General features: G+C 35.9%; 45 protein-coding genes, 2 tRNA genes and 1 rRNA gene (1 of these 48 cut by a window edge). 36 read left to right on the top strand and 12 right to left on the bottom strand.

Annotated elements, in window-relative coordinates; genetic code table 11:
- Window positions 1-140 precede the first annotated feature (140 nt).
- From BQ6100_RS20495 to dnaA, 11 genes are all read right to left on the bottom strand, one after another.
- Window positions 141-216: transfer RNA gene (locus BQ6100_RS20495), tRNA-Ala, on the bottom strand.
- Window positions 217-226: 10 nt separating this feature from the next.
- Window positions 227-303 (bottom strand) — tRNA-Ile (locus BQ6100_RS20490).
- A 223-nt stretch (window positions 304-526) separates the two neighbouring features.
- Window positions 527-1,573, bottom strand: a 16S ribosomal RNA gene (locus tag BQ6100_RS20485).
- Window positions 1,574-1,877: 304 nt separating this feature from the next.
- Window positions 1,878-2,978, bottom strand: a complete 1,101-nt coding sequence (locus tag BQ6100_RS20480) for an HD-GYP domain-containing protein (RefSeq protein WP_084780508.1) — start codon at window positions 2,976-2,978, stop codon at window positions 1,878-1,880.
- An 88-nt stretch (window positions 2,979-3,066) separates the two neighbouring features.
- Window positions 3,067-5,571 (bottom strand): DNA gyrase subunit A, encoded by a 2,505-nt coding sequence (gene gyrA, locus BQ6100_RS20475; protein ID WP_075983372.1) that lies wholly within the window; start codon window positions 5,569-5,571, stop codon window positions 3,067-3,069.
- A gap of 99 nt (window positions 5,572-5,670) precedes the next feature.
- Window positions 5,671-7,593, bottom strand: coding sequence for a DNA topoisomerase (ATP-hydrolyzing) subunit B (gene gyrB, locus BQ6100_RS20470; RefSeq protein ID WP_075983654.1), 1,923 nt, complete (start codon window positions 7,591-7,593; stop codon window positions 5,671-5,673).
- Window positions 7,594-7,707: 114 nt separating this feature from the next.
- Window positions 7,708-7,926 (bottom strand): extracellular matrix regulator RemB, encoded by a 219-nt coding sequence (remB, locus tag BQ6100_RS20465; protein ID WP_075983371.1) that lies wholly within the window; start codon window positions 7,924-7,926, stop codon window positions 7,708-7,710.
- 13 nt (window positions 7,927-7,939) lie between these two features.
- On the bottom strand, window positions 7,940-9,055 hold the full coding sequence (gene recF / locus BQ6100_RS20460; protein WP_075983370.1) for a DNA replication/repair protein RecF: 1,116 nt from the start codon (window positions 9,053-9,055) through the stop codon (window positions 7,940-7,942).
- 16 nt (window positions 9,056-9,071) lie between these two features.
- On the bottom strand, window positions 9,072-9,287 hold the full coding sequence (yaaA, locus tag BQ6100_RS20455; protein ID WP_075983369.1) for a S4 domain-containing protein YaaA: 216 nt from the start codon (window positions 9,285-9,287) through the stop codon (window positions 9,072-9,074).
- Between the two features lie 120 nt (window positions 9,288-9,407).
- Window positions 9,408-10,544: a DNA polymerase III subunit beta gene (gene dnaN / locus BQ6100_RS20450; RefSeq protein ID WP_075983368.1), complete on the bottom strand. Its 1,137-nt coding sequence runs from the start codon at window positions 10,542-10,544 to the stop codon at window positions 9,408-9,410.
- Between the two features lie 181 nt (window positions 10,545-10,725).
- Window positions 10,726-12,069, bottom strand: coding sequence for a chromosomal replication initiator protein DnaA (gene dnaA, locus BQ6100_RS20445; RefSeq protein WP_075983367.1), 1,344 nt, complete (start codon window positions 12,067-12,069; stop codon window positions 10,726-10,728).
- Window positions 12,070-12,690: 621 nt separating this feature from the next.
- Here dnaA and rpmH point away from each other — a divergent pair.
- The 11 genes from rpmH (at window position 12,691) to BQ6100_RS20390 (ending at window position 23,029) form a co-directional block, all read left to right on the top strand.
- Entirely contained in the window at window positions 12,691-12,825 is a 135-nt protein-coding gene (gene rpmH, locus BQ6100_RS20440) for a 50S ribosomal protein L34 (RefSeq protein WP_053401789.1), read from the top strand.
- Between the two features lie 212 nt (window positions 12,826-13,037).
- A complete protein-coding gene (gene rnpA, locus BQ6100_RS20435; protein ID WP_075983366.1) occupies window positions 13,038-13,388 on the top strand; it encodes a ribonuclease P protein component in 351 nt (116 codons plus the stop codon).
- 232 nt (window positions 13,389-13,620) lie between these two features.
- A complete protein-coding gene (gene spoIIIJ / locus BQ6100_RS20430) occupies window positions 13,621-14,397 on the top strand; it encodes a YidC family membrane integrase SpoIIIJ (RefSeq protein ID WP_075983365.1) in 777 nt (258 codons plus the stop codon).
- Window positions 14,394-15,014, top strand: coding sequence for an RNA-binding cell elongation regulator Jag/EloR (gene jag, locus BQ6100_RS20425; RefSeq protein WP_075983364.1), 621 nt, complete (start codon window positions 14,394-14,396; stop codon window positions 15,012-15,014). The genes spoIIIJ and jag overlap by 4 nt, the downstream gene beginning before the upstream one ends.
- Window positions 15,015-15,301: 287 nt before the next feature.
- Window positions 15,302-16,687 carry a tRNA uridine-5-carboxymethylaminomethyl(34) synthesis GTPase MnmE gene (gene mnmE / locus BQ6100_RS20420; RefSeq protein WP_075983363.1) on the top strand — a complete coding sequence of 462 codons (1,386 nt, stop codon included), beginning with the start codon at window positions 15,302-15,304 and terminating at the stop codon, window positions 16,685-16,687.
- Window positions 16,688-16,720: 33 nt separating this feature from the next.
- Window positions 16,721-18,622 (top strand): tRNA uridine-5-carboxymethylaminomethyl(34) synthesis enzyme MnmG, encoded by a 1,902-nt coding sequence (mnmG, locus tag BQ6100_RS20415; RefSeq protein WP_075983362.1) that lies wholly within the window; start codon window positions 16,721-16,723, stop codon window positions 18,620-18,622.
- Between the two features lie 9 nt (window positions 18,623-18,631).
- Complete coding sequence (gene rsmG / locus BQ6100_RS20410) at window positions 18,632-19,348, top strand: 16S rRNA (guanine(527)-N(7))-methyltransferase RsmG (protein WP_075983361.1); 717 nt, start codon at window positions 18,632-18,634, stop codon at window positions 19,346-19,348.
- A 144-nt stretch (window positions 19,349-19,492) separates the two neighbouring features.
- On the top strand, window positions 19,493-20,380 hold the full coding sequence (noc, locus tag BQ6100_RS20405) for a nucleoid occlusion protein (protein ID WP_075983360.1): 888 nt from the start codon (window positions 19,493-19,495) through the stop codon (window positions 20,378-20,380).
- A gap of 195 nt (window positions 20,381-20,575) precedes the next feature.
- Complete coding sequence (locus tag BQ6100_RS20400; protein ID WP_075983653.1) at window positions 20,576-21,337, top strand: ParA family protein; 762 nt, start codon at window positions 20,576-20,578, stop codon at window positions 21,335-21,337.
- The gene (locus tag BQ6100_RS20395) at window positions 21,330-22,184 is read left to right on the top strand and encodes a ParB/RepB/Spo0J family partition protein (RefSeq protein ID WP_075983359.1); all 855 of its coding nucleotides are present in this window, start codon (window positions 21,330-21,332) and stop codon (window positions 22,182-22,184) included. Before BQ6100_RS20400 ends, BQ6100_RS20395 begins: the two co-directional genes overlap by 8 nt.
- A 131-nt stretch (window positions 22,185-22,315) precedes the next feature.
- Window positions 22,316-23,029, top strand: coding sequence for a DUF554 domain-containing protein (locus BQ6100_RS20390; RefSeq protein ID WP_075983358.1), 714 nt, complete (start codon window positions 22,316-22,318; stop codon window positions 23,027-23,029).
- A 116-nt stretch (window positions 23,030-23,145) separates the two neighbouring features.
- On the opposite strand, the gene yyaC is transcribed toward BQ6100_RS20390, so the two are convergent.
- Window positions 23,146-23,778 (bottom strand): spore protease YyaC, encoded by a 633-nt coding sequence (yyaC, locus tag BQ6100_RS20385; RefSeq protein ID WP_075983357.1) that lies wholly within the window; start codon window positions 23,776-23,778, stop codon window positions 23,146-23,148.
- Between the two features lie 223 nt (window positions 23,779-24,001).
- Here yyaC and BQ6100_RS20380 point away from each other — a divergent pair, with 223 nt between their 5' ends.
- The 25 genes from BQ6100_RS20380 to BQ6100_RS20260 all read left to right on the top strand — a co-directional run.
- Window positions 24,002-24,898 carry a mechanosensitive ion channel family protein gene (locus tag BQ6100_RS20380; RefSeq protein WP_075983356.1) on the top strand — a complete coding sequence of 299 codons (897 nt, stop codon included), beginning with the start codon at window positions 24,002-24,004 and terminating at the stop codon, window positions 24,896-24,898.
- Window positions 24,899-24,909: 11 nt separating this feature from the next.
- Window positions 24,910-25,107 carry a DUF951 domain-containing protein gene (locus BQ6100_RS20375; protein WP_075983355.1) on the top strand — a complete coding sequence of 66 codons (198 nt, stop codon included), beginning with the start codon at window positions 24,910-24,912 and terminating at the stop codon, window positions 25,105-25,107.
- A gap of 48 nt (window positions 25,108-25,155) precedes the next feature.
- Entirely contained in the window at window positions 25,156-27,171 is a 2,016-nt protein-coding gene (locus BQ6100_RS20370; RefSeq protein ID WP_075983354.1) for a molybdopterin-dependent oxidoreductase, read from the top strand.
- Window positions 27,172-27,358: 187 nt separating this feature from the next.
- The gene (ychF, locus tag BQ6100_RS20365) at window positions 27,359-28,459 is read left to right on the top strand and encodes a redox-regulated ATPase YchF (protein ID WP_075983353.1); all 1,101 of its coding nucleotides are present in this window, start codon (window positions 27,359-27,361) and stop codon (window positions 28,457-28,459) included.
- A 126-nt stretch (window positions 28,460-28,585) separates the two neighbouring features.
- Window positions 28,586-28,873, top strand: a complete 288-nt coding sequence (rpsF, locus tag BQ6100_RS20360) for a 30S ribosomal protein S6 (RefSeq protein WP_075983352.1) — start codon at window positions 28,586-28,588, stop codon at window positions 28,871-28,873.
- A 70-nt stretch (window positions 28,874-28,943) separates the two neighbouring features.
- On the top strand, window positions 28,944-29,447 hold the full coding sequence (gene ssb / locus BQ6100_RS20355; protein WP_075983351.1) for a single-stranded DNA-binding protein: 504 nt from the start codon (window positions 28,944-28,946) through the stop codon (window positions 29,445-29,447).
- 56 nt (window positions 29,448-29,503) lie between these two features.
- Window positions 29,504-29,743, top strand: coding sequence for a 30S ribosomal protein S18 (gene rpsR, locus BQ6100_RS20350; RefSeq protein ID WP_075983350.1), 240 nt, complete (start codon window positions 29,504-29,506; stop codon window positions 29,741-29,743).
- Window positions 29,744-29,865: 122 nt separating this feature from the next.
- Complete coding sequence (locus BQ6100_RS20345) at window positions 29,866-30,807, top strand: YybS family protein (protein ID WP_075983349.1); 942 nt, start codon at window positions 29,866-29,868, stop codon at window positions 30,805-30,807.
- A gap of 30 nt (window positions 30,808-30,837) precedes the next feature.
- On the top strand, window positions 30,838-32,811 hold the full coding sequence (locus BQ6100_RS20340; protein WP_075983348.1) for a DHH family phosphoesterase: 1,974 nt from the start codon (window positions 30,838-30,840) through the stop codon (window positions 32,809-32,811).
- Window positions 32,808-33,257, top strand: a complete 450-nt coding sequence (gene rplI, locus BQ6100_RS20335; RefSeq protein ID WP_075983347.1) for a 50S ribosomal protein L9 — start codon at window positions 32,808-32,810, stop codon at window positions 33,255-33,257. Before BQ6100_RS20340 ends, rplI begins: the two co-directional genes overlap by 4 nt.
- Before the next feature lie 209 nt (window positions 33,258-33,466).
- Entirely contained in the window at window positions 33,467-34,834 is a 1,368-nt protein-coding gene (gene dnaB, locus BQ6100_RS20330) for a replicative DNA helicase (RefSeq protein ID WP_075983346.1), read from the top strand.
- Between the two features lie 317 nt (window positions 34,835-35,151).
- Complete coding sequence (locus BQ6100_RS20325) at window positions 35,152-36,444, top strand: adenylosuccinate synthase (protein ID WP_075983345.1); 1,293 nt, start codon at window positions 35,152-35,154, stop codon at window positions 36,442-36,444.
- 382 nt (window positions 36,445-36,826) lie between these two features.
- On the top strand, window positions 36,827-38,305 hold the full coding sequence (locus tag BQ6100_RS20320; RefSeq protein WP_075983344.1) for a M23 family metallopeptidase: 1,479 nt from the start codon (window positions 36,827-36,829) through the stop codon (window positions 38,303-38,305).
- Between the two features lie 309 nt (window positions 38,306-38,614).
- A complete protein-coding gene (gene yycF / locus BQ6100_RS20315) occupies window positions 38,615-39,322 on the top strand; it encodes a response regulator YycF (RefSeq protein WP_075983343.1) in 708 nt (235 codons plus the stop codon).
- Between the two features lie 9 nt (window positions 39,323-39,331).
- Window positions 39,332-41,164, top strand: coding sequence for a cell wall metabolism sensor histidine kinase WalK (walK, locus tag BQ6100_RS20310; RefSeq protein WP_075983342.1), 1,833 nt, complete (start codon window positions 39,332-39,334; stop codon window positions 41,162-41,164).
- Between the two features lie 148 nt (window positions 41,165-41,312).
- The gene (locus BQ6100_RS20305; RefSeq protein WP_075983341.1) at window positions 41,313-42,632 is read left to right on the top strand and encodes a YycH family regulatory protein; all 1,320 of its coding nucleotides are present in this window, start codon (window positions 41,313-41,315) and stop codon (window positions 42,630-42,632) included.
- Window positions 42,619-43,431: a two-component system regulatory protein YycI gene (locus BQ6100_RS20300; RefSeq protein WP_075983340.1), complete on the top strand. Its 813-nt coding sequence runs from the start codon at window positions 42,619-42,621 to the stop codon at window positions 43,429-43,431. The genes BQ6100_RS20305 and BQ6100_RS20300 overlap by 14 nt, the downstream gene beginning before the upstream one ends.
- A 7-nt stretch (window positions 43,432-43,438) precedes the next feature.
- A complete protein-coding gene (locus tag BQ6100_RS20295) occupies window positions 43,439-44,233 on the top strand; it encodes an MBL fold metallo-hydrolase (protein WP_075983339.1) in 795 nt (264 codons plus the stop codon).
- Between the two features lie 250 nt (window positions 44,234-44,483).
- Complete coding sequence (locus BQ6100_RS20290; protein WP_075983338.1) at window positions 44,484-45,707, top strand: S1C family serine protease; 1,224 nt, start codon at window positions 44,484-44,486, stop codon at window positions 45,705-45,707.
- Between the two features lie 191 nt (window positions 45,708-45,898).
- On the top strand, window positions 45,899-46,060 hold the full coding sequence (locus BQ6100_RS20285) for a CxxH/CxxC protein (RefSeq protein ID WP_075983337.1): 162 nt from the start codon (window positions 45,899-45,901) through the stop codon (window positions 46,058-46,060).
- Window positions 46,061-46,140: 80 nt separating this feature from the next.
- Window positions 46,141-46,620, top strand: coding sequence for a 23S rRNA (pseudouridine(1915)-N(3))-methyltransferase RlmH (gene rlmH, locus BQ6100_RS20280; RefSeq protein WP_075983336.1), 480 nt, complete (start codon window positions 46,141-46,143; stop codon window positions 46,618-46,620).
- A gap of 409 nt (window positions 46,621-47,029) precedes the next feature.
- On the top strand, window positions 47,030-47,458 hold the full coding sequence (locus tag BQ6100_RS20275; RefSeq protein WP_075983335.1) for a helix-turn-helix transcriptional regulator: 429 nt from the start codon (window positions 47,030-47,032) through the stop codon (window positions 47,456-47,458).
- Window positions 47,459-47,462: 4 nt separating this feature from the next.
- Entirely contained in the window at window positions 47,463-48,194 is a 732-nt protein-coding gene (locus tag BQ6100_RS20270; RefSeq protein WP_075983334.1) for an ABC transporter ATP-binding protein, read from the top strand.
- Complete coding sequence (locus tag BQ6100_RS20265) at window positions 48,194-48,925, top strand: ABC transporter permease (protein WP_075983333.1); 732 nt, start codon at window positions 48,194-48,196, stop codon at window positions 48,923-48,925. The genes BQ6100_RS20270 and BQ6100_RS20265 overlap by 1 nt, the downstream gene beginning before the upstream one ends.
- A gap of 477 nt (window positions 48,926-49,402) precedes the next feature.
- Window positions 49,403-49,627, top strand: partial view of a nucleotide excision repair endonuclease gene (locus BQ6100_RS20260; protein ID WP_075983332.1) — the 5' portion only. 132 nt of this gene lie beyond the right edge of the window; only the first 225 of its 357 coding nucleotides appear in the window; it begins with the start codon at window positions 49,403-49,405; its stop codon lies beyond the right edge, outside the window.

Below are 49,627 nucleotides of genomic sequence, written 5' to 3'. Positions count from 1 at the left end.
TCCGGTGCTCACTCAGTCGCTTCCTCGACCTGCTCGCTTCTATTTCCCCTCTAATAATATTAGAGAAAAACTAAAATGGCGATTACTCGGTAATTCTTTTGCCTTCTTCTATTACATTATCTAGTTTTCAAAGAACAAATTGGTGGAGACTAGCGGGATCGAACCGCTGACCTCCTGCGTGCAAGGCAGGCGCTCTCCCAGCTGAGCTAAGCCCCCGTTATTGTAATGGTGGGCCTAAATGGACTCGAACCATCGACCTCACGCTTATCAGGCGTGCGCTCTAACCAGCTGAGCTATAGGCCCACATAACGGATAAAAATATTTCATTTCATTTGAAGGATATTATTCCCTCAAAACTAAACAAACCATACAATCAACGCATCCTGTGTTGTCTAGCTTCGGCTCCTAACTTCTCGGTCGTTTCGATCCGTCATCACAAATCTAAAAAACAAGATTTGCAATGCCGGCTCTCCAACGTCTGTTGAAGTTGAACAGTCGCCTCCGCTTTTCGAAAAATATTCCTTAGAAAGGAGGTGATCCAGCCGCACCTTCCGATACGGCTACCTTGTTACGACTTCACCCCAATCATCTGTCCCACCTTAGGCGGCTGGCCCCTTGCGGTTACCCCACCGACTTCGGGTGTTACAAACTCTCGTGGTGTGACGGGCGGTGTGTACAAGGCCCGGGAACGTATTCACCGCGGCATGCTGATCCGCGATTACTAGCGATTCCGGCTTCATGTAGGCGAGTTGCAGCCTACAATCCGAACTGAGAATGGTTTTATGGGATTGGCTAAACCTCGCGGTCTTGCAGCCCTTTGTACCATCCATTGTAGCACGTGTGTAGCCCAGGTCATAAGGGGCATGATGATTTGACGTCATCCCCACCTTCCTCCGGTTTGTCACCGGCAGTCAGATTAGAGTGCCCAACTGAATGCTGGCAACTAATCTCAAGGGTTGCGCTCGTTGCGGGACTTAACCCAACATCTCACGACACGAGCTGACGACAACCATGCACCACCTGTCACTCTGTCCCCCGAAGGGGAAAATCCTATCTCTAGGAGTGTCAGAGGATGTCAAGACCTGGTAAGGTTCTTCGCGTTGCTTCGAATTAAACCACATGCTCCACCGCTTGTGCGGGCCCCCGTCAATTCCTTTGAGTTTCAGCCTTGCGGCCGTACTCCCCAGGCGGAGTGCTTAATGCGTTTGCTGCAGCACTAAAGGGCGGAAACCCTCTAACACTTAGCACTCATCGTTTACGGCGTGGACTACCAGGGTATCTAATCCTGTTTGCTCCCCACGCTTTCGCGCCTCAGCGTCAGTTACAGACCAAAGAGCCGCCTTCGCCACTGGTGTTCCTCCACATCTCTACGCATTTCACCGCTACACGTGGAATTCCGCTCTTCTCTTCTGCACTCAAGTCTCCCAGTTTCCAATGACCCTCCACGGTTGAGCCGTGGGCTTTCACATCAGACTTAANTCATCGGGAGCAAGCTCCCTCCGATTCGCTCGACTTGCATGTATTAGGCACGCCGCCAGCGTTCGTCCTGAGCCAGGATCAAACTCTCCGAAAAAGAGTAAGATTAGCTCTTATAATTTTAAAAATAGAATTAACGTTGACGTATGGTTTGTTTAGTTTTCAAAGAACAATATATTCCTTGTCGCTCTTAGGCGACTTTATTAATATATCATTTTAATTCCTCATTGTCAACAAGTATTTCTGTTGATAATCGTTATCAACTTTTGTCGACTTGAATTAGTATATCAGCATTTAATAATGAATGCAAGTATTTTTTAAAGATAAATAATATACTAGATTAATATGCAAAAAACATCTATTTCAGACAGACCATTGGCCTGGAAATAGATGCTTTATACTCAACCTTCAAACTCATTAATAACCTCTTCAATGAAAATTTGTCTATTCTTTTCTAATTGAATAATTTCCCCTGATCCGATTAATTTAATCATTGGACGGATAGGGTTCTGGTCGTTAACAAAAATAATCTCACCGACTTGACCATTTGATAATTTTACTGTACTTCCTATAGAATAATTTAGGATTCCCAATTGAAGGGCTTTTAATGAAGGGATATCAAACTTTCCAAAATTATCAAGCCTCATCATCTCTAAAACCTTAAATGGCGATTGTTTAGTTCGATAAAGTCTTTCCGATGTTAATGCATGAAATGTATCAGCAATCGCAATTATTTTTGCAAAAGAATGTATTTTATTTTTTTCACCAGTTGGATAGCCACTTCCATCTAATCTTTCATGATGCTGTAATATGGCTACTTTGGCCCCACCGGTTAAAAGTGGACTATTTTGAACCATTTTAAAACTGTAAAATGGATGTTTTTTTATTTCCTCAAATTCCTCTAAAGTTAAACTTGATTTTTTAAACAAGATTTTTTCAGGGATCTTCGCCATTCCACAATCAGCAAGACAACCTGCGATAGACAATTGAATAATATCAGCCTTGGTCATTTGTAATTTTCTACCGATATATGAACTTAATAAGCCGACCGATATTGAATGTTGAAACAGATATTCATCTGTTGTAGAGAAATGGTGCAATGAAAATAACTCAGAAGAAAACTGTTCAATTTTTTCAATTAAAGGAATCATAATTTTTCTTATTTTTGATATGTCTACGGGTAATCCTGACTGCCATGATAAAAATTCCTTTTTATAATCTTTCACAGCATTTAAAAATATTTCTGTAAATGATGATTCATCACTTTGTTTTTCCTTCACCATATCTTCTATTTCATCTTCAATAATTTCTTTTGGTATAAAGGGTTGTCCATCCACTAATGTCTTTTCAACTAAAACTGCTGGGACTAAAAAGGCATGTAGTAACTCAATTAGTTCCTTATTAATGACCGTCTTTTTTGGAATGATAGGTCGATTAGTCCGACTAAAAATATCTTCGGATAGAATGCAACCTTCAAGAAGCTCTGTTATACTAACACGCACGAGGTCCACCTCAAAAATAATAAATTTCTTTAATTCCTATTTTACTTTATTTCACAAAGAAAGAGGAACAAAATGTCCCTCTTTTCATTTACTCTTCGATATTTTCATCTGTGTCTTGAAGATTCAACTGTTCCTCAGTTTCTTCCTCTTGCTTATCATCTTCTCTTTCAACCTTTGCAACTGTAGAAACGAATTCATCTTCACTTTCATTTAGTCGAATTAATCTTACACCTTGAGTATTTCGCCCTAAGCTAGAAATGTCATTTACTGCCATACGAATTAAGACACCGCCAGTAGTAATTATCATTAGGTCTTCTTCACCTGTGACAACCTTCATGGCTACAACTTCACCGTTTTTCTCGGTAATATGGCATGTTTTTATTCCTTTTCCACCTCTACCTTGAACACGATATTCATTTGCTGGTGTTCTTTTTCCATAACCATTCTTTGTAACAATCAATATTTCAGAGTTTTCCTCTAATACTTCCATACCAATGACTTCATCACTAGATTTTAAACTGATTCCCTTTACCCCTGTTGCCGTTCTTCCCATTGAACGCACGTCGGTTTCAGGGAAACGGATTAACAAGCCATTTTTTGTTCCGATTATTATTTCTTTATTTCCATCTGTTAATCGGACAGATATTAATTCATCGCCCTCTTTAAGGTTTAAAGCAATTAATCCGTTATTTCTGATATGAGCAAATGAACTCAAAGGAGAACGTTTGGATATTCCATCCTTTGTGGTAAAGAATAAATACCAATCATCAACAAAGTCTTCTACAGGGATTATTGCATTTACCCATTCATCCTTATCGACTTCAAGTAAATTTATTATAGGAATTCCTTTTGCTGTACGGCTAAATTCAGGAATCTCATATCCCTTAGCACGATACACCTTCCCTTTATTCGTAAAGAATAAGATTGTATCATGAGTGGAGGTTGTGACTAATTGATCGACAAAGTCATCTTCATTGGTCCCCATTCCTTGGATACCTCTTCCTCCCCGTTTTTGGGAGCGATATGTAGAAACAGGTAGGCGTTTAATGTAACCGTTATGGGTTAATGTAATAACAATATTTTCACGTGGGATTAAATCTTCATCCTCAATGTTTTCAATCCCGCCCGATACAATCTCTGTCCGACGTTTATCATTATACTTTTCTTTAATTTCTACTAATTCTTCACGAATAATTTCTAAAATCTTTTCCTCATCCGCTAAAATTGCCTTTAATTCAGCAATTAACTTAATGAGACCTTGGTATTCCTCTTCAATTTTTTCACGCTCTAATCCTGTTAATCTTTGTAAACGCATATCAAGGATTGCTTGAGCTTGTTTTTCAGATAAATTAAAATTAGTCATTAATCCTTCACGAGCAATATCAGTTGTACGTGAACTACGAATTAAACTAATTACCTCATCTAAATGATCAAGAGCAGTTCTTAACCCTTCTAAAATATGGGCACGTGCTTCTGCTTTTTTTAGTTCAAATTCGGTTCTTCTTCTTATTACCACCCTTTGATGATCTAAATAATGCTTTAGACATTCTTTTAGGCTTAATACCTTAGGTTGTCCATCAACAAGGGCCAACATATTGATACCGAAATTTGTTTGAAGGGAAGTATGTTTGTATAAATTGTTTAACAAAACATTTGCATTTGCATCTTTTCGGACTTCTATAACAATCCTCATGCCTCTTCGGTCAGACTCATCACGTAAGTCAGTAATTCCATCTATCTTTTTATCTCTAACTAATTCGGCGATTCTTTCAATTAATTTAGCTTTATTAACCTGATATGGAATTTCACTCACAATAATTGTTTCTTTACCATTGGACTTTTGCTCAATCTCAACCTTTGCTCTTAGGGTAATTGAGCCTCTTCCAGTTTCATATGCTTTTCTGATACCACTTCTACCAAGAATCAAACCTGCAGTTGGAAAATCAGGACCTGGGATAATTTCCATAAGCTCTTGTGTAGAGATATTAGGATCATTACTTACAGCTAAAACTCCATCAATGACCTCTCCAATTTGATGTGGTGGAATATTAGTCGCCATACCAACTGCAATCCCAGTTGTTCCGTTTACTAAGAGATTCGGGAATCGTGAAGGTAAAATAACTGGTTCTCTTTCTTCTCCATCATAGTTATCTTGATAGTCAATCGTATCTTTATTAATATCACGTAATAATTCCATTGAAATTTTGGACATGCGTGATTCTGTATACCGCATCGCAGCTGCACCATCACCATCAACAGAACCAAAATTTCCATGTCCGTCAACAAGCATATATCGATAGTTAAAATCCTGTGCCATTCTTACCATTGTTTCATAGACAGCTGAATCACCATGTGGATGGTATTTACCGATAACATCACCGACAATACGAGCTGATTTTTTATATGGTTTATCGGCATGGATTCCTAAATCATGCATAGCATATAAAATACGACGGTGAACGGGCTTCAATCCATCACGAACATCTGGTAATGCCCGAGAAACGATAACACTCATTGCATAATCCAAAAAAGATGTTCTCATTTCTTGACTAATATTGACTTCCTTTATGTGGGAACTAGGTGTTTCTGACATTGAAAAAACCCTCCTTTACCTGGTGAATAAAGTATCAAATTGCCAAAATATATCTTACGAAAAAGCAGGATAGAGGTATGTCCACTATCCTGACCACTATTAAATATCTAAATTCTTAACATATTGGGCATTTTCTTCAATAAAGTTTCGTCTTGGTTCAACCTTTTCACCCATTAATATCTCGAACGTTTCATCCGCTTCAATTGCATCCTTTAGACTAACCTGAAGCAATGTTCTTGAGTCAGGATCCATTGTAGTTTCCCAAAGCTGCCCTGGATTCATTTCTCCAAGACCTTTATATCTTTGAATATTAGGCTTCGGTTGACTCGGCAATTCAGCGAATATTTTATCTAGCTGCTGATCATTATAAGCATACTCTATTCGCTTACCTTGTTGGACCTTATATAAAGGTGGCTGGGCAATGTAAATATATCCTGCCTCAATAATTTTCCTCATATATCGATAGAAAAAAGTTAATAATAAAGTACGAATATGAGCACCATCAACATCAGCATCGGTCATGATGACAACTTTATGATATCTCGCTTTAGAAATATCGAAATCATCTCCAATCCCCGTACCACATGCAGTAATGATGGCTCTTACTTCATTATTAGATAAAATCCTATCTAAACGAGCCTTCTCGACGTTAAGAATCTTCCCTCTTAAAGGTAATATGGCTTGAAAATGGCGGTCACGGCCTTGTTTTGCTGAACCTCCTGCAGAATCACCCTCAACGATATACAATTCACTAATGGACGGATCCTTTGAAGAACAATCAGCAAGCTTACCAGGTAAGCTTGAAACCTCTAATGCACTCTTACGCCTAGTTAATTCTCTTGCTTTCTTTGCAGCTAACCTTGCTCTAGCAGCCATTAAGCCTTTATCAACTATTTTTTTAGCGACATCTGGATTTTCTAAGAGGAATTTCTCAAAATGATCAGCAAAGATTGTGTCGGTGACTGCTCGAACCTCTGAATTGCCTAGCTTCGTTTTTGTTTGGCCTTCGAATTGTGGATCGGGATGTTTGATAGATACGATTGCAACCAATCCTTCTCGAACATCCTCTCCTGAGAGATTTGAATCATTTTCTTTAAAAATTCCATTTTTCCTTGCATAATCATTAATTACTCTTGTTAGCGCCGTTTTAAATCCAGACTCGTGTGTTCCACCTTCATAAGTATTAATATTATTTGCAAAGGAGTGAATAAAACTTGTATAGCTATCGTTATATTGAATTGCGACTTCAACTGTAATTCCATCGCGTTCTCCTTCAATAAAGATAGGTTCTTGGTGGATAACCTCTTTTGATCTATTTAAATGTTCCACATACGATTTTATTCCGCCCTCGTAATGGTATTCATTGCTTTTATTTTCCACTCGTTTATCTTCAATAATGATTTTTATTCCACGATTAAGGAAAGCAAGTTCTCTTAGGCGATTAGCTAAGACATCATAATCATACTCCAATGTCTCAGTGAAAATCTCACTGTCCGGTATAAAATGAGTGGTGGTTCCTGTGTGGTCGGTCTCACCAATGATTTTTATATCCTCACATGGAACTCCACGCTTATATTTTTGATAATAAATATGTCCGTCTCGATGTACAAAAACTTCCAATTCAGATGAGAGGGCATTTACAACTGAAGCGCCTACGCCATGAAGCCCACCGGATACTTTATATCCTCCACCGCCAAATTTTCCTCCAGCATGTAGGACAGTCATGATGACCTCAACTGCAGGTCGACCCATTTTTTCTTGTATACCGACTGGGATTCCCCGTCCATTATCAATAACCGTAATACTATTATCTTTTTCAATATTGACCTTAATTTCTGTACAGTATCCAGCTAATGCTTCATCAATACTATTATCAACGATTTCCCACACTAAATGGTGAAGGCCTTTACCACTAGTAGAGCCAATATACATTCCAGGGCGTTTTCTAACGGCTTCAAGTCCTTCTAAGACTTGTATTTGGCTTTCATCGTAAGACTCTGTTTCAACTGCCTTATGTTCCATCGCCATACCAATCACCTACACTTTCTAATGACTACAATTCAAGCATATATCTTTCGATGTTATGAAGAATTACTCTACTGAAAAAATTTTTATTATAAATCTCAATCTGCTAATTTATCGTGAACTTTTCATGATCTTTCCAGAAGCAAATGGGGAAAGATAGATTTTACTACCCGTTACGACAATAGATTTATAAGCCCCCTTAGAAAGATTACAAAGTTTATCGCTGTAGAAATCTTGAATACCATTCATGGAGTGAAAGCTATTCTTATTCAAAATGGCAACAATCTCTTTTGAATTAACTAACACATCCTCCCCAACATGAACAAACATATAATCACCCCACCTAAATATTGCTCATCCTACCATTAATCACTTGGAAGGTTGAGGCCTCCTTAAGTGTTTGATGATCTATGCCCTCTACGCTAGTTGTTGTAACAAAGGTTTGTACCTTTCCTTGAATCGTATTCAATAAATGCGATTGACGATAATCATCAAGTTCAGATAGAACGTCATCGAGAAGTAAAATAGGATATTCTCCAATTTCCGAATAAATTAGTTCTATTTCAGCCAGTTTTAACGATAATGCCGTCGTTCGTTGCTGTCCTTGTGACCCATAAGTTTGGACATCACGATCATTTACATAGAAAACAATATCATCGCGGTGAGGTCCAAATAAACTAATGCCTCTATCAATTTCTCTGGCTTTTATTTTTGAAAATTTTTCTTCAAATACTTTAACCATTTTCGACATATCTTGGCTTTCTAATACGTCAACTGAAGGCTTGTACTGGATTTTTAAGGTTTCTAATCCTCTAGATATTCCTTCATGAATAGGGAAAGCCCACTTTTGTAGCATTTGGAGAAATTCAAACCGTTTTATAACTATTTTTACAGCAGATTGAATAAATTGCTCTGTTAATATTTCAAGCATCGTTTGATCATTTTGTTTATTAGTTTGGAGAAGTTTTAAATAATGATTTCTCTGCTGCAATATTTTTTGATATTGGCTTATTTCATGTAGATATAGGGGAGAAACTTGGCCTATTTCCATATCAATAAAACGACGCCTTACTTGAGGGCTCCCTTTGACAAGATGGAGATCTTCAGGCGCAAACATAACTACATTCATATTTCCAACATATTGACTAAGCTTTCGTTGTTCAATATGATTACATTTAGCTTTTTTTCCCTTTTTGGATATCACTAACTGCATAGGGATAGAACTCGAAATTTTTTTAATCCTACCTTCTATTTTAGCATAATCTTCATCCCAACGGATAAGTTCTTTATCATTTGAAGTACGATGGGACTTAGCCATGGCTAATACATAGATAGATTCCATTACATTTGTTTTACCTTGAGCATTCTCACCTAGGATAACATTAACTTTATTTTCAAATTTCGCCTCTAGACTTTCGTAATTCCGATAATTTTTTAAAAGCAAATGCTCTATATACATAGTTTACTTCCTTTTACTATTTCGTAACAAGAAATTTTCCAAAATTGTGAATTTCGACTACATCTCCCACTCGGAGCTTTTTTCCTCTCCTTTGATCTTGCTCACCATTTACATATACTTCATATTCGGATAAAAACCACTTGGCCATTCCACCGCTATCAATAATCTCAGCAAGCTTTAAAAATTGACCCATTGTTATGTATTCCGTATCAATCTTTATTTGTTTTTCCACTTCTTTCACTCTTTCGCTAAATTCTCTAATACTTTATTTTACTAAAAAATCTCCATATACACAAAGATATATAAGTTAAATAGATAAAAAGCCGCCAGTATTGAGCTGGCAGCTAAAATCTTAATAGGTTCTTACAGGTAAAATCAACTGGAGAATGGAGTCATCATGTATTGGATTAATCAAAAATGGTCTCATTGCACCAGTAAAGTTAATTTTTATTTCAGAGCCTTCCAATGCTTTTAAAGCATCCATCATATATTTTGCACTAAAAGAAATTTTTAATTCTTCACCCTCTATGGATTGACTTTGAATTTCCTCGATAACCTTCCCGATTTCTGGTGTATTTGAGGATACTTCAATCGTTCCGTTTTCCTGAGTGGAGAATTTAACCACATTGTTTCTTCCTTCTCTTGCAAGTAGGGAAGCGCGATCTATAGCTTGTAAGAATTCCTTCGTATTCACAATTACACTTGTTTTGCTTTCATTCGGAATGAGTCTCGATGTATCAGGGTAATTTCCCTCAAGTAATCTTGAAAAGAATAATAAATGCTTTGCTTTAAATAAGACTTGATTATCAGTTATAACAATTTCAACGAGCTCATTATTATCATCAAGAATCTTGCTTAGTTCATTTAAACTTTTTCCTGGAATAACAACATTGTATTCATTGTCAGCATCTGTTTCAATTCTAGCTTTTCTTAAAGCAAGTCTATGACTATCTGTTGCAATACAGGTTAATTCGTTATTTTCTATCTTTAAGTTTACACCTGTCAAGATGGGGCGTGTTTCTGAGGTGGACACTGCAAAAACGGTTTGACGTATCATAACCTTAAGTAAATCTGTTGGTAATTTAAAAACATGCTCCTCTTTTATTTGAGGTAAGTGTGGATATTCCTCTGCGTCTAATCCGTTTAAATTAAATTCTGATTTCCCTGATCGAATAACGGTTTGGAGATGATTTTGCACCTCAATTTCTACAAAATCAGTTGGTAGCTTCTTAACAATCTCACTGAAAAATTTTGCTGGTAATACGATGGCGCCTGTTTGTTTGATTTCTACAATTTCATCTCCAGCTTCCTCTTTAGGAATAAAGGATTCAATTGAAATATCTGAATCACTACCAGTTAGTGAAACTCCTTCATTCGTTGCTACTATTTTTATTCCTGTTAAGATTGGGATTGTTGTTCTACTTGTTACAGCTTTCATTACATCTTGTACACTTTGAGCCAACCGATCTCGTTGGATTATGAATCTCATTTTTTTAATCCTCCGTTTTCATTTATTAGCATGCTTTATATTTATTATTTTTTATAAAAAAAATAGTAGTAATAGCAGTAGGGCTTGTTAACATGTGGATAAGTATATTTTACAAAGGAAATACAGTCTATCCACATGTGGATAGACTGTGTACAAACTAGGACAACTTATTCACATTATCTTAAATTTTCAACAGATCATTAATTTCCTTCATTTGCTTTTGAAACTCTGTGTCTGTTTGTAGCTTTTTAGATATTTTTTCATGAGCATGTATAACCGTAGTATGGTCTCTTCCACCGAACTCCTCTCCTATTTTCGGTAAGGAGAAGTCAGTAAGCTCTCTGGATAAGTACATAGCTATTTGTCTTGGGAAAGCAACAGATTGTGTACGCTTTTTTGCTTTAAAATCCTCTAGCTTCACATTAAAATGCTCTCCAACGATTCTTTGGATATCGTGAATGGTAATAACCTTTGGTTTTGAACTAGGAATAATATCCTTTAAGGCCTCTGCTGCAAGATCAGCATTGATATCTTTATTAATTAAAGAAGAATAAGCTACAACACGTATAAGTGCCCCTTCTAATTCACGAATATTAGAATCAATTTGATTGGCAATATAGAGCATTACTTCGTTTGGGATATCTAAAGCTTCTGCTTTGGCCTTTTTTCTAAGAATAGCAATCCTTGTCTCTAAATCTGGCGGAGTTATATCAGTAATAAGACCCCATTCAAATCTTGATCTTAAACGATCCTCTAAAGTGGGGATTTCCTTTGGTGGCCGATCACTGGATATAATAATTTGCTTACTTTCTTCATGTAATGTGTTAAAAGTATGGAAAAATTCTTCCTGAGTTGATTCTTTTCCCGCTAGAAACTGAATATCATCAATAAGGAGTATATCCACTTTTCGATATTTATCTCGGAATTCCCCAGCCTTATTATCACGAATGGAATTGATAAACTCATTTGTAAATTTTTCTGAAGATAAATAGAGTACCTTTGCAGAAGGATTATGTTCTAATACATAGTGACCAATTGCATGCATTAAATGGGTTTTTCCTAACCCAACACCACCATAAATAAACAAAGGATTATATGCTTTTGCCGGTGCTTCAGCTACCGCTAAAGAGGCTGCATGTGCAAAACGGTTTCCAGATCCAATAACAAAAGTATCAAATGTATACTTAGGATTTAACATGAATTTTGGGATTTCTGGATGATAGTCACCTTTATTTGTTTTAGGGGGAACAGGCATATCAATTTCTTCTTCAACTTTATTTTGCGGAATAACAAATTTAACTGCTAATTCTTCTCCGGTAATTTCATATAGAATTCCAGAAATTAATTGGGAATAACGTTCTTCTAGCCAATCACGAGCAAACTCATTTGGGGCTGTAATAACTAAAGTATCACCCTGGAGAGAGTGAGCCTTTGTTGATTTTAACCAGGTGTCAAAGCTCGGTTTGCTAATTTTTTTCTCTATAATTGCGAGAGATTTATCCCAAAGATCCGCAATATTTTCCAATGATATTCCCTCCTTTATTTATTTTATGAAATGAAAGGATTGTAATATTGCATAAAAAAACGATGGTTATACATGAAGTAAAACCATAATTAAAAACGTATTTGTGGAAAACTATATAATAAAGAAGAAAAGAGAATTTTTGACAATATCCACTATCTGTGGACAAATTTCTTCCCAACCAGTGAATATCTTATCCACAAGTTATTCACAGTCTGTGGATAAATTAAATACCCGTTATAATTTATTGAGAGTGAAAACAAAATAATAATATCAAATTCTCCCTAGAGGTGCAATGGTTTTTAGAAACTTATCCACAAGAAAAATAACATGTGAATAATATTTGTCCACATGTAGAGGATGTGTGAAAAAGCTGTCAATAACCATTGTGGATAATAAAATTAATGTCGAATTTTATCCACAAAGAAACTTTTCTTATCAATTTTAGGCTAAAACCAGTCTTTAAAGTTATGGCATTTTGAATGACGGATGATTTATTATTATTGGAAATAGAAAACTTATTAATAATACATTTTTCCCTAATAAGGTTGACATTTATCCCATATACTCTTTATAATTTATAAGACTGTCTTTAACAGCTATTCCTCAGGGAGGTGTCATATAATGAAAAGAACTTACCAACCAAATAAACGTAAAAGAAGTAAAGTTCACGGATTCCGTAGCCGTATGAGTTCTGCTAATGGCCGTAAGGTTTTAGCACGTCGTCGTCGTAAAGGAAGAAAAGTATTATCTGCTTAAGCCACTGAAACGTCAGTGGTTTTTTTTTCATAGATTAACGTTAGCATGAATAAACATTATGAATGTCTTCTTCCTTTTCCGTCCATTTATTCCTTGTATTTTAGAATCACAATATCTATGTCATAATTAATAATGATTAGATTGAAAACCTCATTCATCAATAATCTCTCAAAATGAAGCTGTTCCATCCAGGAATGAAAGGGTTATGTACCATGAAGAAAGAGTATCGGATAAAAAAGAATAAAGAATTTCAGGAGGCTTTCAAAAAAGGAAAGTCATTTGCTAATAGACAATTTGTTGTTTATACCTTAAATAAACCAGAGCAAGACCATTTTAGAATAGGTCTCTCTGTCAGCAAGAAAATTGGAAATGCAGTTACTCGGAATCAAATTAAGCGTTATATTCGTCAAGCATTTTTGGAGCTTGAGGAGGAAGTTAAAAACCATTTTGATTATGTAATCATTGCGAGAAAGCCTGCTGCAACAATGGATTTTCATGAGGTTAAAAAAAGCTTAACCCATGTTCTAAAGGTGGCTAGGGCTTTAAAATTAAAAACAAAATAAATAAGCTAGTGTAGTCATATTAAAAGATGATACAATACACTTGAATTTCCAAATGAGTTCTAAATTTAGATAATGATTGAATTTTAGATTAAAAATAATAAAACATGGACAAATACATAAAAAAAGAACATATCAAACCATCTTCAATAAACATAATCATGAACGTCAACTCTGGTGGTAATTTATGTTATCTTATAAACATTAGGGGACCAAGATAAGGAGGAATTAACGGTTGAAGAAGCGAATATTTTTAGCAATTGGTATAATTTTCATGATGGCATTTTTGTCGGGATGTACAGAGGTTAATAAACCGATTACTGCAAAAAGTGAAGGATTTTGGAATGAATTTATTGTCTATCCACTCTCTCAATTAATTATTAAAACAGCTGATATTTTGGGTGGGAGTTTTGGATTATCACTCATTGTAGTAACCATTATTATCAGGCTTGTTATTTTGCCATTAATGATTAAACAAACAAGAAGCTCGAAGGCTATGCAAGCCATTCAACCTGAATTGCAAAGACTTAAAGAAAAATATAGTTCCAAGGATCAAAAAACCCAAGAAAAGTTACAGCAGGAAACAATGGCTTTATTTCAAAAACATGGAATTAATCCATTAGCTGGTTGTTTTCCACTGCTTATTCAAATGCCAATCTTAATTGGTTTTTATCATGCAATTTCAAGAACAGAAATAATTAAAACCCAAGACTTTTTATGGTTTGATTTGGGCTCACCGGATCCTATTTATTTGCTGCCACTTATTGCGGGTATCACCACCTATATTCAACAAAAAATTACGATGGCTGGCACAGCAAATGACAACCCTCAAATGAAGATGATGCTCTATGTTATGCCAATCATGATTATTGTCTTTGCAATAAGTTTTCCAGCTGCCCTCTCTTTATATTGGGTAGTAGGGAATATCTTTATGATTATTCAAACCTTATTAATTAAAGGACCGGAAGTGAAAACAACAGCAACCGGTAAAGCGGGAGGAGCAAAAAAGTGAAACAAATAACTGCGAATGGACAAACCGTCGAGGAAGCAGTACAGTCGGCTTTAGCTCAACTTAAAACAACGAAGGAAAAAACAGAAGTAACCGTCATTGATGAAGGTAAGAAGGGACTTTTTGGAATCTTTGGTTCAAGACCAGCTATTGTAAAAGTTACGGTAAAAATAGATCCTATTGAGGAAGCAAAACAGTTTTTATTAAGTGTTGTTGAAAAAATGGGATCAACTATCGAAATTGAAGTGATTAAAAATGGCCGTGATGTTCAATTTATTATGTCAGGGCAAAAAATTGCCCTTTTAATTGGAAAAAGGGGACAAACATTAAACTCGTTACAATATTTAACTCAGCTAGTTATTAATAGACATTCTGATCAATATATCAATGTCATTCTTGATGCAGAGGATTACCGCAAAAGAAGAAATGAAACCTTGATTAAATTAGCTGATCGCTTAGCTCAAAAGTCTATTAAAACTGGAAAAACTGTTACTCTTGAACCAATGCCATCTTATGAAAGAAAAGTCATTCATACTGCATTAATGAATAATTCCCGAGTAAAAACCTACTCCGACGGATATGAGCCAAATCGACATATAGTAATATCACCAGTAAAATAAGCGAAAAAACTCCAATATGAAACTATTGGAGTTTTTTTTTGTCCCTTTTTATACTTTTTTTAAGACCTCAATACATTCCATTGTTAATATTCTGCGCCTTTATTGTTATTCACATGTGGATAAGTTAAAATAGAATTTATCTAAAATAAATGTGGATAACTATAAAGAGAAGGTAACTTTCTTTTTAATAAAAAAAACTTGTGATATTCTAAGAATTTGAATAATCCGGATATAAATTGATCCTAGATATATTTTTTTGAGTGAAGGAAAAGAAGGAGGAAATTTGCTTGAAGTTTGACACAATTGCAGCCATTTCCACTCCGATGGGTGAAGGAGCAATAGCCATCGTTCGATTAAGTGGAGATCAAGCTGTAGAGATTGCAAATAAGCTTTTTCGAGGGGTAAAAGGGAAAAGATTAATAGATGTCGATTCCCATACAATAAATTATGGACATATCATTGATCCAAAGACTGGTGAAGTAGCAGAAGAGGTAATGGTTTCTGTGATGAGGGGACCAAAAACCTTTACTACGGAGGATGTAATTGAAATAAATTGCCATGGAGGGTTAGTATCAGTTAATAGAGTTCTTCAACTCGCATTAATTGCTGGTGCTAGACTAGCCGAACCAGGTGAGTTTACTAAACGTGCTTTTCTCAATGGGAGAATAGATTTATCGCAAGCGGAAGCTGTGATGGATTTAATTCGTGCTAAGACAGACCGGGCTATGAATGTCGCATTAGGTCAAATGGAAGGAAGACTTTCAAACCTTATACGCAGACTTCGCCAGGAGATCCTTGAAACGCTAGCCCATGTGGAAGTAAATATTGATTATCCTGAGTATGATGATGTAGAAGAAATGACACATAAGCTATTATTAGAAAAAGCAACGATGATACGAGAAGAAATAATAAAGATATTACGAACCTCTGAACAGGGGAAAATTCTTCGTGAAGGATTATCAACTGTGATTATTGGGAGACCAAATGTAGGAAAATCCTCCTTGTTAAACAGCTTAGTTCATGAAAATAAGGCTATTGTTACGGATATTCCTGGAACAACTAGGGATGTCATCGAGGAATATGTTAATGTTCGTGGAGTCCCTCTCAGATTATTAGATACAGCTGGAATAAGAGAAACAGAAGATATAGTTGAACGCATTGGAGTAGAGAGATCGCGTCAAGTTTTAAAAGAAGCAGATCTTATTCTCCTTGTTTTAAATAGCTCTGAAGAATTGACAAAGGAAGATGAAAAATTATTCGAAGCGGTAGAAGGCTTTGATGTAATTGTAATTATTAATAAAACAGATCTTCCAAAGAAAATTGATCTTAATCGTGTTAAACAATTAACGGGGAAAAACAAGTTATTGACAACCTCTTTATTAGAGGATCAAGGAATTGATGAGCTGGAAGACGCCATTGCTTCTTTATACTTTCAAGGTTCAATTGAAGCAGGGGACATGACTTACGTTTCCAATAGCCGACATATTGCTCTACTAAATGGAGCACTTCAATCCATAGAAGATGCCCTTCAAGGGGTGGAATCTGGTATCCCGATAGACATGGTACAAATTGATTTAACAAGAACATGGGAACTACTTGGGGAAATTATTGGGGATAGTGTCCATGAAAGCTTAATTGATCAGTTGTTTTCACAATTTTGTTTAGGAAAGTAGTGTATGAGTAAGACATTTTAAGGAGGCAGCATTATGCAATATGAAGCTGGATACTATGACGTAATCGTTATTGGTGCTGGGCACGCAGGCTGTGAGGCAGGACTCGCTGCGGCAAGACAAGGTGCAAAGACATTAATGATTACGATTAATTTAGATATGGTTGCCTTTATGCCATGTAATCCATCTGTCGGTGGTCCTGCTAAAGGAATTGTTGTTAGAGAAATTGATGCCCTTGGTGGAGAAATGGGCAAAAATATTGATAAAACATACATTCAAATGCGCATGCTTAATACCGGAAAAGGCCCTGCGGTAAGAGCGTTAAGGGCCCAAGCGGACAAGCTAATGTATCAAAACGAAATGAAAAATACAATGGAGAAAGAGCCAAATCTAACCTTAATTCAGGGAATGGTGGAGCAGTTAATTGTCGAGGATAATGTATGTAAAGGGGTAATCACTAAAACTGGAGCGGTTTATTATTCAAAAACAGTGGTTATTACAACAGGAACCTTCCTTCGAGGGGAAATCATTATCGGCGATTTAAAATACTCTAGTGGTCCGAATAATCAGCAACCATCAATTAAACTCTCAGAGCATTTAGAGGAATTAGGTTTTGATTTAGTTCGTTTTAAAACAGGAACTCCTCCACGTGTGAACAGTCATACGATTGATTATAGTAAAACAGAAATACAGCCAGGTGACGATGTCCCTCGTGCGTTTTCTTATGAAACAACAAAATATATTACAGATCAGCTTCCATGTTGGTTAACCTATACAACTGAAAAAACACATGAAATAATTAATCAAAACCTTTACCGCTCACCTATGTATTCTGGAATGATTAAAGGAACAGGGCCACGTTATTGTCCATCCATAGAAGATAAGGTCGTTCGCTTTAATGATAAACCAAGACATCAAATTTTCTTAGAGCCAGAGGGAAGACATACTCAAGAGGTTTACGTTCAAGGTTTATCAACGAGTCTACCTGAGGAGGTTCAACATCAAATCCTTAAGTCTGTCCCTGGACTAGAAAATGCCCAAATGATGAGAGCAGGCTACGCCATTGAGTATGATGCCGTGGTACCAACTCAGCTATGGCCAACTCTTGAAACAAAGAATGTAAAAAATTTATATACAGCTGGTCAAATAAATGGTACATCTGGTTACGAGGAAGCGGCTGGTCAAGGGTTAATGGCTGGAATCAATGCAGGGAGAAAGGCATTAGGTGAAGAAGAAGTCATTTTAAGTCGTTCTGATGCCTATATTGGTGTCTTAATTGATGATCTTGTTACCAAAGGTACAAACGAGCCATATCGTTTGTTAACCTCTAGAGCGGAATACCGTTTACTTTTACGTCACGATAATGCGGATTTACGCTTGACGGAAATTGGTCATAAAGTAGGTTTAATCAATGAAGAGCGTTATCAAGGATTTATTAATAAAAAAGATAAAATTGAGCAGGAAAAGAAAAGACTGGCATCCATTATTTTAAAACCAACCAATGACGTTCAGGAATTAATTAAAAGCCAAGGTGGAAGCGAATTAAAGGATGGAATTCGAGCATCGGATTTATTAAAACGACCTGAAATGAACTACAGTCATATAGAAAAACTAGCTCCAAGTGAAATTGAATTAGATGAGGAAATAAAAGAGCAGGTTGAAATCCAAATTAAGTATGATGGATATATTGAAAAATCACTTCAACAAGTTGAACGTTTGAAGAAAATGGAGAGCAAGAAAATACCAGAAAATATAGATTATGATGCAATATCTGGTCTTGCATCAGAAGCAAGGCAAAAGCTAAAACAAGTTAGTCCGTTATCAATTGCACAAGCCTCTCGTATTTCTGGAGTGAATCCTGCGGATATTTCCATTTTACTTGTGTATTTAGAGCAAGGCAAAATAGCCCGCGTTTCAAATACAACGAATGAAGGATGATTAATATTAATGAATATTGAACAATTTATAAGCATGTTGGAGGAGAAGGGCATTTCCCTTTCTTCCCAGCAGTTAGAACAATTTGAAGCCTACTATCAGCTATTGGTTGAATGGAATGAAAAAATGAATTTAACAGCGATAACGGAAAGGTCGGAAGTATATTTAAAGCATTTTTATGACTCCATTTCAGCGGCCTTTTATTTTGATTTCAATCAACCATTACATATATGCGATGTTGGAGCGGGGGCAGGGTTTCCGAGTATACCTATCAAAATAGCCTTTCCACATTTAAAGGTAACAATCGTAGACTCTTTAAATAAAAGAATTCATTTTCTCGAAAATTTAGCAACAGAATTGAATTTAGAAAATGTTCGTTTTATCCATGATCGTGCAGAAACATTTGGACAAAAACAAGAAAATCGTGAATTTTATGATGTAGTGACAGCACGTGCAGTTGCAAGAATGTCTGTATTAAGTGAGTTATGTCTTCCACTAGTAAAAATCGGTGGAACCTTTATTGCAATGAAGGCTGCAAGTGCAAAGGAGGAACTTGATTCTGCCAAAAAGGCAATTTCAATTCTTGGTGGGAAATTACAAGAAATAAATTCCTTTAAACTTCCTATCGAAGAAAGTGAAAGAAATATATTAATCATTCAAAAGGAAAAGAAAACACAAAAAAAATATCCTCGTAAACCGGGGATGCCTAATAAGATGCCTATAGAATAGAGTACCTTTTTTGGAAAAAATGTGGCATAATTTTAGTAGAATCGAAATCTGTGTAAAAAATAAACAATAGATAGATAAGATGCAGGATATTGCCGTTTTACAGGGAATATTTTATTAGGGAGTTCATAAAGGTGGTGCTGGGGAATGAAGCAAACTTTCTCACGCTTTTTTGGGTTGAGTGAAAAAGAGTCACAGGATTCGCAAGCTGAATTTGAACAACAAGAAGATCAGTTGAACTTAGATCATAAAGAGAATCATGAAGAGGTACGTAGGATTCCAATTGATAGTATCGTTCCAAACCGTTTCCAGCCAAGAACGGTCTTTGACGATGATAAGATTGAAGAATTATCACGAACAATCCATATACATGGAATCATTCAACCTATTGTTGTCAGGGAGTTTGAAAAGGATAAGTTCGAAATTATTGCTGGTGAACGCAGATGGCGTGCGATGAAGAAGCTTGGTTGGGAAGAGGTCCCAGCAATTGTAAAAAATTTAACAGATACAGAAACAGCCTCAGTTGCATTAATTGAAAATCTTCAACGTGAAGAATTATCTCCAATTGAAGAAGCAATTGCTTATGGGAAATTGTTAGAGCTTCATAATTTAACTCAGGAGGCATTAGCTCAACGATTAGGAAAGGGTCAATCAACTGTTGCCAATAAGCTGCGCCTGTTAAAGCTTCCTAGTGAAGTACAGGATGCCTTATTAAACAAGAAAATCACGGAAAGACATGCGAGATCATTAATTCCTTTAAAAGATCCAGAAAAACAGATAAAATTATTAAATGATATTATTGAAAAAGGTTATAATGTGAAGCAAACGGAGGATCAGGTTGTAAAATTACTTGAAACTCCAAATAAAAAGCCAAAGCCTAAGAGAAAGGCATTTAGCAAGGATATGAGAATTGCTGTAAACACAATACGTCAATCTCTTTCGATGGTAACAGATAGTGGCATTAAATTAGATTCTGCCGAAGAAGAGTTTGATGAATATTATCAATTCACTATTAAAATTCCAAAGAAGAAATAGATCGATGATCAAATGAGAAATTAAACAACAAGTTTAGTTTCTCTTATTTTTTGTCTGACTTTAAGTAGATTAATAATTTATTGGTAATTAGAAGAAAAAATTTATTACCATGTGTTTTTCATGATAAAATAGAATACATGACTGCTATAATAATAAATTTAATAGATTGAATTGGAAATGAAGGTAGGTGAAATCGTGGGCAAAATTATTGCAATTGCTAACCAAAAGGGTGGAGTCGGAAAAACAACAACTTCTGTCAATTTAGGCGCTTGTTTAGCTTACATAGGAAAGAAGGTATTATTGGTCGATATTGATCCTCAGGGAAATGCTACTAGCGGTGCGGGGCTTGATAAGGCAGATGTCGATCAATGCATCTATGATGTTCTTGTAGATGATGTCGAAGCAATTAATGTCATAAAACCATCAGCAGTAGAGAACCTCTATGTGATTCCGGCGACCATACAATTGGCTGGAGCAGAAATTGAACTTGTCCCGACGATATCAAGAGAGGTGCGTTTGAAACGTGCATTAGAAGAGGTAAAAAAAGATTTTGACTTCATAATAATAGACTGCCCACCATCTCTTGGCTTATTAACTCTAAATGCATTAACAGCTTCAGATTCTGTGATGATACCTGTCCAATGTGAATATTATGCTTTAGAAGGTTTAAGTCAGCTTTTAAATACCGTTCGATTAGTTCAAAAACACTTAAACAAGGATTTAAGAATTGAAGGTGTTTTATTGACTATGCTTGATGCTCGAACGAATCTAGGTATTCAAGTTATAGAGGAAGTAAAGAAATATTTTCAAGATAAAGTATATAAAACAGTGATTCCACGTAATATTCGTCTAAGTGAAGCTCCAAGTCATGGGCAACCAATTATTATTTACGACCCAAAATCAAGAGGAGCTGAAGTATATTTAGATTTGGCAAAGGAAGTGGTTGTGAATGGCTAAAGGCTTAGGTAAAGGATTAAATGCTTTTTTTGCTAATATGGATGCGGAAAAGGAAGAAATAGTCCAAGAGGTAAAAATCAAAGAGCTTCGACCCAATCCCTATCAACCACGAAAATACTTTGAAAAAGAGGCTATAGAAGAATTAAAACAATCGATTATTGAACATGGAATTCTTCAGCCAATTATTGTGAGGAAGAGCATTAAAGGCTATGAGATTGTTGTTGGAGAAAGAAGATTCCGAGCTGCTAAAGAGGCAAAATTAGTTACAGTACCGGTAGTCGTTCGAGAATTATCAGAAAAGCAAATGATGGAATTAGCTGTGTTGGAAAATCTCCAACGTGAGGATTTAACTCCTATTGAAGAAGCGGGCGCCTATCAGCTACTAATCGAGAAGCTTAATGTAACCCAGGAAGAGCTGGCAAAACGATTAGGAAAAAGCAGACCACATATTGCGAACCATATACGTCTATTATCCTTACCTACTAATATTCAGGAGCTTATTTCAAATGGAAAGATTACCATGGGTCATGGACGTGCTCTACTAGGACTTAAACAAAAAGAAAAGCTACCTTTACTAGTTGAAAAAATATTAAGAGAAAATCTTAATGTTCGCCAATTGGAGCAATTAATACAGCAACTGAATGAACAACATGTTTCACGTGAAACAAAGAAGCCTAAAAAGGAAAAGGATGTTTTTCTTAAGGAACAGGAGTCATACCTACGTGAACGTTTTGGTACAACCGTTCATATAAAGCAATCGAAAAATAAAGGGAAAATTGAAATAGAATTTTTCTCTAAGGACGATTTAGAAAGAATTCTAGAATTATTAGAACGTCAATCCTCTTAAGCCATCTATCATTGGGTGGTTTATTTTTTTGTTTTAAGAGAACTAGGACTCTATTAAAATCGAATATTTCGTGCTACATTAATTATTAAAATGTTTTTAATCCTATATAAAAAGAATAAAGGTGAAATGGGATGGCTTTATTAGGTACTATAGTAAACGGTTTATTAATTGTCATTGGAACATTATTAGGAAAATTACTACATCGGATTCCTGAGAGTATTAAGGGAACAGTCATGTACGGCATTGGTTTATCGGTAATGGTACTTGGCTTACAAATGGGAATTAAAAGTGAAAACTTTTTAATCGTAATTTTAAGTTTAGTTTTCGGTGCAGTAATTGGTGAAATACTAGCATTAGAGGATAAATTGAATACCCTAGGAGAATGGTTAGAAGAAAGAATAGGATCCAATGGCCAAAGCAGTATTTCACAAGGTTTTGTCTCAGCTACTCTCATCTTTGTCATTGGGGCTATGGCGATTATTGGTGCTTTAGATAGTGGAATTAGAGGAGATCATGATGTACTTTATACAAAGGCAATTATTGACGGATTTACAGCATTAATTTTAACAACTACTTTAGGAATAGGAGTCATTTTTTCTGCTGTACCAGTTGTCATCTATGAGGGGATAATAGCTCTTTTTGCGACAAAAATAGATCAAATTGTTCCGAAAGAACTGATGGATCAATTTATTGTGGAAATGACAGCTACAGGCGGAGTAATGATTTTTGCTATCGGATTGAATTTAATTGGGCTTACAAAAATTCGTGTGGCCAACTTACTTCCTGGAATTATTGTTACAGGAATAATTGTTAGTTTCATGTATTTTATTAATGCTTATATGTAAAAAATATAATTAGGAAGTTTAATAAAAAATGCATTATGCTATTTTTTTTACAGTTAGGATGAATCATACTTTTCAGTTGCAACTTTAGCATTCGTTTGTTCATTGGAGTAAAAAAATTAAGTGATTTTTTCTTGATCCCAATCAATATTTAGATTCGACCAACCTTGTTTTGGTTTATACATTAAATTCGCTTTATATATCCCATTGGCTATTGCTTTTGCCATATTTAAGACTAAGCTCAGCCTGGTGTTTTGGAGAACGAAAAACTCCATAAATCCACTAACATTTACGATTCCTGTAATATGAATATTTCCAACAGAGGGTAATTCCTTATTTACTCCAGCACCTGGTTTTACTGGTCCTTCACCTAATTGAATATATCCTACACTTTTTAACCGTCCGAGGCAGGCGTCAATCCCTATGATAAATGGATTAAAGTGAAGATTCATGATTTCATTAAGCTTTTCCTCTAAATTGACTGCGTGGATTGGATTATCAAGTGTCCCATATATATGGAATGAAGAAATCGATTTATCGGATAACAAGGTACCTACTAGTGGCCCTAACGAATCCCCTGTGGATCGATCTGTCCCTATACAAACAAATACAATGGGTCTAGAATGAATTCCCTTTGGAAGCATTTCAAGTAGTTCACTTGCTAGTTTACTTGATACACCGCTTTCCTCATGGTTAAACCTAGTTTCACCATTATTATTTTTACTCTCAAAGAAATTAGGTTTTAGATTCATTCGTTACACTCCCTCGCCATAGTAGTAACAGTATACGGAAAATTTTCCAAATGTATACATGCTATTTTTGTGAAACAGATAAAAATAATAGTCTTTATTATATGGGGCAGATGAGAATTGGATTGTTTTCTCAATGTGAACGAAACCAAAAACTTCAAAGGAATTCAATTTCTTGTTAAAATGAAAGTAATTCGACTTTAGTGGGAGAAGAAGGTGTGTGTAAATGAATTACGTAGAAAGGCTATTATCAAAATTGGCAACAAAACTAACGAGTGAAGACTTTTGGATAGATGTTGGAGAGGGAATATTAAAAATTATTGCTATCCTAATAGCCGCTAAGATTATTATTAAACTTGGAAAATTGGTGATTGAGAATATCTTTAAGGTAAGATCGCATTCACCCTTAAGAATATCTGAACGTAGGGACGCAACATTAAGTAAACTATTAAAAAGTATTCTAACCTATGCAATATATTTTATTGCATTGGTTATGATATTATCGATTTTTGATATAGATGTTAAAGCCTTGCTTGCTGGGGCCGGGATTGTTGGACTTGCAGTAGGGTTCGGAGCTCAAAGTTTGGTTAAGGATATTATAACGGGCTTTTTCATTATCTTTGAAGATCAATTCTCTGTAGGAGATTTTATTCAAATTGGAAATTTTGAAGGAGTCGTAGAAAGCATTGGCTTGAAGACAACAAAGGTGAAAAGTTGGACTGGAGAGGTCCATATTATTCCGAATGGAAACATAACGGAAGTGACTAATTTTTCTCTTCATAATAGCTTGGCTATAGTTGATGTCAATGTTCCTTATGAAGGGGATATTAATGAGGTGGAACGGGTCCTAGAGGAGTTATTAAAGGGGCTGGAGGATAAATATGAGGAAATGGTTTCTCCTCCTGAGCTTTTAGGAATTCAAAGCTTCGGGGCGTCTGAAATAGTACTAAGAATCGTTGCAGAGACCTTACCAATGCAGCATGCTTATATTGCAAGAATGCTCAGAAAGGAAATTAAGCTCTGTCTAGATGAACATGGGATTGAAATCCCACTACCACGCCTTGTCATGTATTCTCGTAATGAAAAAGAGCAACAATCATTTAAAAAATTTGATACTCATTAGGAGGGGTCTCTTTGGAGGAGAAAGAATTTGGACTAAATGATATTGTTGAAATGAAAAAACAACATCCTTGTGGTACAAATCGCTGGAAAATCATTCGAATGGGTATGGATATACGCTTAAAATGCGAGGGATGTGGCCATAGTGTTTTAATTCCCCGAAAAGAATTTACACGAAAAATGAAGAAAATACTTGTGAAGCATGAGGGATAACTTCTGCTTCTTTTTTCTTAATTTATTTCTAAGATGGAGTGAGCTAGCATGGGGGAAATTTATCGATCGGCATGTCCGTTGAATTGCTGGGATAGCTGTGGTTTTCAGGTAGAGGTAGAGGATGGAAAGGTTATTAAGGTAGAGGGAGACCCAAACCATCCTATTACGAAGGGGAAAATATGTGGGCGAGGAAGAATGCTCGTCAATCGAACCAACTCACCTGAGCGCTTGCTTTATCCTTTGAAGAAAATAAATGGTAACTTTCAACAAATTTCATGGAAACAAGCTTTACAGGAAATAGCAGATAAATTGCTACAACTAAAAAAGGCCTATGGCACAACATCTGTTTTGCATAGTCATGACTACGCTAATGGAGGATTGTTAAAAAATCTCGATCAGCGTTTTTTTAATTGCTACGGTGGAGTTACTGAGTTGACAGGTTCCTTGTGTTGGGGTTCGGGGATTGAGGCTCAAGTCTGGGATTTCGGAGATGCCTATAGCCATGCACCGACTGATATCCTTCATAGTAAAAATATTGTGGTTTGGGGGAGAAATGTTGCTAGAACCAACATGCATCTATTTCAATTTCTTCAAACTGCCAAGAAAAATGGAGCAAAGCTTTATGTGATTGATCCAATATATCATGCGACAGCTAAACTAGCCCATAAGCATATTTCAGTTAAACCTGGAATGGATGGATTATTAGCTGCAGGGATTATGATGGAAATATTGAGATTAAATTTAGAAGATCAAGACTTTATCAAAAGTCACTCCACAGGTTTTGAGGATTTGCAAAACCTATTAGATTCAGTTTCAATAGATTATTTGAGCAAAGTAACAGAGGTTCCAATGGAAATCATGACGGAACTAGCAATTACTTATAACGATAGACCTACCTCAACGATGATGGGATTAGGAATGCAACGGTATAATAACGGCGGAAATACAATTAGGCTGATTGATTCATTAGTAGCAATGAGTGGGAATATTGGAATAGAAGGCGGAGGGGCGAACTTTGCCAATAAGCAAGTTGGACAAAGCTTTGATATCGATTCCTTAGCAAAGCTAGATAGAATACAGGAATCCAGAACCTTTACTATGATGAAACAGGCAGAAGGAATTTTAACTGCTAAAGACCCGGAAATAAAGATGATTATTGTTTCTTGTGGAAACCCGTTAGCCCAAGTCCCTAATACAACTGAAGTAAAGGAGGCCTTTACCTCAGTTGATACTCTTGTTGTAATTGATCAATTTATGACCGATACGGCAAAACTAGCAGACTATGTATTGCCAACAACAACTGTTTTTGAAGAGGAGGAGGTTTATTACTCTTCCATGTATCATCATTATGTAAATTATGGACCCAAATTAGTTGAGGCTCCAGGTGAAGCAAAATCTGACTTATGGATTTGGACCGAGCTAGCAAAACGATTAGGCTTTGGGGATGACTTTCTGTTTTCTAGAGAACAATGGATTGAAATGGGTTTTCAGAAACTTAAGACAAAGGGATTACAATTTGAAGACTTAAAAAAAGATTTTCATATGGAGCTTCCTGTTGAACCCATACCCTGGAAGGATCGGAAATTTATGACTCCTAGTGGGAGATATGAATTTACCTCCAATATGGCAATACAAAAGGGCTATAATGGTCAATTACAGCTATCATTACCAAGAGAGTCCATATGGTCAAATCCTAATCTATCTAATCGTTACCCATATTCATTATTAACTATTCACCCAATGAGATCGAATCACTCACAGCATTATCACCTTTTTGAAAAAGAACCAAAGGTAAAAATAGAGATTTCACAAGACATTGCTGAAACGCTAGGGTTAAAAGATAATGATTATGCAAGAGTCTGGAATGACCGAGGAGAAATAAAAGGGTATATCCAAGTGATGAAGCACATTCACTCTAATACAATAAATATCGATGAGGGAATTTGGGAAAGATTTGGTGGCACGGTTAACCAGCTAACCTCTAGTAGCGAATCTGATAATCATCTCGGAAGTACTTTGTATGACTGCCTAGTAAATATAGAAAAAATAACAGAAGAAGGGTGAAAGGCTGCTTTTTTCAGAGCAGCCTTTCACTTGAATAAATATAATTTTAAGTGATATTGAAACAGGGGTTGACTTGTCTTTTCTTATTCGAATCTCTATAATTGTGAGAGGCTGAAAACTTTATTATAAATTGTAAATAAAACAACATGAATGAAATAGATACTTTATTAGAGGAGTGAAGAAACGGATGGCTTTAACAGCAGGGATTGTGGGTTTACCAAATGTTGGTAAATCAACATTATTTAATGCAATTACACAAGCGGGAGCGGAATCAGCAAACTATCCATTTTGTACGATTGATCCAAATGTTGGGGTGGTAGAGGTACCCGATGAACGTCTACAAAAATTAACAGAGTTGGTACAACCAAAGAAAACAGTTCCAACCACCTTTGAATTTACAGATATTGCAGGAATTGTAAAGGGAGCGAGTAAAGGGGAAGGTCTAGGTAATAAATTTTTATCTCATATTCGTGAAGTGGATGCTATTTGTCAGGTAGTCCGTTGTTTTGAAGATGAAAATATTACCCATGTTGCCGGTAAGGTTGATCCGATTGACGATATTGAAACCATCAATTTGGAGTTAATCTTAGCGGATTTGGAATCTGTTGAAAAACGGATTGGACGCGTTGAAAAGTTAGCGAAACAAAAAGATAAAGAGGCAATGGTCGAGCTTGAGGCTCTAGAAAAATTAAAAGCGGCATTTGAATCAGATATGCCTGCCCGTACGGTTGAATTTACAGACGAGCAATTGAAGGTTGTCAAGGGATTACACTTATTAACAATCAAACCTGTTTTATATGTAGCGAATGTTGGAGAAGATGATGTGGCAGATCCTTCAGGAAATCCATATGTCAAGCTTGTTAAAGAATATGCAGCCAAAGACAATGCAGAAGTAATTATTGTCTGTGCAAAGATTGAATCTGAGATTGCGGAGCTAGAAGGGGAAGAAAAGCAAATGTTCCTCGAAGAGCTTGGAATTGAAGAGTCTGGATTGGACCAACTAATCCGTGCCTCTTATGATTTATTAGGGTTAGCAACTTATTTCACAGCTGGGGTACAAGAAGTACGTGCATGGACCTTCCGTAAAGGAATGAAGGCACCTCAATGTGCTGGTATCATTCACTCAGACTTTGAAAGAGGATTTATTCGTGCTGAAACGGTTTCCTATGAAGACCTATTAGCTGCTGGCTCTATGGTGGCTGCAAGAGAGGCTGGCAAGGTCCGTTTAGAAGGAAAAGAATATGAAGTTAAAGATGGAGATGTTATGCATTTCCGATTTAATGTATAATTTCTAGACTTTGCCTAAGATGTTTCTTGCTTTTAATTATCCTGCGTGATATAATTTTAACCTGTGAGTAATGATAAATTGCTCCTTGCCCTACGTGGGCCGTTAGACCAAAAGGAGGTGAACGTGATGAGAGCGTACGAAATTATGTACATCATCCGCCCAAATATTGAAGATGAGGCTAAAAAATCATTAGTTGAGCGTTTCAACAACATCTTAACTGATAATGGTGCGGAATTAAATGAAGCAAAAGAATGGGGAAAACGCCGTCTTGCTTACGAAATCAATGATTTCCGTGATGGTTACTACCAACTTCTAAAAGTTAATGCTGAACCAGCTGCGGTAGAAGAATTCTCTCGTTTAGCAAAAATCAGCGAAGACATCATTCGCCATATCGTTATTAAAGAAGAAGAATAATAATTTCGATAGATAGAATCCTTCTATATGTTTCACGTGGAACATTATTAGAAGAAAGGAGTTGGTTCTGATGATGAATCGTGTTGTTCTTGTAGGTCGATTAACTAGAGACCCAGAACTCAGATATACACCAAATGGAGTACCTGTTGCTTCATTTACACTTGCAGTGAATCGTAGTTTTACGAATCAGCAAGGAGAAAGAGAAGCGGATTTTATAAACTGTGTTGTTTGGAGAAAACCAGCTGAGAATGTTGCAAACTACTTGAAAAAGGGAAGTCTTGCCGGAGTAGATGGGCGTATTCAAACACGAAGTTATGAAGGACAAGATGGGAAGCGCGTGTACGTTACTGAAGTTTTAGCTGAAAGTGTACAATTTCTCGAACCAAAAAATGCTTCCGGCGGAAACGGCGGAAATTTTGGAGGGCAGAGAACGCAAGATTTTTCATTTGGAAACAGCAATCAGAATCAACACCAACAACCAAATAAAAACAATCAGGGTTATACCCGTGTTGATGAAGATCCATTTGCAAATGACGGCCAAATCGATATTTCAGATGATGATCTACCATTCTAACATATACAAATTGAACGTTTAATAATAAAACTAAATAATAGAGGAGGGAAATTGAAATGGCAGGAGGACGCAGAGGAGGACGTGCAAAACGTCGTAAAGTTTGCTACTTCACAGCAAACGGTATTACTCATATCGATTATAAAGATGTAGATCTTCTTAAAAAATTCATTTCAGAGCGTGGTAAAATTCTACCTCGTCGTGTAACTGGAACAAGCGCAAAATATCAACGTAAATTAACGATTGCTATTAAACGTGCTCGTCAAATGGCATTATTACCATATGTTTCAGGTGAATAAGTATAAAAAAAGACATCAATTTGTTTGATGTCTTTTTTTATACCAGTTCAAACTATTGAACCTTCAAAAAGTTGAACATACTGGTATTACTAGCTAAAATAGGTTTAGAGAGAGGTGAAAGAATGAAGAATGTAAATAGGTTGACTTATGGAGCAATCCTATTGGCTATTTTTGCTGTAATCCTTTTAATTACCCTATATATACCTGTTATTGGGGTAATAATGAATTTATTTTTACCGCTCCCTTTTATTATGTTCGCTGGTAAAAATGATAATAAAAGCTCTTTTGTTTTTTTTATCGCCTCCATTTTTATTTCATTAATTGTTGGTACTCTTTTTGCGATTCCGTTTACTCTTGCAAGTGGTATGACGGGATTGATTATGGGGATTTTAATAAGGGAAGGAAAAGGTAGGTTTCATGTGTTCATTATTGGAACTCTAGTCTTCTTATTAAATTTAGTGGGTACCTATATTATTTCCATTGTTTTCTTTGAAGTAAACTTTATTAAGGACTCCATGAATTTACTCAGAGACTCCTTCCAAAGTTCAATGAAGTTGTTAGATTCTCTAGGTCAAAATCCTAATGATAGCCTGGCTAAACAATTTGAGACATCAATGAATATGCTAGAAACCTTAATTCCAAGTATATTTGTCGTTGCTTCTTTAATGATGGTTTTTCTTATTGAATTAGTAAATACCCCAATAGCAAAAAGATTTGGCATCCAGATAAAAAATTGGGAGCCTTTTAGAAATATTAGTTTACCAAGAAGTATTATTTGGTATTATTTATTGACCTTGTTACTTTCATTGATCTTAAAGCCTGATATTGGAAGCTTCGTATATACAGCATTAATGAATATAAGCTTTATTTTACAATTTTTATTATTAATACAAGGTCTTTCCTTTATTTATTATTATAGTCATATTAAAGGATGGTCAAAAATTGTACCTGTAATTGTAACAATTATCCTGTTCTTTATTCCGATAGTTCTTTATATTGTGCGGATATTAGGTATAATTGATTTAGGATTTGATTTGAGAAAGAGAATGGAAAAAAATCCTTAATCATTTCACTACTGTTTGGGAGCTGAAAATATGCCTTCGTATTTAGAAAAGAGGTCCATTCGCAATCCTATCTACGGATTGATGGCCATAACAGTGGTGTTCCTTGGAACAATAGCCTATTTTAATTGGATATTAAGTATCATAGGATTAATTATTGTTATTCCTCTATATTATTATTTATTTTCGATTGTCTCTAAAAAAAGTAAAGAAACAGAAGAGTATATTTCCACTTTATCCTATCGCATAAAAAGAGTCGGTGAAGAGGCTCTTATGGAAATGCCAATTGGAATTATGCTAATAAACGACGAATTATATATTGAATGGACAAACCCTTATTTAACATCTTGCTTCAATGAAGAGAGCTTGGTTGGCAGATCTTTATACGATATTGCTGAAGCTATCGTTGCCATAGTAAAACAAGAGGTTGAGTCAGAGGTCATTAATCTATTTGATCGTAAATATAAGGTATTACATAGGAAAGAGGAGCGTCTACTCTACTTTTTTGATGTAACAGAACAGACGAAAATAGAAAAGCTTTATCAAGAAGAACGGACAGTCATTTCAATTATTTTCTTAGATAACTATGATGAATTAACCCAAGGAATGGATGATCAAACTCGAAGTAGTTTAAATAGTCTTGTTACTTCTATTTTGAATGCTTGGGCTCAAGAAAACGGTGTTTTTCTTAAAAGGGTATCGTCTGAACGATTTATTGCAGTTTATAATGAACAAATTTTAAAACACCTAGAGAGTGGAAAGTTTGCCATTTTGGATGAGGTACGTGAAACGACATCAAAGCAAAATGTGCCATTAACACTAAGCATTGGGGTTGGCACCGGAGTATCCTCTCTTCCTGAGCTAGGGACTTTAGCCCAGTCAAGCTTAGATTTGGCTCTTGGCCGAGGCGGAGACCAGGTGGCAATCAAGCTAGCAAATGGAAAGGTGAAGTTTTACGGTGGCAAAACCAATCCAGTAGAAAAACGTACTAGAGTACGTGCTCGAGTCATTTCACACGCTCTTAAAGATATTGTAAAAGAGAGTGGGAAGGTAATGATTATGGGCCACAAAAACCCCGATATGGACGCAATAGGTGCTTCTATTGGGATTTTGAAGGTTGCTCAGATGAATCAACGCGAAGGTTACATAGTTGTAAATCTACAGGAAATTGACACTGGTGTAAAACGACTTATGGGGGAAATCCGAAAAAATGAGGATTTGTTTTCAAGGTTTATTTCACCTGAGGAAGCATTGGAAATTGCCACAGACGATACATTGCTGGTCATTGTTGATACTCATAAGCCTTCAATGGTCATTGAAGAAAAACTATTAAATCGAATTGAAAAGGTAGTGGTTATTGATCACCATCGACGTGGTGAGGACTTCATTGAGAATCCATTACTAGTTTATATGGAGCCTTATGCATCCTCGACAGCAGAATTAGTAACAGAATTGTTGGAATACCAACCAAAGCGAGGAAAAATTGAAATGCTTGAGGCTACTGCCCTTTTGGCAGGGATTATTGTAGATACTAAAAGCTTTACACTACGGACTGGTGCAAGAACATTTGATGCTGCCTCATATCTGCGTGCACAAGGTGCAGATACTATTCTTGTTCAAAAGTTTTTAAAAGAGGACTTCAATACTTATTTGAAACGTTCGAGAATAATTGAAAATGTTTATTTTTATCATGATGGAATTGCTATCGCAAAAGGTAACCAGGATGAATTATGTGATCAAGTTCTTATTGCACAAACAGCAGATATCCTGTTAACCATGGATAGTGTGGTAGCTTCATTTGTCATATCTGCCCGTTCAGGAGGAATGGTTGGGATCAGTGCAAGGTCATTAGGTGACATCAATGTTCAAGTGATTATGGAATCCCTTGGTGGTGGGGGCCATTTATCGAACGCAGCTACTCAATTGATGGATTTAACTGTAGATGAAGCAGAGATTTGGCTGAAAAAAGCAATAGATGATTATTTGGAAGGGAGAAAAAAAGAATGAAAGTAATCTTTTTAAAGGATGTTAAAGGAAAAGGTAAAAAAGGAGATATAAAAAATGTTGCAGATGGCTATGCACAAAACTTTCTTATCAAGCAAGGGCTGGCCATTGAAGCAAACTCCTCTAATATAAGTTCATTGAATGCTCAAAAGAAAAAAGAAGAAAAAATGGCCGCACAAGAATTGGCAGATGCAAAAAAATTAAAAGAAGAAATTGAAAAAATTACTGTTGAACTATCCGCAAAGGCTGGGGAAGGTGGCCGTTTATTCGGATCTATCACTAGTAAACAAATTGCTGAAGAGCTTCAGAAAAAGCATGGGATTAAAATCGATAAAAGAAAAATTGAACTAGAGGATGCTATTCGTGCTCTAGGATATACAAAGGTTCCTGTTAAGCTTCATACAGAAGTAAATGCCACATTAAATGTTCATGTAAAAGAAGTAAACTAAATTTGGAAGTACCAATTTGAAAATTACATGTTAAAATAAAGTAGTTAACAAAATGTGATCGATTATTGCGGTCACATTTTTTCTACTGGATAAAAACTTGGTGTTTTAAAGTTTTTATTTCTCTACTTAAATAGAATTGTTTTAATATATTAATAGACTTAATTTATTTGATAAAAATGATCCTCTAAAAAACGGGAGGTTATTCCATAATGAGTGATTTATTATATGCGGATCGTCTTCCTCCTCAAAATATTGAGGCTGAGCAGGCAGTTTTAGGGGCTATATTTTTAGATCCACAGGCATTAACACTTGCTTCTGAGATATTGATACCAGAAGATTTTTATCGAGCTCAACACCAGAAAATTTTTAATGTAATGTTAAAACTAAGCGATCAAGGAAAAGCGGTGGACGTAGTTACCGTTACTGCTGAATTGGCATCTAGTGATCTACTTGAGGATACTGGCGGAGTTAGTTATCTTAGTGAGCTTGCTGCCTCTGTTCCTACAGCTGCAAATATTGAATACTATGCAAGAATTGTAGAAGAAAAGTCATTACTGCGCAGACTTATTCGTACAGCAACGGGAATAGCTCAGGATGGTTATACCCGTGAGGATGAAGTAGAGGTACTTTTAGGAGAAGCTGAGAAAAGTATTCTAGAAGTAGCTCAACGTAAAAATGCAGGTTCCTTTCATAATATAAAAGATGTCTTAGTCCGAACTTACGATAATATTGAAATCATGCATAATCGTAAAGGTGATATTACTGGAATAGAGACAGGTTTTTTCGAATTAGACAAAATGACTGCAGGGTTTCAACGCAATGATTTAATTATTGTTGGGGCACGTCCCTCTGTAGGTAAAACAGCCTTTGCATTAAATATAGCTCAGAATGTTGCTACAAAAACAGGTGAAAATGTAGCCATTTTTAGTTTAGAGATGGGTGCAGAACAATTAGTAATGCGTATGCTATGTGCGGAAGGAAATATTGATGCTCAACGTCTTCGTACAGGAAGTTTAACAGATGAAGACTGGGGCAAACTAACCATGGCTATGGGAAGCTTGTCTAATGCTGGTATTTTTATTGATGATACCCCTGGGGTAAGAGTGAGTGATATTCGTTCCAAATGTCGTCGCTTGAAGCAAGAACATGGTCTAGGGATGATTCTAATTGATTACCTTCAACTGGTTCTTGGTAGTGGTCGATCAGGCGAAAACCGTCAACAAGAGGTATCTGAAATTTCTAGGTCATTGAAGGCATTAGCCCGTGAATTGGAAGTGCCGGTAATTGCATTATCACAGCTTTCCCGTGGGGTTGAGCAACGTCAGGATAAACGCCCAATGATGTCAGATATTCGTGAATCAGGAAGTATCGAGCAAGATGCCGATATCGTTGCGTTTTTATACCGAGATGACTACTATGATAAAGAATCGGAGAATAAAAATATTATAGAAATTATTATTGCAAAACAACGTAATGGTCCAACCGGTACCGTTCAATTAGCCTTTGTTAAAGAGTATAACAAGTTTGTCAATTTAGAGAGACGCTTTGACAATGCCAATATCCCACCAGGTGCATAATAAATCGTCTTTTCAATAAAAAAATAAGGGGATACCCAATAAGATGCCTATCATCTTATCGGGTATCCCTTTTTATATAAATGAATTTAAGAAACTAAGGAATAATGAAAATATTTATAAAAAAGGATAATTTATTACATTTTTAGCAATAATAATGATGCTTTTGTAAAATATTTTAGAAAACCACGAACATATAAAATAATTTTTAATATAAATGTTCGTGTTTTCATTGACTTATTCCTTTTTGTATTGGTAAACTTAATATGTTTGAAAATATTTATAATTTTTATTGCTTACCTTTGGAGGTGCTTTTATTTATGTCATCAGTAGTAGTTGTTGGAACCCAGTGGGGAGATGAAGGAAAAGGTAAAATTACCGACTTTTTATCAGAAAATGCAGAAGTGATTGCTCGTTACCAAGGGGGTAACAACGCTGGACATACAATTCGTTTTAATGGAGAAACCTATAAATTGCATTTAATTCCATCAGGGATTTTTTATAAAGAGAAAATCTGTGTGGTCGGAAATGGGATGGTTGTTGACCCTAAAGCAATTGTTGCCGAACTTGCATATTTAAAAGAAAAAGGTGTAACTGCGGAAAATTTAAGAGTTAGTAATCGTGCCCACGTCATTCTTCCATATCATTTAAAGCTAGATGAAGTAGAAGAGAATAGAAAGGGCGCAAATAAAATTGGTACAACCAAAAAGGGGATTGGCCCTGCATACATGGATAAGGCAGCACGTGTTGGTATTCGAATTGCTGACCTTCTTGACCGTGAAGTATTTGAAGAAAAGCTCGTTCGTAATTTGGAAGAAAAAAATGTTTTGTTCGAGCGTATATACGAAACAGAAGGATTTAAACTTGAAGATATACTGGATGAGTATTATGAATATGGACAACAGATTAAGAAATATGTAGTAGATACATCAGTTGTATTGAATGATGCGCTAGATGAAGGCAGACGGGTATTATTCGAGGGTGCCCAAGGTGTTATGCTTGATATCGACCAAGGTACATATCCATTTGTTACATCATCTAACCCTGTTGCTGGAGGAGTAACAATCGGTTCTGGAGTTGGACCTTCCAAAATTAAGCACGTGGTTGGAGTATGTAAGGCTTATACAACTCGCGTTGGTGATGGCCCATTCCCTACAGAGCTTAACAACGAAATTGGAGACCAAATCCGTGAAGTTGGTCGGGAATACGGTACAACAACAGGTCGCCCACGTCGTGTAGGATGGTTTGACAGTGTAGTGGTTCGCCATGCCCGCCGTGTAAGTGGAATCACAGATTTATCTCTAAATTCCGTGGATGTATTGACAGGAATCGATACTTTAAAAATTTGCGTTGCCTACCGATACAAAGATCAAATCATTGAAGAATTTCCTGCAAGCTTAAAGGTATTAGCTGAATGTGAACCTGTATATGAAGAATTACCAGGTTGGACAGAGGATATTACTGGCTGCAAATCACTTGATGAACTCCCAGCTAATGCAAGACATTATATAGAGCGTGTGGCTCAATTAACCGGTATACCACTTTCAATTTTCTCTGTCGGACCAGATCGCACACAAACAAATGTAGTACTCAGTCCATGGAGACAAAACTAATCATTACTTTTTACAAAAATATGAACAATAGTAGAGGCTATCCCAAAAGGTGCAAGGCATCATGAGGGATAGCCCCTTTTTTGTAACATAATTGTAATAAAAATAACAATATTTGGGATGTTGATTCTAATATAAGAATAACCTCCGACACTTACAGCTGTAAACACCCATGTATATACGTGGATTAACCTCTGTTTAATATCAATGAAAGCGCTACCAATAAATTGTCATATTTCGTCATAAAATGTCAGCTTCTATACATTTATGTTACATTATGAAAACTAATAATCTATAAAACTCGATTTATGATAAATTATAGAGGTGTGATGTTTAACTAATACATAATGAATTTGTTAATTTTTATTAGTATAGGAGGTTAATAATGGTTTTTGGAAAAAATAGAATCTCTATACATACAAGAAATGCATCTACTAGTATTAAAACAAAGCTAATGAAAACTACTATAGCTGCACTAACGATCAGTTCGCTTTCTTTAAGTGGAGGAATGTCTTCTGCTTTTGCAAAAGATCCAAATTTAACTACCGTGTATTATGTTTATTTAAATAATGAATATCTAGGCACAGTTTCTGATAAAGATGTTGTTGATGAAGTAATAAATGCAAAAATCAATCAAGAAAAACAATCCTTTGAAAAATATGATTTATCAGTTGGTAATCAACTTACTTTTATTCCAGAGCAAGTCTTTAATTCCGATTCCAAAATCAATAATCAAAAAGTAGTACAAGAAATAAAGGAAGAACTAAAGGTTCAGGCTGATGCTACAGCATTATTGATAGATGGTAAACCAATTACCTATGTTGAAGATGAAAAGGTCGCCCAAGAGGTTATTCATACACTCAAGCTACAATATGTTTCTAAAAAGCAATTAGAGGCAGTAGAAAAGAGAAAGGAAAATCCCGAGGCGAAATTACCCCCATTAAAGTCAAATAAATCTAGAATCATGGATGTACGCCTATCTAAGGATGTTACGATAGCTGAGGGAAAAATAGAACCTGAAAAAATTCTTTCCCTTAAGGAAGCTGTAAAGTTCTTAGAAAAGGGAACATTAGAAGAAAAAAAGTATAAGGTAAAAGAAGGAGATGTTCTAGGTTCTATAGCAAGTGATCATCATATGGATCTTGAAAAATTATTATCACTTAACAAAGGACTAAAGGAAGACTCCTTAATTAATATAGGCGATGAAATTAATGTCACTGTAACAAAGCCAATAGTCACAGTAATCATTGATAAGGAAACAAATAAAAATGAGAAAATGAAGTACGAAACAGAAGTGATTGAAGATTCCTCCATGTATAAGGGTGATAAAACAGTTAAACAAAAAGGAAAGAACGGAAAACGTTCTGTCACCTATATCATCTCTGAGGAAAATGGAAAAGAAGTTAAAAGAGAAACAATTAAAGAAACCATCATTAGTAAACCTGTAAAACGCATCATCGTTAAGGGAACAAAGGTGATCCCATCAAGAGGAGATGGATCATTTTCATGGCCAACAAGCGGGGGCTATATCTCCAGTCAAATGGGATACAGATGGGGTAAGATCCATAAAGGAATAGATATTGCCAGACCAAGTAACTATACGATAACAGCTGCAGACAATGGTGTCGTTGTATCCGCTGGTTGGGATGGCGGTTATGGAAATAAGATAACAATTGATCATCAAAATGGTTACCGAACTGTCTATGGACATCTTGCATCCATTTCTGTTCAGGTTGGTCAAACCGTTCCAAAAGGTACTCAAATAGGAGTAATGGGCTCTACAGGGGATTCAACAGGGGTTCACTTACACTTTGAAGTATATAAAAATGGTACAATGAAAAATCCTTTAAGCTATTTAAGATAAGCAAAATAATATATAGAACAAAGGAACTTGCTATGTGGCAAGTTTTTTTGTCTATATGGAATGTAACCCAGAAAAAAAGGGACCATTTATTATAAAATGTTCTTATCAAGGAATAATCTGCTTATCGCAAATAGATGAATTCCATCATATAAAATGTTAAAGTTAATAATGAAACGAAAAAAATTACATGCATACAAAATATATTTTTTTCACACTTTGAAGTAAATTAATTGCATGATAATGATAAATTCTTTTGCTTTATTAGAGAGAAAATTGCAGGCATCACACTTAGAAATAAGGAGGAAGACAATGAAAAAGATAATTTTGGTTGTCGATGATGAAAAGCCAATCGCTGATATATTGCAATTTAATTTAACAAAGGAAGGATTTGAAGTCCATTGCGCTTACGATGGCAATGAGGCATTAGAAATGGTTGAAGAGATTAAGCCAGAATTAATCCTATTGGATATTATGCTTCCACAAAGAGATGGGATGGAAGTATGTAGAGAAGTAAGAAAAAAGTATGAAATGCCCATTATCATGCTGACAGCAAAGGATTCAGAAATTGATAAAGTACTTGGGCTTGAATTAGGTGCAGATGATTATGTGACAAAACCATTTAGCACAAGGGAAATAATTGCACGAGTAAAGGCAAATTTAAGACGACATCAACAAGTTCCTTCGCAGGTGGAGGAAGAGGAATCTAATGAAATTACGATTGGTTCTCTCGTTATTCATCCCGATGCTTATATTGTATCCAAACGGGGAGAAAAAATCGAACTCACTCACCGAGAATTTGAACTTCTTCATTACTTAGCAAGACATATAGGACAAGTAATGACAAGGGAACATTTACTCCAAACAGTCTGGGGATATGATTATTATGGGGATGTAAGAACGGTTGATGTGACTGTTCGTCGACTAAGGGAAAAAGTCGAGGATAATCCTAGTCATCCTACATGGATTGTAACTAGAAGAGGTGTTGGCTATTATTTAAGAAATCCTGAACAGGAGTAACCTTTTCCCATGAGAAATGTTGGATTTTTTCGTTCTATTCACGTTAAATTAGTCATGATTTACATGCTGCTAATATTATTAGCCATGCAAATTATCGGCGTTTATTTTGTTCGGCAATTAGAATCTAGTCTACTAACTAATTTTCAAACTAATTTAAAAGAAAGAATTGCTTATATCACCTATTTACTAGAAGAAGAAATGACAAAGGACCGATCAGTCGAAGAAGAGCCTTTGTCTATAGAGGATAGTGTTAAGGATATATTAGTTGATTTTCGGGCTTCGGATATATCTGAAGTAATGGTGATTGAAGGAGATTCATTAAAAATATTAGGGACATCGGATCCAGATAATCAGGGAGTAGTAGGCAAAAAAACAACAGATACCTTGATAAGAAGAGCTTTTGTTAGGCAGAAGGATGATCCAGTTGTCTTAATTGATAGACAAACAAGGCAACGTGTCTGGGTTTCAGCTACACCAATTAAATCAGGTGAGGATATCATTGGCATCGTATATGTTAAGGCAAAAATAGAGAATGTTTATTCCCAGATGAAGGGCATTAACAAAATTTTTGCCACAGGAACCTTTATAGCCTTATTTATTACGGCTATTCTAGGTATTTTATTAGCTCAAACCATTACGAGACCAATATCTGATATGAGAAGACAAGCCTTAGCCATGACAAAAGGGAACTTTTCAAGAAAAGTTAAAGTTTATGGATATGATGAAATTGGTCAGCTTGCGATGACCTTTAATAATTTAACCAAGAAGCTTCAAGAAGCTCAAGCAACGACCGAGGGAGAGAGAAGGAAGCTTTCATCTGTTCTTTCATATATGACTGATGGTGTAATTGCAACGGATAGGAAGGGTAGGGTTATTCTTATTAATGAACCTGCTCTTAAGTTACTAGATGTTTCACGTGAAACAGTCCTATCTACTTCTATTGTATCTTTATTAGATATAGAGGAAGAATACTGCTTTGAAGATTTATTAATTGAACAGGAATCTATGATATTAAATTATAGTACAGCTGATAATCCATATATATTACGTGCTAATTTCTCAGTCATTCAAAAGGAAACAGGCTTTGTTAATGGATTAATTGCGGTTCTACATGATATTACAGAATCGGAAAAAATCGATATGGAGAGAAGAGAGTTTGTTGCGAATGTCTCCCGTGAGCTACGGACACCTCTTACTACAATGAGAAGTTATATTGAAGCATTATCTGATGGTGCTTGGAAGGATGAAGAAATAGCTCCTCGTTTTCTAAACGTAGCACAGAATGAAACTGAGCGTATGATTCGTCTTGTTAATGAGTTACTTCAATTATCGAAAATGGACAGCAAGGATTATAAACTCAGGAAAGAATGGGTAAATTTTGTTGGCTTTTTCAATCAAATTATCGATCGTTTTGAGTTAACAAAAGAAAAAAACATTACGTTTAAAAGGAAATTACCGAATCATGCAGTTTTTATAGAAATTGATGAGGATAGGCTTACTCAAGTGTTGGATAATATTATTTCAAATGCTTTGAAATTTTCTCCTGAGGGAGGAATGATCAAGTTTAGCATGCAGGAAAATGATAATAAAATTGTTATAAGCATTTCCGATCAGGGTGTAGGTATACCAAAGGCTAATATTAAGCGGATATTTGATCGATTTTATCGGGTTGATAAAGCGAGATCGAGGAAACTTGGTGGAACAGGGCTTGGTTTAGCTATTGCTAAGGAAATGGTTGAGGCTCATGGGGGTAACATATGGGCAAGTAGTGTCGAAGGAAAAGGGACGACCATATCGTTTAGCCTTCCTTATGTTAAAACGGAAGAGGATGATTGGGAATGAAATACGAAAAAATAAAATCTGTCATCTTAATCATTTTAGTTTTATCAAGTGGATTGCTAACTTGGNCATGGGCAAGTAGTGTCGAAGGAAAAGGGACGACCATATCGTTTAGCCTTCCTTATGTTAAAACGGAAGAGGATGATTGGGAATGAAATACGAAAAAATAAAATCTGTCATCTTAATCATTTTAGTTTTATCAAGTGGATTGCTAACTTGGAGTCTTTGGACCTATCAGCCTGATTATGAAACTGTCGAAAACGGGGAAACCGTTGAAGAAATCTCTTTAGGGCAAAAGAGGGATATTAAAAGGATCATTAAGGCTGATCGGATTTTTTATCACCATACAGATCTCATGCTTGGAACAACAGATCCAACAGAAATAGATCGGACGTTTAAGGAATTTAGTAGATGGACATTTAGTGATTTTGAGGATGATTCTTCGGATGTAAAGTCTGTATCAAGCTTTGTTCGACGAGAGGGAATGGCTGAAATTGTTTTCCCAGGTAGTGTTCCGTTCGGAATTTATAAGGACTTTTTAGATATAAAAGGGAAAGAACCTGACTTTATCTTTGACAGAATCGTTATTAATGTGAAGGATTTTAATAAAGAAGAAGGCTTTGTTTATTTCATTGATTACAATAATCAAAAGGTGATTAAAAGTAGAGTCAATTCTTCTTATATTAATTTATTTAAAAACAATTTTTATAAAAATAGTCGTTCTAGTAAAAAGTTTCAAGGGTATGTTGCTTCTAAGCTTTCCAATAAACATATGATTTATTTAAGAGAAAAGGAAAGTACATTCCCTGTATTAAGCTATGTTATCGAAGAATTATCACTCAAAAAATTTAAAAATGCCTTATTTAGCGATCCGAGCTTTGTACAAAAAAACTATATTTCTACAGGTGAGGAATATACAAATGGATTAACCTTAATGAGGGTTAATCATAAAAACCATACTATTTCATATTTAAATCCAGCTGCAGAAGAGGAGTATTCGATTGACGGGAGTACTCTTTTGCAAAAAAGTATAGACTTTGTTAATAATCATGGCGGATGGACAGATGCCTTTCTTTATACCGGAATGAATGTTGCTAATCCTTCTGTAACCTTTCGTCTTTATGAAAGAAACGGTCTTCCTGTGTTTAGTAATGAGGGAATATCCGAGATTCTTCAAGTATGGGGACAGAACGATATAATTAAATATGTGAGAAATAATTTCTCTTTAGATCTTTTAACAGACTCAACAAATAAAAAGCTTGCATCTGGAAAAGAGATTTTGGATCAACTAAAGAAACAGAAAAATTTCAATCCTGAAATGTTAACTGATTTAGTCGTTGGATATAAGATGTCAAATGATTCTCAGGATTTGCTTCTTAAGTTAGAACCGAGTTGGTATTATCGTTATAATAACCAGTGGGTTCAGGTTAAAGATAGTGAACAGGGGGGAATCATTCATGGATTGGAGTAAGATTAAAACCATTTTTATCATTTCCTTCCTGTTACTGGATTTTTATTTATTGTATGAATTCATTACATTAAGAACCTCAAGTCAGTATGAATTTTTGACTGAAACATCGATAGATAAGCAATTAAAGACAGATGGAATTGAATATAGTGAGCTCCCAGAAGGGGACGTCAAGGATAATTATTTAAGAGCCATTCCTAAATCCTTTAAAAGTGATGAACTGAAATGGTACGGACCCTCCAAGTTGAAGGATCAATCCATTAGGATTTCAAACAAATCCTTTCTACTTGAATCAGTTTTGGAAAAACCAGTGAAGCTCGGGAAGGCTATTGATCAGGCTAAGTTAAATAATTTTATTAATAAGCACGTGCTTTATGGTGATCAATACCGATTCTGGGAAGTGAATAAGGAAGAAAAAACGATTACGTATTATCAGCAATATGAGGAAAAAAGCTTTTATAAAAATATATATGGTGAGCTTACATTCTATTTAAATGATAAATATGAAGTCATATCCTACAAACAGACTTTGCTGGAGAATGTAAAAGAACTTAAAAATAAGGAAAAAGTATTAAAGCCTATTGAAGCAATTGAGACCCTTTATGAAAAAGGGATGATTAAGCCTAATAGTTATATATCTAATGTTGAGTTAGGCTACTATACGCTTGTCCACCTTACCTCATCTCAGGTGCTGACTCCTGCTTGGAGGGTAGTAATCAACGGTGAACAGGACTTATTTATCAATGCTTTCGAGGGTCAGTTGATACAATTAAATAACGAAGATAATAAAATTGTGGAGTGAGGTAGAAATGTCAATGCATTTTAGTGTTCTCGCAAGCGGGAGTACGGGAAATGCGATTTATGTTGAAACGGAGGAGCATTCTTTCTTGGTCGATGCCGGTCTAAGTGGTAAGCAATTGGAGGCATTATTTGGGCAAATTGATCGAGACATAAGCAAGCTTTCCGGATTATTTGTAACGCATGAGCACAGCGACCATATTAAAGGGATGGGTGTTGTGGCCCGTAAATATAAATTACCGATTTATGCAAATGAAAAAACATGGCGTGCCATGGAAGGATTAATTGGGGAAGTACCGACAGAACAAAAGTTTATCTTTGAAATGGAGTCGGTTAAGTCATTTGGCTCCCTTGATATTGAATCCTTTGGAGTCTCACATGACGCTGCTGAACCGATGTTTTATGTTTTCCATCATGAAGGGAAAAAGCTCGTTCTCATCACCGATACAGGCTATGTAAGTGATAGAATGAAGGGGACGATTTCAAATGCAAATACGTATGTATTTGAAAGCAACCATGATGTGCAAATGCTTAGAATGGGACGTTACCCGTGGAATACTAAGAGGCGAATTCTAAGTGATGTTGGACATGTTTCCAATGAGGATGCAGCTATAGCTATGAGTGATGTTATTGGAGATCAAACTAAAAGTATCTATTTAGCTCATTTAAGCTTAGACAATAATATGAAGGACCTAGCGAGAATGGCAGTGAGCCAAACCTTACAAACGAGAGGGTTAATTGTTGGAGAACAGTTTGATCTATATGATACCGATCCAAAAATTCCAACAGCCTTAACAGCTGTTTAAAGTTATTGGAAACTGATTGTGGTCTTATAGGGTTTCTCTTTATATGTTCAGAGGGCAAATTTATGAATAAAGTCTATTCTTTTTTCCTATAAACAATTTATTAACAAATTAAGACTAAAATATTAATAAATCTGTAAGATTTCACAATATAAGGTTTTTTGTTTAGAAATTTTGGAATCACCGATTATAATAAAGGTGAATAGGAAAAATAACTCTTAGCAATCGTTCGAGTTGAAAGGATAGATGTCGAATGGGTTATTATGACCAGGATTATCAAGATCAATATAAAAAACAAAAGGGAAATCGAGGCGGATATTTCTTTGCAAGCTTGGTCGGTGTTATTTTAGGAGCTATTCTTGTCATTGTTTCGATCCCTAAACTAGCAGATTATAATTTACTCCCTTACACGATTCAGCCTGATGAAGGCTTGCAGGAGGAAACACAGGCCGACAATGGCGGAAATAATAAATCAACGAATGTTTCTGTTAATGTAGAAACGGATGTGACAAAGGCTGTAGACAAGGCAAGTGATGCAGTCGTTGGAATAACCAATCTTCAATCAGCTGGCTTTTGGGGAATGGATGAAAACCAGGAGGCAGGCACTGGTTCAGGGGTGATTTACAAAAAGGCTGGAAGCAAGGCTTACGTAGTTACCAATAATCATGTCGTTGAGGGTGCTAGTGAATTAGAAGTAACCTTGGCAGATGGTACGAAGGTTCCTGCAAAGTTACGTGGAAGCGATATATGGACGGACCTAGCTGTATTAGAGATTAGTTCAAAAGATGTGAAGAAAATAGCTGAATTTGGGGATTCCGATACGTTAAAGCCAGGGGAACCAGTGATTGCGATTGGGAATCCACTCGGTCAAACCTTTTCTGGCTCTGTTACACAAGGAATTGTATCTGGTTTAGAACGTGCTGTCCCTGTTGATATAAATTCGGATGGAATTGAGGATTGGCAAGCAGAGGTTATTCAAACCGATGCTGCGATTAACCCGGGCAATAGCGGTGGTGCTCTTATTAATATTGCTGGTCAGGTCATTGGAATAAACTCTATGAAAATTGCTGAAAATGCAGTAGAAGGAATAGGACTATCAATTCCTATCAATTCAGCCATCCCAATTATTGAAGATCTTGAAGTGAATGGAAAAGTGAATCGACCATTTATGGGCTTAGAATTGCAGTCAGTGAATGAAATCCCAGCCTATTATCAACAAGAGGCCTTAAAGCTCCCTAGCAAGGTAAAGGATGGGGTTGCAATTAAAAGTGTTTCTCCTAATTCACCAGCTGATCAAGCTGGATTAAAGGAATTAGATGTTATTGTAGAGTTAGATGGGGAAAAGGTAACAGACGTCATTTCACTAAGAAAACATCTATACACAGATAAGAAGATTGGTGACCAAATGCAGATCAAGTTTTATCGAGATGGAAAACTGAAAGAAACAACGATGAAGCTGGGGAAAGAATCACTTTAATCACATGTGGATAACCTAAAAGCAGGAAGCATATATTTGCCTCCTGCTTTTTTTTATATAAATTAATCCACACTTTGCTCAATTTCATTTTGATGATAACATATGGATTGTGGATAAGTTTTTGAAGGTATTGGCTTAAGAAAATGACGGGAAATGGATAAACTTGTCGAAAAAGAAAAGGTGGAGTAAGGATGATTTATTGTTGTGAAGAACATGTCGATATTGCCTTAGATACAATCGTGGACGAATATGAGACGTTTCCGAATTTGTCGAAAATTGAAGAGGAAAATAAGTTATCAACAACCTGTGAATATTGTCAAAATCCGGCAGTATATGTTGTGGCGAACAGTTGATCGCCTACAAGATGTGGATAAAAAATGTGGACATGTGGATAAGTGTTGTGGATATCTTGTTCGTAAGGTGAGGATTAACTGTGAATATCTCAATTATTTCGGTTGGAAAACTGAAGGAAAAATATTTAAAGCAAGGAATTGAGGAATACCTAAAAAGGTTATCTTCTTATGCAAAGGTAGAAATTATTGAAGTGGCCGATGAAAAGGCACCCGAAGAGCTAAGTGCCGTTCAAATGGAAATCGTTAAGCAAAAGGAGGGCGAGAGGATATTAGCCAAGGTCCAAACAGATGCCCATGTTATTGCCTTAGCCATAGAAGGTAAGCTCAAATCCTCAGAAGAGCTTGCCGATACATTAGACAAGCTTGCTACATATGGAAAGAGTAAAGTGGCCTTCATAATAGGCGGATCACTAGGATTAAGCAAAGAGGTACTAAACCGAGCGGATGAAAAGCTCTCTTTTTCAAGGATGACGTTTCCTCATCAATTGATGAGGTTGATTTTGGTGGAGCAGGTATATCGGGCGTTTCGGATTAATCGGGGCGAACCGTACCATAAGTAAGTGCGGTTTTTAAGAAAGTCATCAAAACATTGAAAAATGAATGTTTTGATGGCTTTTTTTTATCAAAACTTCCACCTCTCAAAAGTAGAAAATCCTACCTTCGTCAAGCTAGTATCAAATCGTGTGAGGCGTTATGCTACATGCTATTTTTGTAGGGAATTATTCATTGATGGTGACGGTTGAACATCGCGTTTATTACTCAATTGAGAATTGATGAAATCCAGCTATCCACCAATGATGATTCGAATGGAAAATCGACTAGCCTATTATAATTTGTTAGTTCAAGCATTATCAACCACATTTACTTTCATTCCACATTACGCTACGAATGTTAACGTGAATGTTATTCTATGTTGGTGGATTTACTAATAAAATGGTGTTTATAATTAAATATGAGAGGATGAAAAGTATGATTAATGTGAATTTATGCTCGTTAAGAAAACGTCACAATCTAACTCAGGAGCAGTTAGCTCAAGAATTAAACGTTTCACGTCAAGTAATTGCAAAATGGGAAAAAGGAGAATCGACACCCGATTTACACCATAGTATGAATATTGCCAATTTCTTCGGCGTAACGTTAGATGCTTTAGTACACCACAATTCAGAGGAAACGGGCCTAGAAGTTCCACGCAAAGGTCAGCACTTTTTTGGTACGGCAACAGTAGGGGAACGTGGCCAAATTGTCATACCGAAAAAAGCGCGCGAAATTTTTCAAATTCATACAGGCGATTCCGTTATTATTATTGGGGATGAGGATCGTGGGCTGGCACTAGCACCAGAAAAAATGATTAGACAATTTTTAAATATGGTGAACGCACAGCAAAAAGAGGAGGAATAAATAAATGACTGCTGCAATTGAACTTCAAGGTTTATCAAAACGCTTTAAAGAAAAAGTTGCCGTTTCTCCGATGACACTTACAATCCACCAAGGTGAACTATTCGGACTCCTTGGCGTAAATGGTGCGGGTAAAACGACAGTGATCAATATGTTAAGTGGCCTTGCCAAACCGACTTCAGGAGATGCGCTTGTCCTGGGGCATTCGCTTAGTAAAGAATTGCCAAGTATTCGAAAGGTACTCGCTGTTTCCCCACAGGAAACGTCGATTGCACCGAATTTATCTGTGCGTGAAAATTTATTGTTAATGGCGCGCATTCATGGCTTTTCAAAGGAGAAGTCCATTGAAAAAACGGATGCTTTAATTCTCCAGTTTTCACTACAGCCTTACGAACATCAACGTGGTAAAAAATTGTCCGGTGGTTGGCAACGAAAGTTAAGTATTGCCATGGCACTCATAGCAGATCCAAAAATTTTATTTCTAGATGAACCGACATTAGGGTTAGATATCATTAGCCGTCGTGAGCTATGGGCAATGATCAATAAATTGAGAGAGACGACGACAATTGTTCTTACGACGCACTATTTAGAAGAAGCAGAAAGCTTGTGTGATCGCATTTGTATTATGAAGGATGGCGATGTAAAGGCACTTGGTACAGTAGACGAGCTCCTAACAACCGCAAGTAAAGAAAACTTTGAGGATGCATTTGTGCATTTCGTGACAGGGGGCGAATTATAATGAGAGCATTCGCATTTGCTGGACGCTGTACGAAAGAAATTGTACGCGACCCGATTTCAGTATTTTTTGGTATCGTCTTTCCAATTGTTTTACTTATGATTTTATCTGCGATTAATCGCAATGTGCCAGAAGCGCTTTTTAATATTGAACATTTAACGCCTGGCATCGCAGTATTTAGCCTTTCCTTTATTGCTTTATTTGCAGCACAAACGTTAGCGAAAGACCGTTCGAGTTCTTATTTAATAAGATTGCTAACGACTCCTATGAAAGCAAGTGACTTTATTATTGGCTATACGCTTCCTTTAGGGATATTTGCTGTCATTCAAAGTATTACTTGTTTTATAGCCGCTTACTTTTTAGGGTTGGAGCTATCTTTCAACCATATATTTGCAATTATTGCCTTACTCATTACATCTACTATTTTCATAGGAATTGGATTGTTATGTGGCTCCTTATTTAACGAAAAGGCAGCAGTAGGCTTATGCGGTGCTTTATTAACGAACTTAACAGCCTTTTTATCTGGCGCATGGTTCGATTTATCGTTAGTTGGAGGAGCTTTTGAAAAAGTTGCTTATGCGCTACCATTCGTCCACGCTGTTGATTTAGTTCGAGCAATTGTGGCAGAAGACTTTAGCGCAATGTTTCCCCATTTATATGTTGTGGTAATTTATCCAGTAGTCCTTTTTAGTCTGTCGATTTTTATTTTCAAATATAAAATTCAGCAAAATTAATCGTTAATCAAATTTACGTTACTTAAACGTAGGTTTTTTTGTTTAAATTAATAGCGCTGTTGGAGTAGAAAGCGCTAGCCTTCGTTACAGTGCTGAAAATAAAAAAACTTTGCAGAAAAATAGGTTGAAGAGAGGAAACTAATAATAGAAGTCAAAGCAAGGTGTTTGGGTATAGTAGAAGAAAAGGAAGCTGTTATTTATGAGGGAAATTGAGATTAATAAGTTATAAAAAAAGACCGCACTTAGCTACATTACGGTGAACCGTATCATAAATAGATGAAGTTATTCTAAAATACTTTAAAATAAAAAATGAGCAATGGGGGTGACCTTTCATGGAAGGCAACTTTTGAACTGAAGTAATAAAATATGATGCTTATGGTATAGATTTTTAATAATACTGCAAGTTAAATAGGTGAAGAGGGCCATATCAATTTTATTTTTGCATTTTATAAACACTGAAGGAGAAAGTGAACAATAGTGATAAACATAACTATACCCAAACCAAGTGTAACCATTACGAAAAAGAAGAATCCAGAGTCAAGTAATATTTATGGATTTACAGAGTTCCATCTTATTCCTAGAGATAAGGGTGGCATTTTTATGTTTTATAACAATAATCAAGAACTATTATTTGTTGGAAAGGCGAGGAAATTACGGCAGAGAATTAAAAAGCATTTTGAGGATACAGTATCCCCGATTAAA

Origin of the sequence: Bacillus massilinigeriensis, from assembly GCF_900117315.1 — a bacterium.
Lineage (GTDB): Bacteria > Bacillota > Bacilli > Bacillales > Cytobacillaceae > Bacillus_BE > Bacillus_BE massilionigeriensis.
This window is presented reverse-complemented; position numbering and strand designations above follow the sequence as displayed.

Excerpts from the sequence above, each read along its gene's own strand:
- rnpA (WP_075983366.1), top strand. The coding sequence starts at position 13,038 with ATGAAGAAAGAGTATCGGATAAAAAAGAATAAAGAATTTCAGGAGGCT.
- walK (WP_075983342.1), top strand. The coding sequence starts at position 39,332 with ATGAGAAATGTTGGATTTTTTCGTTCTATTCACGTTAAATTAGTCATG.
- BQ6100_RS20370 (WP_075983354.1), top strand. The coding sequence starts at position 25,156 with ATGGGGGAAATTTATCGATCGGCATGTCCGTTGAATTGCTGGGATAGC.
- gyrA (WP_075983372.1), bottom strand. The coding sequence starts at position 5,571 with ATGTCAGAAACACCTAGTTCCCACATAAAGGAAGTCAATATTAGTCAA.
- BQ6100_RS20395 (WP_075983359.1), top strand. The coding sequence starts at position 21,330 with ATGGCTAAAGGCTTAGGTAAAGGATTAAATGCTTTTTTTGCTAATATG.
- BQ6100_RS20340 (WP_075983348.1), top strand. The coding sequence starts at position 30,838 with ATGCCTTCGTATTTAGAAAAGAGGTCCATTCGCAATCCTATCTACGGA.
- mnmG (WP_075983362.1), top strand. The coding sequence starts at position 16,721 with ATGCAATATGAAGCTGGATACTATGACGTAATCGTTATTGGTGCTGGG.
- rpmH (WP_053401789.1), top strand. The coding sequence starts at position 12,691 with ATGAAAAGAACTTACCAACCAAATAAACGTAAAAGAAGTAAAGTTCAC.
- noc (WP_075983360.1), top strand. The coding sequence starts at position 19,493 with ATGAAGCAAACTTTCTCACGCTTTTTTGGGTTGAGTGAAAAAGAGTCA.
- yycF (WP_075983343.1), top strand. The coding sequence starts at position 38,615 with ATGAAAAAGATAATTTTGGTTGTCGATGATGAAAAGCCAATCGCTGAT.
- rsmG (WP_075983361.1), top strand. The coding sequence starts at position 18,632 with ATGAATATTGAACAATTTATAAGCATGTTGGAGGAGAAGGGCATTTCC.
- rpsR (WP_075983350.1), top strand. The coding sequence starts at position 29,504 with ATGGCAGGAGGACGCAGAGGAGGACGTGCAAAACGTCGTAAAGTTTGC.
- rplI (WP_075983347.1), top strand. The coding sequence starts at position 32,808 with ATGAAAGTAATCTTTTTAAAGGATGTTAAAGGAAAAGGTAAAAAAGGA.
- BQ6100_RS20295 (WP_075983339.1), top strand. The coding sequence starts at position 43,439 with ATGTCAATGCATTTTAGTGTTCTCGCAAGCGGGAGTACGGGAAATGCG.
- dnaN (WP_075983368.1), bottom strand. The coding sequence starts at position 10,544 with ATGAGATTCATAATCCAACGAGATCGGTTGGCTCAAAGTGTACAAGAT.
- BQ6100_RS20300 (WP_075983340.1), top strand. The coding sequence starts at position 42,619 with ATGGATTGGAGTAAGATTAAAACCATTTTTATCATTTCCTTCCTGTTA.
- BQ6100_RS20275 (WP_075983335.1), top strand. The coding sequence starts at position 47,030 with ATGATTAATGTGAATTTATGCTCGTTAAGAAAACGTCACAATCTAACT.
- BQ6100_RS20325 (WP_075983345.1), top strand. The coding sequence starts at position 35,152 with ATGTCATCAGTAGTAGTTGTTGGAACCCAGTGGGGAGATGAAGGAAAA.
- yyaC (WP_075983357.1), bottom strand. The coding sequence starts at position 23,778 with ATGAATCTAAAACCTAATTTCTTTGAGAGTAAAAATAATAATGGTGAA.
- BQ6100_RS20390 (WP_075983358.1), top strand. The coding sequence starts at position 22,316 with ATGGCTTTATTAGGTACTATAGTAAACGGTTTATTAATTGTCATTGGA.
- remB (WP_075983371.1), bottom strand. The coding sequence starts at position 7,926 with ATGTTTGTTCATGTTGGGGAGGATGTGTTAGTTAATTCAAAAGAGATT.
- BQ6100_RS20380 (WP_075983356.1), top strand. The coding sequence starts at position 24,002 with ATGAATTACGTAGAAAGGCTATTATCAAAATTGGCAACAAAACTAACG.
- BQ6100_RS20270 (WP_075983334.1), top strand. The coding sequence starts at position 47,463 with ATGACTGCTGCAATTGAACTTCAAGGTTTATCAAAACGCTTTAAAGAA.
- BQ6100_RS20290 (WP_075983338.1), top strand. The coding sequence starts at position 44,484 with ATGGGTTATTATGACCAGGATTATCAAGATCAATATAAAAAACAAAAG.
- BQ6100_RS20305 (WP_075983341.1), top strand. The coding sequence starts at position 41,313 with ATGAAATACGAAAAAATAAAATCTGTCATCTTAATCATTTTAGTTTTA.
- ssb (WP_075983351.1), top strand. The coding sequence starts at position 28,944 with ATGATGAATCGTGTTGTTCTTGTAGGTCGATTAACTAGAGACCCAGAA.
- BQ6100_RS20265 (WP_075983333.1), top strand. The coding sequence starts at position 48,194 with ATGAGAGCATTCGCATTTGCTGGACGCTGTACGAAAGAAATTGTACGC.
- BQ6100_RS20345 (WP_075983349.1), top strand. The coding sequence starts at position 29,866 with ATGAAGAATGTAAATAGGTTGACTTATGGAGCAATCCTATTGGCTATT.
- ychF (WP_075983353.1), top strand. The coding sequence starts at position 27,359 with ATGGCTTTAACAGCAGGGATTGTGGGTTTACCAAATGTTGGTAAATCA.
- rpsF (WP_075983352.1), top strand. The coding sequence starts at position 28,586 with ATGAGAGCGTACGAAATTATGTACATCATCCGCCCAAATATTGAAGAT.
- recF (WP_075983370.1), bottom strand. The coding sequence starts at position 9,055 with ATGTATATAGAGCATTTGCTTTTAAAAAATTATCGGAATTACGAAAGT.
- BQ6100_RS20285 (WP_075983337.1), top strand. The coding sequence starts at position 45,899 with ATGATTTATTGTTGTGAAGAACATGTCGATATTGCCTTAGATACAATC.
- gyrB (WP_075983654.1), bottom strand. The coding sequence starts at position 7,593 with ATGGAACATAAGGCAGTTGAAACAGAGTCTTACGATGAAAGCCAAATA.
- dnaB (WP_075983346.1), top strand. The coding sequence starts at position 33,467 with ATGAGTGATTTATTATATGCGGATCGTCTTCCTCCTCAAAATATTGAG.
- BQ6100_RS20320 (WP_075983344.1), top strand. The coding sequence starts at position 36,827 with ATGGTTTTTGGAAAAAATAGAATCTCTATACATACAAGAAATGCATCT.